Origin of the sequence: Xanthomonas sp. (assembly GCF_017163755.1) — a bacterium.
Taxonomy (GTDB): domain Bacteria; phylum Pseudomonadota; class Gammaproteobacteria; order Xanthomonadales; family Xanthomonadaceae; genus Xanthomonas_A.
On the sequence record NZ_JAFIWC010000032.1, the window covers coordinates 1 to 55827 of the forward strand.

General features: G+C 70.6%; 52 protein-coding genes. 20 read left to right on the forward strand and 32 right to left on the reverse strand.

Features of this window, described 5'->3' with window-relative positions; translation table 11 throughout:
* Positions 1 to 48 precede the first annotated feature (48 nt).
* Positions 49 to 996 carry an epoxide hydrolase family protein gene (locus JR065_RS18205; protein ID WP_206235798.1) on the reverse strand — a complete coding sequence of 316 codons (948 nt, stop codon included), beginning with the start codon at positions 994 to 996 and terminating at the stop codon, positions 49 to 51.
* 166 nt (positions 997 to 1162) lie between these two features.
* On the opposite strand from JR065_RS18205, the gene JR065_RS18210 reads away from it, so the two are divergent.
* Positions 1163 to 2053 carry a LysR substrate-binding domain-containing protein gene (locus JR065_RS18210; protein WP_206235799.1) on the forward strand — a complete coding sequence of 297 codons (891 nt, stop codon included), beginning with the start codon at positions 1163 to 1165 and terminating at the stop codon, positions 2051 to 2053.
* 132 nt (positions 2054 to 2185) lie between these two features.
* Here JR065_RS18210 and JR065_RS18215 read toward each other — a convergent pair whose 3' ends face one another.
* The 6 genes from JR065_RS18215 to JR065_RS18240 all read right to left on the reverse strand — a co-directional run bounded on the left by JR065_RS18215 (position 2186) and on the right by JR065_RS18240 (position 11220).
* The gene (locus JR065_RS18215; protein ID WP_206235800.1) at positions 2186 to 3190 is read right to left on the reverse strand and encodes a class I fructose-bisphosphate aldolase; all 1005 of its coding nucleotides are present in this window, start codon (positions 3188 to 3190) and stop codon (positions 2186 to 2188) included.
* 195 nt (positions 3191 to 3385) lie between these two features.
* Entirely contained in the window at positions 3386 to 4852 is a 1467-nt protein-coding gene (gene pyk, locus JR065_RS18220; RefSeq protein WP_206235801.1) for a pyruvate kinase, read from the reverse strand.
* Between the two features lie 172 nt (positions 4853 to 5024).
* A complete protein-coding gene (locus tag JR065_RS18225) occupies positions 5025 to 5672 on the reverse strand; it encodes an HAD hydrolase-like protein (RefSeq protein ID WP_206235802.1) in 648 nt (215 codons plus the stop codon).
* Entirely contained in the window at positions 5669 to 6847 is a 1179-nt protein-coding gene (locus JR065_RS18230; protein ID WP_206235803.1) for a phosphoglycerate kinase, read from the reverse strand. Before JR065_RS18230 ends, JR065_RS18225 begins: the two co-directional genes overlap by 4 nt.
* A 342-nt stretch (positions 6848 to 7189) precedes the next feature.
* Positions 7190 to 8542, reverse strand: coding sequence for a DUF3999 domain-containing protein (locus JR065_RS18235; protein ID WP_206235805.1), 1353 nt, complete (start codon positions 8540 to 8542; stop codon positions 7190 to 7192).
* A complete protein-coding gene (locus JR065_RS18240) occupies positions 8539 to 11220 on the reverse strand; it encodes a DUF2339 domain-containing protein (RefSeq protein ID WP_206235806.1) in 2682 nt (893 codons plus the stop codon). Before JR065_RS18240 ends, JR065_RS18235 begins: the two co-directional genes overlap by 4 nt.
* A 230-nt stretch (positions 11221 to 11450) precedes the next feature.
* Here JR065_RS18240 and JR065_RS18245 point away from each other — a divergent pair, with 230 nt between their 5' ends.
* A complete protein-coding gene (locus tag JR065_RS18245; RefSeq protein WP_206235807.1) occupies positions 11451 to 12527 on the forward strand; it encodes a methyl-accepting chemotaxis protein in 1077 nt (358 codons plus the stop codon).
* A gap of 30 nt (positions 12528 to 12557) precedes the next feature.
* Here the strand turns inward: JR065_RS18245 and JR065_RS18250 are convergent, their stop codons facing one another.
* The 5 genes from JR065_RS18250 to JR065_RS18270 form a co-directional block, all read right to left on the reverse strand.
* Positions 12558 to 13565 (reverse strand): NADP-dependent oxidoreductase, encoded by a 1008-nt coding sequence (locus tag JR065_RS18250; RefSeq protein WP_206235809.1) that lies wholly within the window; start codon positions 13563 to 13565, stop codon positions 12558 to 12560.
* On the reverse strand, positions 13562 to 13936 hold the full coding sequence (locus JR065_RS18255; RefSeq protein WP_206235810.1) for a hypothetical protein: 375 nt from the start codon (positions 13934 to 13936) through the stop codon (positions 13562 to 13564). Before JR065_RS18255 ends, JR065_RS18250 begins: the two co-directional genes overlap by 4 nt.
* A 5-nt stretch (positions 13937 to 13941) precedes the next feature.
* Positions 13942 to 14727, reverse strand: a complete 786-nt coding sequence (locus JR065_RS18260; RefSeq protein ID WP_206235812.1) for an SDR family NAD(P)-dependent oxidoreductase — start codon at positions 14725 to 14727, stop codon at positions 13942 to 13944.
* Between the two features lie 39 nt (positions 14728 to 14766).
* Positions 14767 to 15555, reverse strand: coding sequence for an SDR family NAD(P)-dependent oxidoreductase (locus JR065_RS18265; protein ID WP_206235814.1), 789 nt, complete (start codon positions 15553 to 15555; stop codon positions 14767 to 14769).
* Between the two features lie 65 nt (positions 15556 to 15620).
* Positions 15621 to 16709: an alkene reductase gene (locus JR065_RS18270; protein ID WP_206235815.1), complete on the reverse strand. Its 1089-nt coding sequence runs from the start codon at positions 16707 to 16709 to the stop codon at positions 15621 to 15623.
* 221 nt (positions 16710 to 16930) lie between these two features.
* Here JR065_RS18270 and JR065_RS18275 point away from each other — a divergent pair, with 221 nt between their 5' ends.
* The 3 genes from JR065_RS18275 to JR065_RS18285 all read left to right on the forward strand — a co-directional run bounded on the left by JR065_RS18275 (position 16931) and on the right by JR065_RS18285 (position 18747).
* Entirely contained in the window at positions 16931 to 17530 is a 600-nt protein-coding gene (locus tag JR065_RS18275) for a TetR/AcrR family transcriptional regulator (protein WP_206235816.1), read from the forward strand.
* A gap of 247 nt (positions 17531 to 17777) precedes the next feature.
* Positions 17778 to 18242, forward strand: coding sequence for a hypothetical protein (locus JR065_RS18280; protein WP_206235818.1), 465 nt, complete (start codon positions 17778 to 17780; stop codon positions 18240 to 18242).
* Between the two features lie 130 nt (positions 18243 to 18372).
* Entirely contained in the window at positions 18373 to 18747 is a 375-nt protein-coding gene (locus JR065_RS18285) for a hypothetical protein (RefSeq protein ID WP_206235867.1), read from the forward strand.
* Between the two features lie 85 nt (positions 18748 to 18832).
* Here the strand turns inward: JR065_RS18285 and gap are convergent, their stop codons facing one another.
* Entirely contained in the window at positions 18833 to 19834 is a 1002-nt protein-coding gene (gene gap / locus JR065_RS18290; protein ID WP_206235819.1) for a type I glyceraldehyde-3-phosphate dehydrogenase, read from the reverse strand.
* Between the two features lie 185 nt (positions 19835 to 20019).
* Between gap and JR065_RS18295 the strand changes: the two genes are divergently transcribed.
* The 3 genes from JR065_RS18295 to JR065_RS18305 all read left to right on the forward strand — a co-directional run bounded on the left by JR065_RS18295 (position 20020) and on the right by JR065_RS18305 (position 21934).
* Entirely contained in the window at positions 20020 to 20649 is a 630-nt protein-coding gene (locus JR065_RS18295) for an OmpW/AlkL family protein (RefSeq protein WP_206235820.1), read from the forward strand.
* A gap of 160 nt (positions 20650 to 20809) precedes the next feature.
* Entirely contained in the window at positions 20810 to 21616 is an 807-nt protein-coding gene (locus JR065_RS18300; RefSeq protein WP_206235822.1) for a S1/P1 nuclease, read from the forward strand.
* A 90-nt stretch (positions 21617 to 21706) separates the two neighbouring features.
* Entirely contained in the window at positions 21707 to 21934 is a 228-nt protein-coding gene (locus JR065_RS18305; RefSeq protein ID WP_206235823.1) for a hypothetical protein, read from the forward strand.
* Here JR065_RS18305 and trxC read toward each other — a convergent pair.
* Complete coding sequence (trxC, locus tag JR065_RS18310) at positions 21931 to 22368, reverse strand: thioredoxin TrxC (RefSeq protein ID WP_206235824.1); 438 nt, start codon at positions 22366 to 22368, stop codon at positions 21931 to 21933. The genes JR065_RS18305 and trxC overlap by 4 nt on opposite strands.
* Positions 22365 to 22844 carry an OsmC family protein gene (locus JR065_RS18315; RefSeq protein WP_206235825.1) on the reverse strand — a complete coding sequence of 160 codons (480 nt, stop codon included), beginning with the start codon at positions 22842 to 22844 and terminating at the stop codon, positions 22365 to 22367. Before JR065_RS18315 ends, trxC begins: the two co-directional genes overlap by 4 nt.
* Before the next feature lie 270 nt (positions 22845 to 23114).
* Between JR065_RS18315 and JR065_RS18320 the strand changes: the two genes are divergently transcribed.
* The 7 genes from JR065_RS18320 (at position 23115) to JR065_RS18350 (ending at position 27971) form a co-directional block, all read left to right on the forward strand.
* Positions 23115 to 23477 (forward strand): rhodanese-like domain-containing protein, encoded by a 363-nt coding sequence (locus tag JR065_RS18320; protein ID WP_206235826.1) that lies wholly within the window; start codon positions 23115 to 23117, stop codon positions 23475 to 23477.
* Between the two features lie 106 nt (positions 23478 to 23583).
* Positions 23584 to 23898, forward strand: a complete 315-nt coding sequence (locus JR065_RS21600; protein WP_241093743.1) for an ArsR family transcriptional regulator — start codon at positions 23584 to 23586, stop codon at positions 23896 to 23898.
* Between the two features lie 84 nt (positions 23899 to 23982).
* Entirely contained in the window at positions 23983 to 24816 is an 834-nt protein-coding gene (locus JR065_RS18330; RefSeq protein ID WP_206235827.1) for an MBL fold metallo-hydrolase, read from the forward strand.
* A 220-nt stretch (positions 24817 to 25036) separates the two neighbouring features.
* Positions 25037 to 25864, forward strand: coding sequence for a molybdate ABC transporter substrate-binding protein (gene modA / locus JR065_RS18335; RefSeq protein ID WP_206235828.1), 828 nt, complete (start codon positions 25037 to 25039; stop codon positions 25862 to 25864).
* Between the two features lie 15 nt (positions 25865 to 25879).
* Positions 25880 to 26566: a molybdate ABC transporter permease subunit gene (modB, locus tag JR065_RS18340; protein ID WP_206235829.1), complete on the forward strand. Its 687-nt coding sequence runs from the start codon at positions 25880 to 25882 to the stop codon at positions 26564 to 26566.
* A gap of 67 nt (positions 26567 to 26633) precedes the next feature.
* Positions 26634 to 27260: a molybdenum ABC transporter ATP-binding protein gene (locus tag JR065_RS18345; protein WP_206235830.1), complete on the forward strand. Its 627-nt coding sequence runs from the start codon at positions 26634 to 26636 to the stop codon at positions 27258 to 27260.
* A 153-nt stretch (positions 27261 to 27413) separates the two neighbouring features.
* On the forward strand, positions 27414 to 27971 hold the full coding sequence (locus JR065_RS18350; RefSeq protein ID WP_206235831.1) for a flavin reductase family protein: 558 nt from the start codon (positions 27414 to 27416) through the stop codon (positions 27969 to 27971).
* A gap of 136 nt (positions 27972 to 28107) precedes the next feature.
* On the opposite strand, the gene JR065_RS18355 is transcribed toward JR065_RS18350, so the two are convergent.
* Positions 28108 to 28671: a hypothetical protein gene (locus tag JR065_RS18355; protein WP_206235833.1), complete on the reverse strand. Its 564-nt coding sequence runs from the start codon at positions 28669 to 28671 to the stop codon at positions 28108 to 28110.
* A gap of 219 nt (positions 28672 to 28890) precedes the next feature.
* Here JR065_RS18355 and JR065_RS18360 point away from each other — a divergent pair, with 219 nt between their 5' ends.
* The 3 genes from JR065_RS18360 (at position 28891) to JR065_RS18370 (ending at position 32724) form a co-directional block, all read left to right on the forward strand.
* Positions 28891 to 30846 carry an acetyl-CoA hydrolase/transferase C-terminal domain-containing protein gene (locus JR065_RS18360; protein WP_206235834.1) on the forward strand — a complete coding sequence of 652 codons (1956 nt, stop codon included), beginning with the start codon at positions 28891 to 28893 and terminating at the stop codon, positions 30844 to 30846.
* 197 nt (positions 30847 to 31043) lie between these two features.
* Positions 31044 to 31991 carry a L,D-transpeptidase family protein gene (locus JR065_RS18365; protein ID WP_206235835.1) on the forward strand — a complete coding sequence of 316 codons (948 nt, stop codon included), beginning with the start codon at positions 31044 to 31046 and terminating at the stop codon, positions 31989 to 31991.
* Between the two features lie 4 nt (positions 31992 to 31995).
* A complete protein-coding gene (locus JR065_RS18370) occupies positions 31996 to 32724 on the forward strand; it encodes a M23 family metallopeptidase (protein ID WP_206235837.1) in 729 nt (242 codons plus the stop codon).
* 195 nt (positions 32725 to 32919) lie between these two features.
* Here the strand turns inward: JR065_RS18370 and tkt are convergent, their stop codons facing one another.
* The 13 genes from tkt to JR065_RS18435 all read right to left on the reverse strand — a co-directional run bounded on the left by tkt (position 32920) and on the right by JR065_RS18435 (position 48995).
* Complete coding sequence (gene tkt, locus JR065_RS18375) at positions 32920 to 34920, reverse strand: transketolase (protein WP_206235840.1); 2001 nt, start codon at positions 34918 to 34920, stop codon at positions 32920 to 32922.
* A gap of 159 nt (positions 34921 to 35079) precedes the next feature.
* A complete protein-coding gene (locus JR065_RS18380; RefSeq protein WP_206235841.1) occupies positions 35080 to 36411 on the reverse strand; it encodes a dicarboxylate/amino acid:cation symporter in 1332 nt (443 codons plus the stop codon).
* A 355-nt stretch (positions 36412 to 36766) separates the two neighbouring features.
* Positions 36767 to 38509, reverse strand: coding sequence for a BatD family protein (locus JR065_RS18385; RefSeq protein ID WP_429001889.1), 1743 nt, complete (start codon positions 38507 to 38509; stop codon positions 36767 to 36769).
* Positions 38506 to 40311, reverse strand: a complete 1806-nt coding sequence (locus JR065_RS18390) for a tetratricopeptide repeat protein (RefSeq protein WP_206235844.1) — start codon at positions 40309 to 40311, stop codon at positions 38506 to 38508. The genes JR065_RS18385 and JR065_RS18390 overlap by 4 nt, the downstream gene beginning before the upstream one ends.
* A complete protein-coding gene (locus JR065_RS18395; RefSeq protein ID WP_206235846.1) occupies positions 40308 to 41315 on the reverse strand; it encodes a vWA domain-containing protein in 1008 nt (335 codons plus the stop codon). Before JR065_RS18395 ends, JR065_RS18390 begins: the two co-directional genes overlap by 4 nt.
* Complete coding sequence (locus JR065_RS18400; RefSeq protein WP_206235847.1) at positions 41312 to 41764, reverse strand: DUF4381 domain-containing protein; 453 nt, start codon at positions 41762 to 41764, stop codon at positions 41312 to 41314. Before JR065_RS18400 ends, JR065_RS18395 begins: the two co-directional genes overlap by 4 nt.
* Positions 41761 to 42693: a DUF58 domain-containing protein gene (locus tag JR065_RS18405; protein WP_429001890.1), complete on the reverse strand. Its 933-nt coding sequence runs from the start codon at positions 42691 to 42693 to the stop codon at positions 41761 to 41763. Before JR065_RS18405 ends, JR065_RS18400 begins: the two co-directional genes overlap by 4 nt.
* 125 nt (positions 42694 to 42818) lie before the next feature.
* Entirely contained in the window at positions 42819 to 43838 is a 1020-nt protein-coding gene (locus JR065_RS18410) for an AAA family ATPase (protein WP_206235851.1), read from the reverse strand.
* Positions 43839 to 43995: 157 nt separating this feature from the next.
* Positions 43996 to 45909 carry a type IV pilus secretin PilQ gene (locus tag JR065_RS18415; RefSeq protein WP_206235852.1) on the reverse strand — a complete coding sequence of 638 codons (1914 nt, stop codon included), beginning with the start codon at positions 45907 to 45909 and terminating at the stop codon, positions 43996 to 43998.
* Between the two features lie 20 nt (positions 45910 to 45929).
* Positions 45930 to 46466 carry a pilus assembly protein PilP gene (locus tag JR065_RS18420; RefSeq protein ID WP_206235854.1) on the reverse strand — a complete coding sequence of 179 codons (537 nt, stop codon included), beginning with the start codon at positions 46464 to 46466 and terminating at the stop codon, positions 45930 to 45932.
* Positions 46463 to 47137 (reverse strand): type 4a pilus biogenesis protein PilO, encoded by a 675-nt coding sequence (locus tag JR065_RS18425; RefSeq protein ID WP_206235855.1) that lies wholly within the window; start codon positions 47135 to 47137, stop codon positions 46463 to 46465. Before JR065_RS18425 ends, JR065_RS18420 begins: the two co-directional genes overlap by 4 nt.
* A complete protein-coding gene (locus JR065_RS18430; protein WP_206235857.1) occupies positions 47134 to 47937 on the reverse strand; it encodes a PilN domain-containing protein in 804 nt (267 codons plus the stop codon). Before JR065_RS18430 ends, JR065_RS18425 begins: the two co-directional genes overlap by 4 nt.
* A complete protein-coding gene (locus tag JR065_RS18435) occupies positions 47937 to 48995 on the reverse strand; it encodes a pilus assembly protein PilM (RefSeq protein ID WP_343237299.1) in 1059 nt (352 codons plus the stop codon). The genes JR065_RS18430 and JR065_RS18435 overlap by 1 nt, the downstream gene beginning before the upstream one ends.
* Before the next feature lie 219 nt (positions 48996 to 49214).
* Here JR065_RS18435 and JR065_RS18440 point away from each other — a divergent pair, with 219 nt between their 5' ends.
* Both JR065_RS18440 and JR065_RS18445 read left to right on the forward strand, forming a co-directional pair.
* Positions 49215 to 51647, forward strand: coding sequence for a penicillin-binding protein 1A (locus tag JR065_RS18440; RefSeq protein ID WP_206235860.1), 2433 nt, complete (start codon positions 49215 to 49217; stop codon positions 51645 to 51647).
* 181 nt (positions 51648 to 51828) lie between these two features.
* Positions 51829 to 52473: a hypothetical protein gene (locus JR065_RS18445; protein WP_206235861.1), complete on the forward strand. Its 645-nt coding sequence runs from the start codon at positions 51829 to 51831 to the stop codon at positions 52471 to 52473.
* A gap of 295 nt (positions 52474 to 52768) precedes the next feature.
* Here JR065_RS18445 and JR065_RS18450 read toward each other — a convergent pair whose 3' ends face one another.
* From JR065_RS18450 to JR065_RS18460, 3 genes are all read right to left on the reverse strand, one after another.
* Positions 52769 to 54058 (reverse strand): citrate synthase, encoded by a 1290-nt coding sequence (locus tag JR065_RS18450; RefSeq protein ID WP_206235863.1) that lies wholly within the window; start codon positions 54056 to 54058, stop codon positions 52769 to 52771.
* A 280-nt stretch (positions 54059 to 54338) separates the two neighbouring features.
* Positions 54339 to 54581 (reverse strand): type B 50S ribosomal protein L31, encoded by a 243-nt coding sequence (locus JR065_RS18455; protein WP_010341537.1) that lies wholly within the window; start codon positions 54579 to 54581, stop codon positions 54339 to 54341.
* A gap of 131 nt (positions 54582 to 54712) precedes the next feature.
* Positions 54713 to 55651 carry a nucleoside hydrolase gene (locus tag JR065_RS18460; RefSeq protein WP_206235865.1) on the reverse strand — a complete coding sequence of 313 codons (939 nt, stop codon included), beginning with the start codon at positions 55649 to 55651 and terminating at the stop codon, positions 54713 to 54715.
* Positions 55652 to 55827 lie beyond the last annotated feature (176 nt).

Genomic DNA, 55827 nt, shown 5'->3' on the forward strand with positions numbered 1-55827 from the left:
GCCATGCGCGCACCTGTTTCCAGCCGGGCCGCCGTTAGCCGGTTGATCCTACTCGGGAAAACGTGGGGATACCTCAGGGTCCGACCCCTCCCGCCGCTGGCCGTGATAGATCCAGGTCGAGGTCACGGCGGCCGCCGGCGCGACATACAGCATGATGTCGGTGAGCAGTTCCTCTTCCGAGAACTTGCTCCAGATGTCCGGGCCGCCATCGGCCCGGGTCGGAAGATCGGCCCACTTGCCGATCTTCTCCAGTATCCAGCCTGCCACGCCGACCGGGCTGTCGGCCATCGCGACGCCCAGGGTCTGCGGGCGCGTGCGCTGCTCGTGCGCGTAGCCGGTCTCCAGATCGAGGATGGCGTCGCGGCGGGCGATCAGGTCCTTCTCCTGCGCGGTCGTGGCCGTGGCGTCGCTGGCGAAGATGCTCACCATGTTGATGTGCAAGCCGAGCAGCGCGTCGGGCCGCAGGAACGCCATCCAACTGCCGATATGCGCGCCCCAGTCGCCGCCCTGGACGAGGTAGCGGGCTTGGCCGAACAGCCGGACCATCAGCCCGTGCATGAGCTCGGCGGCCCGGCGCGGACCGATGATGCCGGTGATCGGCGTGGAAAAAGCGAAGCCCGGGAGGGACGGAACCACGACGTCGTGCCCGTCCGCCGCCAGAGGCGCGAGGAGCCGCTCGAATTCAAGATACGACCCCGGCCAGCCGTGCAGGAGCAGAAGCGGCGGCTTGGATCCGTCGCCGCGCAGATGGACGAAATGCAGGCGCTCGCCCTCGACCTCGGTGGCGAAGTTGGGCAGCTGGTTGAGGCGCCGTTCGATCGCCCGCCAATCGTAGCGGTCCCGCCAGTAGGCGACGAGCCGCTTGAGGTCGTCGATCCCGACGCCTGCGCTCCATCCTCCGGCGTCCGCGAGTTGGCGCCAGTCGTAGGCGTCCACTTTCGCCTGGATGCTGGCGAGCCGTGCATCTGGAATGTCGATCGTGTAGGGCGAGACCATTGTTCACCTCATCGCTCAGCGGTGACCGCCACGTCGGTTGGCGAGCGGTACGTCCATGGGGCTGGAACTCGAGTCTTTCGGCCAACGCAACGATAGAGACCGGTCGCGCCTCGTGTCTATACTAAAAAGGCCGTCAACACCTTTGCGTTTTTCGCACAATTGCCCCATGGACATCGCTGGCGAACTGGAAGTCTTTACCCTGGTGGCCGAGGCCGGGAGTTTCTCGGCGGCGGGACGACGGCTGAAGCTGGCGCCGTCGTCCGTCACCCGGGTCGTCGACCGGATCGAAGCCCGCCTCGGCGTCCGCCTGTTGCTGCGGACGACCCGGTCGCTGACGTTGACCCCGGAAGGCGCGACCTATCTGTCCTCCGCGCGGCGGATCCTGGCGGACCTGCGCGAAACCGAACAGCTGATCGCCGACCAGAGCTCGCCGAAGGGGCGCCTGCGCGTGAGCCTCTCGCTCACCTACGGACGGATGTTCGTGGTGCCGCTTCTGCGCGATTTCCTCCAGCGCCACCCCGGCATCCTGCTCGAGGTGATCTCCACCGATGCCGTGATCGACATCGCCGCCGGCCAGGCGGACGTCGCGGTGCGCCTGGGCCCGCTCCCCGACAGCCCGCTCACGGCACGCAAGCTTGCCCAGACCCACAAGCTGATCGTGGCCTCGCCCGACTATCTCGCGCGCCGCGGTACGCCGGTCGTCCCCGAGGACCTGCACGGGCACGACTGCATCGGCTTCAACTTCAAGCGCGCCGCTCCGACCTGGCCCTTCCGCAAGGACGGGCGCGACTACGCGCTGCCGATCAAGGGCAGCGTGGAAACCAACAATGGCGAGACGCAACGCCAGTTGGCCATCGAAGGCCTCGGGATCGCGCGGGTGTGCGCCGAAACGGCGGAGGACGCGATCCAGGCCGGCCAGCTCGTGGCGCTCCTGGAGGCGTTCAACCCGGGCGACGGCGAGGAGGTCCATGCGGTGTTCGTCGGCGGCACGCACACGCCGGCACGGGTCCGCTGCTTCGTCGACTACCTCGTCCAGCGGCTGGGCAAGGTGCGTTGATCGAAACGTGCGCCGAGAGGAGTGGCTGGCTCGGCAGGACACGCGATAACGCCAAACGCGATGAGGCGTCCCGAAAACGAAGAACGCCGGCATTTGCCGGCGTTCTCGCTCACTCCAGCGGCGGCGCCGGACTCAGCCCTGCCACTTGCCCAGCGCGGCCAGGCCGTTCTCCTTGGCGCGCTCGTAGATCACCTGCTGCGCCTTGGCGAAATTGCCCTTCATGTCCTGCGACCACAGCTTCAGCGCGGCCTGCTGCATCGCACGGCCGTAGGAGAAGCTCAGCGGCCACGGCAGGTTGCCGAGCTGGTTCATCGCGTTCAGGTGCGCGGTGGACTGCTCGTCGGTCTGGCCGCCGGACAGGAACACGATGCCGGGCAGGATCGCCGGCACGGTGCTCTTCAGGCACATCACGGTGGACTCGGCCACTTCCTCGACGCTGGCCTGCTCGTCGCAGTCCTTGCCGGCGATGACCATCGACGCCTTCAGGATGGTGCCTTCGAGCACCACGTTCTGCTCGTACAGCGCGCCGAACAGCGAGCGCAGCGTGGCTTCGGTCACTTCGTAGCAGGTCTCGATGTCGTGGTCGCCGTCCATCAGCACCTCCGGCTCGACCATCGGCACCAGGCCCTGCTCCTGGCACAGCGCCGCATAGCGCGCCAGCGCATGCGCGTTGGTCTCGATGCACACGCCGGACGGGATGTCCTCGCCGATGGTGATCACCGCGCGCCACTTGGCGAAACGCGCGCCGAGCTTGTAGTACTCCTCCAGGCGCGCGCGCAGGCCGTCCAGGCCCTCGGTGACCAGCTCGCCGGGCATGCCGGCCAGCGGCTGCGCGCCCTTGTCGACCTTGATGCCGGGGATGATGCCGTGCTCGGCCATGTACTTGGCGAACGGCACGCCGTCCTTGGTCTTCTGGCGGATGGTCTCGTCGAACAGGATCGCGCCGGAGATGTAGTCGCTCAGCTTCGGCGTGGTCAGCAGCAACTCGCGGTAGGCGCGGCGGTTCTCTTCGACGTTCTCGATGCCGACGCCGGCGAAGCGCTTGGCGATCGTGCTGGTGGATTCGTCGATCGCGATGATGCCCTTGCCCGGGGCGACCATCGCCTGTGCGGTTTCGGCAAGCTGTTCGATGCTCATGGAGTTCCTATGGCACGGGGGAAAACCGAAGTATATCCCGCGGCGGCGCAGCCATTCCTTCACGGAATGCTTGCAACCGTTTCCACGCGGTAGACGAAGCGGAGACGTGCGCGCGTTGCGCCATCGGCGCAAAAAAAAGCCGCGCGCTGCCTGGGCAGCGCGCGGCCATCCGTTGCGGCACCGGGGCCGCGGGCGTTACAGCTCGCCCAGACCGCTGGCGCGGCCGTCCGGGCCCACCTCGAGCAGGCGCAGCGTGTTGGTCGCGCCGTGGGTCTCCATGTGCTCGCCGCTGGTGAACACCACGCGATCGCCCGGGCCCATGCGCTCGGCCTCGACCAGCAGGCGGATCGCCGCGCGCGCGGCCTCGCGCGGGGTCAGTCCGCGGCTGTCGAAGTTGATCGGGAACACGCCGCGCATCATCGCCATGCCGCGGCGCGCGCCGTCGTGGCGGGTGAAGGCGTAGATCGGCATCTTGGAGCGGAAGCGCGACAGGAAGCGCGGCGTGCCGCCGGATTCGGTCAGCGCGACCACGCCGCCCAGGCCCACGTGCTCGGACAGGAACATCGTCGCCATCGCGATCGCCTGGTCGGCGCGCTGCAGGTTGCGCTGCGCGGCCTCGAAGTCGGTGTCCATCTCGAACTGGCGCTCGGCGCCCAGGCAGATCCGCGCCATCGCCTGCACCGCCTTGACCGGGTAGGCGCCAGCGGCGGTTTCGGCCGACAGCATCACCGCATCGGTGCCGTCGATCACCGCGTTGGCCACGTCCAGCACCTCGGCGCGGGTCGGGATCGGGTTCTCGACCATCGACTGCAGCATCTGCGTGGCGGTGATCACCACTTTGTTCTGCGCCAGCGATTCGCGGATGATCTTCTTCTGCAGGCCGGGCAGCTCGGCGTCGCCGATCTCCACGCCCAGGTCGCCGCGCGCGACCATCACCACGTCGCTGGCCTCGACGATCTCGGTCAGGTTCTCGATCGCCTCGGTGCGCTCGATCTTCGACACCAGCGCGGCATAGCAGCCGTGCTGCTCGGCGATGCGCCGCGCGTCGTGCATGTCCTGCGCGTTACGGCAGAACGACACCGCGATGAAATCGACGCCGATCTTGGCGACGATGCCGATCAGTTCCTTGTCGCGCTCGGTCAGCGCGCCCAGCGACAGGCCGCCGCCCTGCTTGTTCAGGCCCTTGCGGTCGGACAGCACGCCGTCGTTGAGCACGGTGCTGACGATGCGCTCGCCCTGCACCTCGACCACCTGCAACTGCAGCAGGCCGTCGTCGAGCAGCAGCACGTCGCCCGGCTTCACGTCGTTGGGCAGGCCCAGGTAGCTGACCCCGACCTGGTTCTCGTCGCCGGCCGGCGCGTTGGCGTCGGCGACCAGGTCGAAGCGCGCGCCGGCCTTCAGCGAGACCTTGCCGCTGGCGAAGCGCTCGATGCGGATCTTCGGCCCCGGCAGGTCGGCGAGGATACCCACCTCGCTGCCCACGCGCTGCGCCGCGGCGCGCACTTCGGCGGCGCGCTTGGCCTGGCCGGACGGATCGCCGTGCGAGAAGTTCAGCCGCACCACGTTGACGCCGGCGCGGAACAGGTCTTCGAGCACGCCCGGCGGGTCGGTGGCCGGCCCGAGGGTGGCGAGAATCTTGGTGCGGCGCTGACGTTCGATCATGATGGGGAGCCTCCCGGGCAAAGAGTCGGAAATTAACACAGGCGGGTCGCCATCACGATTTCGTTGTGGCATACCCGCGGAATGATTCCGGCATGTCCTGCGGACACGCCGGGCCTTGGCCGCTGACGCCGCGCTGTCCTGGACGGGGACAATCGCGCGTCCTCGGCCACGCTCAGCCGTCGACCAGGCCGGGCAGTTGCGCCGGCTGCGCCGCCAGCTGGGTGGCGCCGGCGGCGCGCAGTTCGTCCTCGCTGCCGAAGCCCCACAGTACGCCGATGCTGCGCATGCCGTGGTGGTTGGCGCCTTCGATGTCCATGCGCCGGTCGCCGATCATGCGGCAGCCGTCGGCCTGCAGCGACAGGCGCCGCAGCGTCTCGGCGATCAGGTCGGGCTTGAAGCGGCGCTGGCCGTCGTCGCTGGCGCCGACGACCTGCTCGAAGTGCGCGCCGAACGGCAGCGTCTCGACGATGCGCCGGGCGAAGCGCTCGTTCTTCGAGGTCACCACCGCCAGGCGGTGGCCTGCGGCGACCAGCGCCTCGACCGCCGCGCCGATCTGCGGGAACACGGTGTGTTCGCGCCAGCCCTGGCTGTCGTAGCGCTGGCGATACAGCGCCAGCGCCTGCTCGACCCGCGCCGGATCGGCGTCGAAATGCGCGTGGAAACTGTCGCGCAGCGGCGGGCCGATCCAGCTGCGCAGCACGTCCGCCGGCGGCGCTGGCAGCGCCATCTGCGCGAAGGCATGCAGGATGCTGCCGACGATGCCGGCCTCCGAGTCGACCAGGGTGCCGTCCAGGTCGAAGAACAACGTATCGGTACTCACGCCCCGCGTGCCTCCAGCGCGGCGACCGCCGGCAGGGTCTTGCCCTCAAGGAATTCCAGGAACGCGCCGCCGCCGGTGGAGATGTAGCTGACCTGGTCGGCGATGCCGTACTTGTCGACCGCGGCCAGGGTGTCGCCGCCGCCGGCGATCGAGAACGCCGGCGAGGCGGCGATCGCGCGCGCCAGGGTCTGCGTGCCCGTGCCGAACGCATCGAACTCGAACACCCCGACCGGACCGTTCCACACCACGGTGCCGGCCTTGGCGATCAGCTCGGCGTAGTGCGCGGCGGTGTCCGGGCCGATGTCCAGGATCAGGTCGTCGTCGGCGACCTCGGCCAGCGCCTTCACCGTGGCCTGCGCCTCGGGCAGGAACTGCTTGGCCACCACCACGTCGCTGGGCAGCGGGATCGCCGCGCCGCGCGCGTTGGCGTCGGCGACGATCTTGCGCGCGGTGTCCAGCAGGTCCGGCTCGCACAGCGACTTGCCGACCGGATATCCGGCCGCGGCGATGAAGGTGTTGGCGATGCCGCCGCCGACGATCAGCTGGTCGACCTTGCCGACCAGGTTCGACAGCAGTTCCAGCTTGGTCGAGACCTTGCTGCCGGCGACGATCGCCAGCAGCGGCTTGGCCGGATGCAGCAGCGCCTTGCCCAGCGCATCCAGCTCGGCCATCAGCAGCGGGCCACCGGCGGCGACCGGCGCGAAGCGGATCACGCCGTGGGTGGAAGCCTGCGCGCGGTGCGCGGTGCCGAACGCGTCCATCACGAACACGTCGCACAGCGCCGCGTACTTCCTGGCCAGGGCTTCGTCGTCCTTGCCCTCGCCGACGTTCATCCGGCAGTTCTCCAGCAGCGCGATCTGGCCCGGCGCCACGTCCACGCCATCGACCCAGTCGCGCCGCAGCGCCACCTCGGTGCCGAGCAGCGCGCTCAGCCGCGCGGCCACCGGCGCCAGCGAATCCTCCGCGCTCCAGGTACCCTCCTTCGGCCGCCCCAGGTGCGAGGTGACCATCACCGCGGCGCCCTGCTGCAGCGCCAGCTTCAGCGTCGGCACCGACGCCACGATGCGCTGCTCGGAGGTGATCCGGCCTTGGTCGTCGATCGGCACGTTCAGGTCTTGCCGGATCAGCACGCGCTTGCCGGACAAATCGAGATCGGTCATTCGCAAAATGGGCATTGTCGGTCGCTCGCTATCGGGGGGAATTGCAAAGAAGAGAGGCGCGGTGCCGCGCTCGGCGCGGCCAGCGCGGCTTCGGAACGTCGGAATGGCCATCCATGGCCGCGCGCTCGCCGGACACAGCGAGACCGGACCATGCGAAGCATGCTGGCATCGGACCACGTTCCTCGCGATGAAGGACCGCCATTGTCGGAGGTTCGCGGCGATGCGGCAAACCCGGAGCGGGCCCGGCAGAGGTCATCGCGGGTCCACGCTTACTGGCGCAACGAATCGCGGGCGTGCCTCGCGGGCGCATCGCCCGCGCCACAACGCATCGCGCGGGGCCGCGAACGCCGGGCGGGATCAGCCGCCGCTGGCCGCCGGCGCCTTGCGCAGCAGGCTGAAGGCGAAGCCGACCACGATCAGCGCCGCACCGATCAGCAGCGCCCACAACAGCCAGGCCTTCCAGTCGCGTACCGGCGGCGCCGGCTGCAGCGCGGCCTCGCCCGCCAGCGGCGTCGCCACGCCCAGGCTCGCCTTGGCCGGCGTCCATTGCGGGCCGCGCTGGGCGCGCAACGCCTCCAGCGTGGCGGCCACCGGCGCCGCGGCACGCTGCGCACGCGCACTGCCGGCGGCCAGCGCGTACGGCGGGGCGCCCTGCGCCAGGAAGGTCAGCGTCTCCGGTTGATAGCCCAGGCGCAGCGCCGGGCGCTGGCTGCCCGGGTCCTGCGTCGCCAGCAGCCGCCAGTAGCGGTCGCGCACCGGCGCGGCCAGCGCCTGCGGCGGCGAGCGGTCGCTGTCCTTGCCGACCTGGAACGCCACCCATGGCCCGGCGCGGTCCTGCCACGGCGCTTCGGCGCCGTCGCGGCTCTGCACTCGCCATTCGATCGCGCTGTTGCCGGGCAGCGCCACGTCCACGCGCGCCACCGGGTAACGCCCCGGCGACTGGAATTCGAAGCTGCGCTGCGCCGCATCGGCGCGCAGCGCATCGAGCTGCTGCCAATGCCAGTCGGCGGCCGCCGGCGCGGCGGTCAGTTCGGCGCCGACCCCGCTCAGGCTCGGCAATGGCGCCGGCGACAACGGCACCAGCCGCAGGTAGCGGACCTGGCGCCCGATCACGATGCGCAGCTGCTGCAGGCGCTGTCCCTGGTTGGCCAGATCGACCAGCGTCGCCTCCGGCACCAGCACCTGCCAGTCGCGCAGGTCGTCGCTGGCTTCCACCCGGTAGCGCGCCTGCCGCGGCGCGTCGGCGGCCGCCCATTGCAGCGACAGCGCCAGCACCGGCTCGCGCAAGGCGGTGGCGTCGATCAGCCACCCCGCGCCGGCCGCATCGGCCGCCGAGCTGCCCACCCGGGTCTGGATGCGGCGCACGCTGCCGTCGGCATCGCGCTCGGCGATCAACTCCAGGTCGGCGCTGGCGCCGGCGCGGCCAGCCGGCAGCGGGAACCACGGCAGTGCCTGCTGGCGCGGCGTGGCGGCCGCCTGCTCGGCGCCGAACAGCGCCGCCGGCACCGGCTCGCCGTTGCCGTTGAACACCTCCACATCGCCGAGCGAGGCCAGATGCGCGCGGCGGTACACCGCATCGTCCAGCGTCACCCGGTAGGCGCCGGCATCGGCATCCTGCAGGGTCAACGGCCATTGCTGCGCGTAGTCCTCGCGCTGGCTGGCCGCCCACGCGGCGACCGGCAACAGCGCGAGCAGGATCAGACGTCTCATGCGGAGGCCTCCTCGGCCGGTTCGGCGCGGCGCGGCGGCGCCGGCGCGAAATATCCCACCACGGTGCACAACAGACCGTAAGCGATGAACGAGGCGATGCCGGCGACATTGCCCAGGTTGCCGCGGTCCACCAGCAGCAGCTTGCCCAGCACCACCGCCATCAGCAGCGCGCCGGCCAGCCACAGGCCGCGATGGCCGCGGCGCGAGCCCAGCACCCAGCCGATCACGCCGAGCACGCTCCAGACCACGGTCAGGCTGGTCTGCGCCACGCCGCTGGACAGCAGCCGTTCGTCCCACGCCACGCCGCCCCAGTAGTGCACCGCGTGCAGGGTGACGCTGGTGATCATCAGGAAGCCTGCCGCGGCCAGCAGGTACACGCGCAACGCGCGCAAGGCGGCCGGCGGCGCTGGCGACCACAGCCAGTGCGCCGCCAGCAACAGCACGATCGCCTGGGTCAGCTCCAGCGGATTGAGCAGCGGCAGCCACGGCAGCGGCGCGCTGCCGCCGGGCAGCGCCAGCGCCACCGTCCAGCCCAGCGCCAGCAGCGCGAAATAGCTGCTTTGCAAGGTGCCGCGGCAGCGTTCGAAGTCCGCGCCCAGCGGCGCGGCCAGCCACGGCCAGCGCCACAACGACACCGCCACGGCCAGCAGCCACGGCCACGCCAGCAGCGCCAGCTGCCAGCCCTGCGCCAGCGCGAAGCGCTGCGCCAGCCAGGCGCCGAGCAGCGACAGCGTCAGCGGCCATACCAGCCACCAGACGAACTGCGCCGCGCGCGCCATACCGCCGCCGGCACCGCGCAGGCAGATCAGGCTGCGCACGCCCAGTACCGCGAACAGCGCCCACGCCCAGGCACCGTGGCCGGCGAACGGCTGCCCGTGCGCCGCGGCCTGCATCGCCGCCAGCGGCAACGCCAGCAGCAGCCCGGCCAGGGTGGTGGCCGCCAGTGCCTGCGCCGGACGCCGCCGATGCACTTCCGCCGCCAGCCAGCCGCTCAGCGCGGCGAACCCCAGCCACACGTCCGCGCGCGCGTCGGCGGCGACGAAGCGCTCGACCTCGCCGATGCCGATGCCGCACCACCACGCCAGTCCCCACAGGTAGTACACCAGCGCTGGCGGCGTCCGCGCCGCGCGCCGGTACGACCAGGCGCTGGCGAAACCGGCGACCGCCAGCAACAGCGCGCTCATGCAGGTCGCATTGGCCACGGCGTGGACGTCGCGCCAGGCGCGGTCCAGGCCGATCACGAAACCGGCCGCCGCCGCCAGCTGCAACGCCGCGCCGCTGAGCTGCGGCAGCCAGCGCTGCTGGCGCAGGCCCAGCCACACCAGCGCCGCGCCTTCCAGCGCGAACACGCTGGCGGTGGCGTTGGCCGACAGCGCCAACGGCACCGCCAGCGTGGCGAAGCCGACCGCCAGCAACGCGTAGGCCTGGCCAAGCACGGCGAAGCGCTCGCGGCGGATCAGCGCGGCGGCCAGCGCCGCGTACAGCGCGGCCACGCCGACCGCGCACAGCGCCAGCGGCATGCGCTCGCCGTGCAGCAGGCCGGCCTGCAGCGAGAACGCGATCAACGGCGCGCCGAACACCAGGCTGCCGTCGATCGGATCGCGGCGATCGGCCGGCCGCCGGCGCGCGTACAGGATCGGGATCAGCAGATAGAAGGCGAAGAACAGCAGCAGGAACGGCTCGGTGCTGGCGAACTTCGCCGGCTGGTACTGCAGCACGCCCCACAGCGTGCCGATGCCGAAGGTGAAGGCGAAGCCGATCAGGTTCAGCACCCGCCACGGCCGGTACCAGGCGATCGCCAGCACCGCCGCGTTCAAGACCGCGTAGTACGAGAACAGGCCGACGTGGTTGCCGCTGCCGGTGGACAGCCAGATCGGCGCCAGGAACCCGGCGAGCACGCCGAGCACCGCCAGCGTGCGCGACTCCTGCATCACCGCCAGCACGCACATGCTCGCCACCAGCACGATGCTCAGCGCGAAGGCCGGCGCGGCCGGCAGCAGCCCGGACAGCTTGAACGCGGCGAACACGGTCAGCAGCAGCACGCCGATCGCGCCGCCCTGCAGCGCCAGCGCGAAGCTGCGCTTGCGCTCGCGCTGGCGCCAGCCGAACACCAGCCCGGCCATCGCCGCGGCGGCGATGCCGGCATAGCGCAGTTCGATCGGCACGCTGAGCCAGCCCTGGTCGCCGGCGTACTTGAGCAGCGCGGCGACGCCGGCCAGCAGCACCAGCATGCCGATCTTGACCGGCACGTTGCCTTCGGTGAACCAGCGCTTGGCCGCGCCCAGCGCGCGTTCGACCGGGCCCGGGCCGCTCGGCACGTAGGCGGCGGGCTCGGGCTCGGGCGCGTTCGGCGGCGTGGCGGCGAAAGGCGCCGGCAATGGCAGCGGCGGCGGTTGCGGCGGTTGCGCTGGCGGCGTTGCGGCGGCGGATGGATGGACCGGCGCGGCGTCGCCGTCATCCGGCCCGGCCGCGGCGCGCGCGTCCTCGGCGTCCGCCAGCGGCGCGGCCTCCCAGGCGTTCGCCGGCGCGGCCGCGACAGGCCCGTCGCGCCATTGCGCCAGTTCCTGCTCGAGCGCCGCGACCCGGCGCCTGAGCCCGGACAGCGACACCAGCGCCACGATCAGCAATACCGGCACCGCCAGTACCGCCAACACCACCACCACGATCAGCGTTTCCATCCCGCTCCTTGTCTCCCCCCGACGGCGCGGCGCCTGTTGCGACGGCACCCGCGCCAGCGGCCCGGCGGCGCCGGATCCACCCCCCCATGCTAGACGAGTTCGGCACGCGGGCGCTCGCCCGGCGGCGCGGCGCCGCTGGCGGGGGCCGCTCAAGCTTCGCCGCCGCGCGCCGATAGCGCCCTTATCCCCGGCTGCGCCGGCCGTTCTTCCGCCCCCACCTACCCGAGCCGATGAACCTGCCTGCCACCCCCACCGAGGTCGGGATCGACGACCACATCCGCTCCGTCGCCGGACTGTCCGACCAGTTGCTGGGCCAGCTGCGCCGCTCGCTGCAGCGCATCGACGAGATCAACCGCACCACCCACGTGATCTCGATGAACGCACGCATCGAATCGGCGCGGATCGGCCACGCCGGGCGCGGCTTCAGCGTCATCGCCCAGGAAATGGACGTGCTGTCGCGGCGCGTGGCCGATGCCACCCAGGACCTGGACAAGGTCGCCGCCAGCACCAGCGCCGACATGCGCCAGACCCTGCAGCGGCTGCAGGACGACGTGCGCCGCACGCGGCTGAGCGAACTGGCGCTGGGCAACATCGACCTGATCGACCGCAACCTCTACGAGCGCAGCTGCGACGTGCGCTGGTGGGCCACCGACGCGGCCATCGTCGCCGCCGCGCGCCATGGCCGCGGCGACGACGAACTGGCCTACGCGTCGCGGCGCATGGGCCAGATCCTGGATTCGTACACTGTGTACTTCGACCTGGTGCTGGCCGGCAGCGACGGCCGCGTGCTCGCCAACGGCCGGCCGCAGCAGTACGCCTCGGCCGGCAGCGACGTCTCCGGCCAGGCCTGGTTCGAGAGCGCCGCGCGCACCCGCAGCGGCGAGGAATTCGGTTTCCAGGAGGTGCACGCCAGCCCCCTGGCCGACGGCGAGCGCGTGCTGGTGTACTCGTGCACGGTGCGCGACGGCGGACGCGTCGACGGGCGCGTGCTCGGCGTGCTCGGCATCGTGTTTCGCTGGGACGCGCTGGCGCAGACGGTGGTGCAGCGCACGCCGCTGTCGGAGCAGGAGTGGGGCCGCAGCCGCGTGTGCATCGTCGATGCGCAGGGCCAGGTACTGGCCGATTCGGCAGGGCGCATGTTGCAGGAGCGGATCGACTTCCCCGGCCGCGACGCGCTGCTCAAGCAGCCGCGCGGCGCGGTGCTGTGCGACATCGGCGGGCGCCCGCATTGCGTCGCCCACGCCGCCTCGCCCGGCTACGAGACCTACCGCACCGGCTGGCATTCGTTGATCCTGCAGGCGCTGTAGCGCGGCCTGCGCGCCGGGCCGCCGGCGCGCTCAGGACGGCCCGATCCTGACCACCACCTTGCCCTTGGCGCGCCCGCTGTCGACGTAGGCCAAGGCCTGCGCGGCGGCGTCCAGCGCGAATACCCGGTCCACGACCGGCGTGATGATGCCGGCCTCGATCAACGCACCGAGCGCGCGCAGCTGATCGCCGCTGGCGGTCATGAACAGAAACGCGTAGCGGGCGCCGTGCCGCCTGGCCCTGCTGCGGATCCCGCCGCTCAGCATGCCGATCACCTGCCGCAGCGGCCAGGACAGGCCCTGTTGCACCGCGAAGTCCCGGTCGGGAGGCCCGGAGATGGAAATGAGCAGGCCGCCGGGCTTCAGCACGCGCAGCGACTTTTCCAGCACGTCCTTGCCCAGGCTGTGCAGCACGACGTCGTAGCCGTGCACGACCGTCTCGAAGTCCTGCGTCCTGTAGTCGATGACGAGGTCGGCGCCGAGCGCCTTCACCCACTCCACGTTGCCGGTGCCGGTGGTCGTGGCCACGAAGGCGCCCAGATGCTTGGCCAACTGGATGGCGATCGTGCCGACGCCGCCGGAGCCGGCGTGGATCAGCACCTTCTGCCCCTGCTTCAGCTTCGCCGTCTCGACCAGCGCCTGCCACGCGGTCAGCCCGACCAGCGGAACGGACGCGGCCTGCTCCATGCTCAGGTTCGCGGGCTTCAGCGCCAGCGCGCTTTCGCCGACCGCGATCCGTTCCGCGAACGTGCCGATGCGCGCCTGGTCCGGACGCGCATAGACTTCGTCGCCCGGCTTGAACCGCCGCACCTTGGAACCGACACGCACGACGACGCCGGCCAGGTCGTTGCCCAGGATCAGCGGAAGGCGATAGGGCAGGATCAGCTTGAACTCGCCCTTGCGCAGCTTCGCGTCGAGGACGTTGACGCTCGCCGCATGGATCTGCACCAGCACATCGTCGTCGCGCACCTCAGGCTCGGGCAGCTGGCCGATCCGCCCCGGATGCTTGCTGCCGTAACGCTCGATGAAGAACGCCTTCATGATCTTCCCCCGATGGAAACAAACGCGACTGCGAACGCGACCTCGAGCACGACGGCCAGCGCAATCCCGCTGCCCGCATGCCCCGCGGCCAGCTCCACGACGCCGAGCAGCGCAAGCAACGAACACGCCGTGACGATACCCGCTACCAGTGCCGCGCGTGCCGGCGACGGCGCCGCCTTCCTTGCCATGAACAACATCACCCCGATGCCCGCGTACAGCGCCGCCGCCCTTCGCGCCACCAGCTCGGCCGGCGGCGAGACACCGACGTTCCAGTTCGCCAGCATGGAACCCGGCGAGAACATCCAGATGCAGGCGATGACGAAGAACAGGACCGCGGCCAGGCTCGACAGCGAACGGAACCCCAGGCGCATGCCGGTCAACCGTTCAGGATGCGGGACAGCACGGACTGGTGGAACCAGCGCGGCGTCGCCCACATGAAGGCCACGTTCAACCTGTTGAGCAGCCCCGGCACCACGCTGATACGACCCGCGTCCAGCGCGCCGATCCCGGCCCGCACCACCGGCGGGGCCTGCATCATGAGCGTATTCAACAGCGGCGTGATCCGCTGCTGGGCGACGCTTGCGAAGCCGGTGTCGGTCAATCCCGGGCACAGCGTCGTCACGGTGACCCCGTCGCGCGCGAACTCCCGGTGCAACGCCTCGCCGAGACGAAGAACGTAGGCCTTCGCGGCCGAATACACCGCAAATCCCTCCACGCCTTGATAGGCCAGCATGCTCGCGACCTGCAGTATCTTGCCGCGCCGCCGCCGCCGCATGTCCTGGCCGAACAGATGCGTCATCGCGGTCAGGCTTGCGATGTCGAGCTGGATCATCGACAGCACCGGTTCCAGTTGCCCGCCCAGGAACGGTCCCTGCAGCCCGTGCCCGGCGTTGTTGATCAGCACCTCGATCTCGATGCCGCGCGCGTGCAAGCCGGCGTGAAGCCGACGCACCGCCGCGATATCCGACAGGTCCACCTGCTCGACGACGATGTCGATGCCGTGCTCCTGCCGCAACGACTGCGCCAGCGCCTGCAACCGGTCCAGCCGCCGCGCGACCAGGACCAGCCTGTGGCCGCGCTGCGCGTACTGCCTGGCGAACTCCTCGCCGAATCCACTCGATGCGCCGGTGATCAGCACCCAGCTATCGCGCTGCGTCTTCATGGTGTTTGCCTCGTTCGCGACGGTGCGCAGCGGCGGCCTTCAGGCAGCCGGCCGATAGCGTTCGGCGGCATTGGCCTGCCTGATGCTTCCCAGCAGCGCTTGCCTGGCGCCGTCGAGGGCGTCCCAGCGGCCGGCGTCGTGCAGCGGCGGGATGGTCACCCGTTCGCGGCGATCGAAGCCGACCAGCGCCGCATCGACCAGTTCTTCCACGTCCATCACCTCGGCCAGCGTGTTGACGTCGATGCCCGCGCGTTCCCAGATCTCGGTGCGGGTGGCCGCCGGCAGCACCGCCTGCACGTACACGCCCTTGGGCGCCAGCTCCAGGCTCATGCCCTGCGACAGGAACAGCACGAAGGCCTTGCTCGCGCCGTACACGGTCATGCCGAACTCCGGCGCCAGGCCGACCACCGAACCGATGTTGACGATCGCGCCGTTGCCCGACTGCGCCAGCCGCGGCGCGATCGCCGACGCCAGCCGCGTCAGCGCGGTGACGTTGAGCGTCAGCAGGCGTTCGATGCTCTCGCCCGACTGCCCGACGAATCCGCCCGACTGGGCCATGCCGGCGTTGTTGATGAGGATGCCGATGCCGGCGTCGTCGCGCAGCCGGGTTTCCACGGCGGCCAGGTCGTCCTGCGTGGTCAGGTCGGCCTGCAGCACATCGACCGCGACCTTGTGTTCCTCGCGCAGGCGCGCCGCGAGCGCGTCCAGGCGCGATTTGTCGCGTGCGACCAGGACCAGGTCGTGGCCGCGCTGGGCGAAACGCTGCGCGTAGATGGCGCCGATGCCGGTGGAGGCGCCGGTGATGAGGACAGTGGACGGGGTGCTCATGCGAGTGGTCTCTTCAGGTAAGGGAATCGGCGGGCCGCGATGGCGCCGCCTGTGCTCGGTGGTGCTTAGTTGCCGTGCCCGGCCAGCGCCGGATAGTCGGTGTAGCCCTTGGCGCCGCCGCCGTAGAGCGTGGCCGGATCCGGGGCGGCCAGCGGCGCGCCGGTCTTCAGGCGCTCGACCAGGTCGGGATTGCCGATGAACGCGCGGCCGAAGGCGAACAGGTCCGCGTTGCCATCGGCAAGCCTGGCGGTGGCCAGCGCCGGGTCGTAGCCGTTGTTGGCTACATAGGTGCCCTTGAAGCGACTGCGCAACGCGGCATAGTCGAACGGCGCCACGTCGCGCGGACCGCCGGTGGCGCCCTCCACCACATGCAGGTAGACGATGCCCAGCGCGCTGAGCTGCTCGGCGATGTAGTCGTACTGCGGCTGCGGATCGCTGCAGGAGATGCCGTTGGCCGGCGACACCGGCGAGATGCGCACGCCGGTACGGTCGGCGCCGATCTCCTTGGCGACCTCCGCGGCGACCTCGAGCAGCAGGCGCGCGCGGTTCTCGATGGAGCCGCCATAGGCGTCGGTGCGCTGGTTGGCGCCGTCCTTGACGAACTGCTCCAGCAGGTAGCCGTTGGCGCCGTGCAGCTCCACCCCGTCGAAGCCGGCGGCGATGGCGTTGGCCGCGGCTTGGCGGAAGTCGTCCGCGATGCCCGGCAGCTCGTCGAGCGCCAGCGCGCGCGGTTCGGAGACGTCGGCGAAGCCGTTGTTGACGAAGGTCTTGGTGGCGGCGCGGAGCGCCGACGGCGCCACCGGCGCGGTGCGCCCGGGGCGCAGGTCCACGTGCGAGACGCGGCCGACGTGCCAGAGCTGCACGAAGATGCGCCCGCCCTTGGCGTGCACGGCATCGGTGACCCTGCGCCAACCCTCGACCTGCTCGGGGGTATAGATGCCTGGCGTGTCCTGGTAGCCCTGCGCATCGGCCGAGATCTGCGTGGCCTCGGTGATCAGCAGGCCTGCGGAGGCGCGCTGGGCGTAGTAGGTGGCAGCCAGTTCGCCGGGCACCAGGCCTTGGCCCGCGCGGTTGCGGGTCAGCGGCGCCATGACGATGCGGTTGGCCAGCGTCAGCGGGCCCAGGGCGTACGGTTCGAACAGTGCGGCGGTCATGGTGGTGTTGGTTCTCGATGGATGGATGCGTGCCAAGCCAGTGCGACCTTTCGCGTGCGATGCGGCGGTCGTGGCGGCGGGGCGGAAGACACCGGGTGAGCGGGTCGTTCGATGAAAGCCGCTCTATGATGATGATCATAATCTAACTTGTCAACATTTTGATGATGACCAGCATCAATGTATGCTTGTCCCCGGGAAAGACAACGTCAGCGAGGCACCCCATGAAGGTCAGCAAGGCTCAAGCGCAGGCGAACCGCGCGCATATCGTCGAAACGGCATCGACGCTGTTTCGCGAGCGCGGCTACGACGGCATCGGCGTTGCCGACCTGATGGCGACCGCGGGCTTCACCCACGGGGGCTTCTACAAGCACTTCCCGTCCAAGGCCGACCTGATGGCGGAAGCGGCGGCATGCGGGATCGCGCAGACCGTGGCGCAGACGGGCGGCGTCGACACCCAGGAGTTCGTGCAGCATTACGTGTCGCGCAAGCATCGCGACGCCCGTGCCGCCGGCTGCACCATGGCGGCGCTGGGCGGCGACGCCGCACGTCAGCCGGAAGCGGTCCGGGCCACGTTCGCGGCGGGCATCGAAAGCCTGCTGGCGGCGCTGGAGCGCGAGGACGACGCCTCCAATGGCGCAGGCACCGGCGCAACGCGGGCCAAGCGCCTGGACATGCTGGCCCATGCCCTCGGCGCCATCGTCATGTCCCGGGCCTGCCCGGACGACTCCCCGCTGGCCGACGAGATCCTCGACGTGTGCCGCGCGGAACTCCTCGCCTCGCTGCGCCCCACCCCGGCTGCGGGCAAGCGTCGCGGCAAGTGAGCCGCGGCGTTGGCGACAGGTTGTGCCGACCCGCCAAAGCCGTCCGCGGCCGCACAGGGCCGCTCGTCCGCAGCGCCCGCGCAGGGACCTGCGGTCAGTCGGCCCCATGCACCGCCGTCCCGCCCGGCCGCGCATCGGCGCGCCGCTTGCCGGTCTCGGCGGGGCATGGTAGAAATCGCCACAGCGCACTCTTGGTGCGCCTGTCGCAGACGGATCCGCTGACGCAAGCTATCAAGGACGTATCGCAATGCCCATTCCCCGTAGTCGTCTCCTGCGCGCCATGTGCGCGGCCTGCCTGCTGGCCATGGCGCCGCTGGCCTCGGCCGGGCTGTTCGGCGACCCGGAAGAAATCGCACGCAGCTGGCTGGGCCACGACGCCTCCGAGCTGATGCTGCAATGGCCGGTCGACCGCGGCCTGTACACCTCGGAAAACACCGAGACCCGCGAAACCGCCTACACCTACAACTTCGGCACCGAAGCGCACTACCGCACCGACTACTGGACGACGCAGGGGCAGTTGGTCGGCGTCGACCGCGGCACGCCGATCTACCAGCAGGATCAGCACAGCCAGACCAGCTTCGTGCCGGCCGAGCACCATTGCGAGATCACCTTCGTCGCCAATGCCGAAGGCATCATCACCCGCTACGACTTCGCCGGCAGCAAGTGCAAGCCGTACATCCGCAGCTGGGGCCGACCGAAGAACAGGAAGTAGACACCGGGTGCCGGACGCGCCGGCCTCCGCCAAAAACCACAGGGGAATATCGATGAACGCAAACAACAAGCTCGTCCGCATCGCGTGGTCGGCACTGGCGGCGGCGCTGCTGTCGCTGTCGGCATCGGCCATGGCCGCGCCGCCGCGGCACGGCGCCATCGTCGCGCTGGAACCGATCGAGAACAAGAACACCGACGTGCCGGAAAAGACCAAGACCATCACCAAGGCCGCGGCCAGCCTCGGCGGCCTGGCCGGCGGCTTCCTCGGCATCAAGAGCCCAGTGGGCTCGGGCACCGGGCAACTGGCCGGCTCGGCCGCCGGCGAAGCGGTCGGCGCCAAGATCGCCGGCACCGGGCCGGCCGCGCACTACATGGTGAAGATCCGTTTCGACGACAAGTCGCAGGTGGTCGTGTCCAAGCCCAGCGCCGAAGTCACCGGCCTGGCCGTGGGCAGCCGGGTCCTCGTCACCGGCAGCGGCGAGAGCATGCAGATCGCCGCGGAGTGAGCATCGCGACGCCCTCTCCCCGCCGTTGCAGGCACCCACAAAAAAAGCGCCCGCAGGCGCTTTTTTTGTGGGCGGCGGGCGCTGCTTACTTCGCCACGACCTTGACCATTTCCAGGCACTTGTTGGAATAGCCCCATTCGTTGTCGTACCAGGACACCAGCTTGACGAAGGTGCTGTCCAGCGCGATGCCGGCATCGGCGTCGAAGATCGAGGTGCGCGCGTCGCCGCGGAAATCGGTGGCCACCACCTTGTCCTCGGTGTAGCCGAGGATGCCCTTCAGCGCGCCTTCGCTCTGCGCCTTCACCTCGGCGCAGATCTCGGCGTAGGTCGCCGGCTTTTCCAGCTCCACGGTCAGGTCGACCACCGACACGTCCGAGGTCGGCACGCGGAAGCTCATGCCGGTCAGCTTCTTGTTGAGCTCGGGGATCACCACGCCCACGGCCTTGGCCGCACCGGTGCTGGACGGAATGATGTTCTCCAGGATGCCGCGGCCGCCGCGCCAGTCCTTGTTGCTCGGGCCGTCGACGGTCTTCTGCGTGGCGGTGGCCGCGTGCACAGTGGTCATCAGGCCGCGCTTGATGCCCCACTTGTCGTTGATCACCTTGGCCAGCGGCGCCAGGCAGTTGGTGGTGCAACTGGCGTTGGAGACGATCGCCTGGCCGGCGTAGGTGCTGTCGTTGACGCCGTAGACGAACATCGGCGTGTCGTCCTTCGACGGCGCCGACAGGATCACCTTCTTGGCGCCGGCGTCGATGTGCTTCTGCGCGGTTTCCTTGGTCAGGAACAGGCCGGTGGATTCGATCACCACCTCCGCGCCCACTTCGTCCCACTTCAGCGCGGCCGGATCGCGTTCCTGGGTCAGGCGGATCTTCTTGCCGTTGACCACCAGGTGGTTGCCGTCGACCGACACCTCGCCGTCGAAGCGGCCGTGCACCGAGTCGTACTGCAACATGTACGCCAGGTAGTCGGGCTCGAGCAGATCGTTGATGGCGACGATCTCGATCTCGCCGCCGAAATTCTGCACGGCCGAGCGCAGCACGTTGCGACCGATGCGACCGAAACCGTTGATGCCAACCTTGATTGCCATGTTCAGTAGCTCCTGCGGCCGCGCCTGACGCGGCGGATGGAAGGGGAATCCCATTCTAACAGGACCGCTCCGGCCGCACCGTCGTCGCCGCTGCGGCGTACAGGCGCGGCACGGATTTGATCAGGATCAAGGCGTGACGGCGGCGCGCTGCGGACACTGCGCCCACCCCAACCGAGAACACCCCCATGCGCAAGACCTCTTCCCTGCTGCTGTCCGGCCTGGCCGCCGCCCTCGCCTTCTGCGCCGCGCCGGCGTTCGCGCAGGCGCAGGGCGACTGGACCCTCGGCGTCGGCGCCCACCAGGTGAATCCGAAGTCGGACAACGGCAAGCTCGCCGGCGGCACGCTGCCGCTGAGCATCGACAGCGACATCAAGCCCACCGTCACCTTCGAGTACTTCGTGCGCCAGGACCTGGGCATCGAAGTGCTGGCCGCGTTGCCGTTCAAGCACGACATCAGCGTCAAGGGTGTCGGCACGGTCGGCAGCACCAAGCACCTGCCGCCGGTGGTGTCGCTGCAGTACCACTTCAACAGCGCCGGCAGGGTGTCGCCGTTCGTCGGCGCCGGCCTCAACTACACCACCTTCTTCAGCGAGGACACCCGCGGCGCGCTGGCCGGCACCAAGCTGAAGCTGGAAGACTCGTGGGGCCTGGCGCTGCATACCGGCGTGGACTTCGCGCTCAACGACAAGTCCGCGCTGCGCGTGGACCTGCGCTGGGCCGACATCGACAGCAAGGTCAAGGTCGATGGCGTCGAGCTGGGCACCGCGCAGATCGATCCGCTGGTGTACGGCGTGGCCTACGTGCTCAAGTTCTGAGCGCACCGGCCCGCCGGCGAACCGAAGAAGATACGGGCGGTCCGCGACGGCGCGCTGCGCGCGAGCGCACCGGCCAGTGTGCCGCCGAGGCTTAGCCGCGCCGCAACGGCACCCGCCGGCGGATGCTGCCGCGGTCATCGGCGCCGGCTAGAATCGGCCGATGACCTCACGCACCCATTTGTCCGCCGCGCTCGCCCTGGCGATCGCCATCGCACCGTCCGCCGCGCTGGCCTGGGGCCCGCTCGGCCACCGCCTGGTCGCCGACCTGGCCGACACCCAGCTCACCGCCCCGGCACGCGCCCAGATCCGCACGCTGCTGCAAGGCGAGCCCGAGCCGACCCTGGCCGGCGTCGCCAACTGGGCCGACCAGTTGCGCGAGCACGATCCGGACCTGGGCAAGCGCAGCGCCGGCTGGCACTACGTCAACCTGGGCGAGGAGGACTGCCACTACGAGCAGAACCGCGACTGCCCCGACGGCAACTGCGTGGTCGAAGCGCTGCGCCGGCAGACCGCGATCCTCGCCGATCGCCGCCAGCCGCAGGCCGCGCGCGCACAGGCGCTGAAGTTCGTGGTGCATTTCGCCGGCGACATCCGCCAGCCGCTGCATGCCGGCTATGCCCGCGACAAGGGCGCCAACACCTTCCAGGTCCAGTTCGAAGGCAAGGGCAGCAACCTGCATGCGTTGTGGGACAGCGGCCTGCTGCGCAGCCGCGACCTGGACGAGGCGGCGTACCTGCGCCAACTGCAGGCGCAGCCGCTGCCGGCGCCGAGCGGCACCGCGCTGCCGCCGCCGGCGGCGCGGTGGGCCGAAGCCTCGTGCAGGATCGCGCTGCGCCCGGGCTTCTATCCGCCCGGGGCGAAACTGCCGCAGGACTACGTGCAGACCTGGCGCCCGGTGGCCGAGGCGCAGGTGCGCCAGGCCGGTACCGACCTGGCGGCCACGCTCAACGCCGCGCTGGGTAAGTAGCGGCGCCTGCGCGCAGCACGACGATGCCACTGCGCATGTCCGTCCTTTAACCGGCTGGGCTGGCCGGTCGATATCGACGCGCTCATCGTCGTGGGCAAGATCCGCAACGGCACCGATACCGCGAATGAAGATCAGGACGACCTGGGAAAGCGCTACCTTCTGGCTCCCCTCAAGCCGACCAGGAAGGGACCGCCTGAAGGCGATGCGTTGATCTCGCTTCTGCGAAAAGAAGCGCACGGCGAGCGGGAAGCGCATCGCCCTGGCGCCACCGCCATGAACCCGATGAAACGGGACACGATGGCGTTGTCCGCGCGCTAGGCGGCGTTCGTCTGCGCCCAGCGCACGATCTGCGCGGCGCTGATCGCGCCGGCCTGCCGCGCCAGCTCGCGCCCGTGCAGCAGCAGCGCCAGGGTCGGGATGCTGCGGATGCCGAAGCGCGCGGCCAATGCGGGCTGCGCCTCGGTGTCCAGCTTGCCCAGCCGCATCCGCGGCTCCAGCTGCGCCGCGGCCGCTTCGAACTGCGGCGCCATGGTCCGGCACGGGCCGCACCACGGCGCCCAGAAATCCACCAGCAGCGGCACGTCGCTGCGCTCGGCGTGCGCGGCGAAGTTGCCCGCATCCAGCGCCAGCGGTTGCGCGACGAACAGCGCACGATGGCAGCGGCCGCATTGCGGCCCCGCCGCCAGGCGCGACGCCGGCACCCGGTTCAGCGCCTGGCAGTGCGGGCAGGCGATGTGCAGCGTTTCGCTCACGCGCCGGCCTCGATGCTCTTGTCGCCGAGCAGCACGTTGCCGTGCGCGTCCTTCACCGTGACCTGCACGTCGATGCCCTGGCGCACGCTCTGGGTGACCACGCAGAACTGCTCGAACTGGTCGAGCACGCGCTGCAGCTGCGCATAGTCCTCGTTGCCGGCCGGCAGCTGCAGTTCCACCGACGCCTGCGGAATCCGCCAGTACCCTTCCGGATTGCGCGTCGGCGTGGCGGTGATGTGCGCGACCACGCCGGCCGGATCGTTCTTGTGCTTGCGCATCGCGAACAGCAGGCTGGCGGCCAGGCAGTTGGCGATGCTGGCCAGCAGGATGCGCGAGGGGTTGGGCCCGCGCTCCTGCCCCAGCGGCGCGGTCTCGTCGCTGAGCCACGGCTCCAGTTCGGTCTCGTCGAACTGGATGCGGAACGCGAAGTCGGTCTCCTGCTGCAGGGTCACCCGGATCGGGTCGCCGATGCTCATGCTGCATGCTCCAAAAAGCGGTGGTCGATGCAGGCGACTGTACCCGGGGACCGCTAAATCGGCGTGGATGGTCGTGCGCGCCGCTTCGGTCGGGTCCGCGATATCAGCACAGCAGGCAAGGCACGGCCCTCGCAGCCCGGTACAAGCCGCGGATGCCGAGGTCGGCAGGCGCACGCACTGAGCGGGCGGCGGCAGTGCGACCGTATGTCGCATGGAAGATTCGTGGCGGCCGATATACAAATCGACGTCCCCCCACACCCCTGAAGTCCCATGTCCCCTGCCTCCGCCCATGCCCTGGTCGAGCGTCCGCGCCCGCCACCCAGCGAAGCCGACGCGGCCAGCGACGCGGTGCCGCTACCCGGCGAACAGGTGATCGACCTGCGCGAACCGGGCGAGTTCGCCGCCGGCCACCTGCCCAACGCGATCAACCTCCCGTACAGCCTGCTGGAGTTCCGCCTGGCGGCCGATCCGGCACTGGCCCGGCGCGAGCAGCCGATCCTGCTGTACTGCGCCAGCGGCGGCCTGGCCACGCTGGCCGCGCTCGGCCTGCAGCGGTCGGGCTACACCGCGGCGCGCGCGCTGCTTGGCGGCTTCCTCGGCTGGACCGCGTCCGGGCGCGCCGTCGACTTCTGACCGATGGCCCGCAGCCGCGCCGTGGCGATGGACCCGGCGGCGATGCGCGCACGCCAGCGACGCCACGCGCCTGCTCAAGGCGCGCTGGGGCAACGAGAAGCGGCTGATGCTGCTGTGCCGGCTGGCCCAACGCGAGCAACCGGTGGGCGAACTGAACGCACGGCTGGACCTCAGCCCGTCGGCGCTTTCGCAGCGCCTGGCGCCGCTGCGCGAGGACGGACTGGCGAACACCCGGCGCGACGGCACACCCTCCACTATTCGCTGGCGCCAGGACCGGCGCGACGCCTGCTCGACGCCTTGCATGGCATCTTCTGCGGCGACGCGCGCTGCGGCCAGCGCTTTCGCGCCGTGCGCAGGCCAGATTGCGTTTGGCGCGCGGCGAGGAACACGCGACACGCAATGTCGGCGAGCCGCCGCGTGACGGCGCCATTCCAGGCGCATCTCGGGGGGCCTTCGGATGGCCGTCACCTATCACAACGGCAGGGACAGGCCCTAAGCTAAGCCGATGGACACCCTTCCTCGCGTGCACCCGTTCCACCATGCCGGATCCGGCACCTGGAGCTATGTCGTCGACGACGGCGTCGATGCGGCGTTGATCGATCCAGTGCTGGATTTCGATCCGGCCACCGCGACCACGTCGTCCGCCGCGGCGCAGCCGCTGGCCGATCACCTGCAGGCGCAGCGCCTGCAACTGCGCTGGATACTCGAGACCCACGCCCATGCCGACCATGTCTCCGCCGCGCAATGGTTCAAGCGGCGCTGGCCACAGGCGGTGCTGGCGATCGGCGACGGCATCGGCCGCGTGCGCGAGACGTTCGCGCCGGCGCTCGGCCTGCCGCGCGACTTCGACCAGGACAGCTGCCGCTTCGACCGCCTGTTCGCCGACGGCGATACCTTCGCCATCGGCCGCCTGCCGGCGCGGGTGATCGCGGTGCCCGGGCATACCAGCGACAGCGTCGCCTACCTGATCGGCGATGCGCTGTTCCCCGGCGATTCGCTGTTCATGCCCGACAGCGGCACCGCGCGCTGCGATTTCCCCGGTGGCGATGCCGCGCTGCTGTTCCGCTCGATCCAGAAGCTGTACGCGCTGCCGGACGCCACCCGCGTGTTCGTCTGCCACGACTACGGCGCCGGCGGCGGCCGCGAGGTCGCCTGCCTGAGCAGCATCGGCGAGCAGCGTCGGCACAACATCCACGTGCGCGACGGCGTGGCCGAGGCGGACTTCGTCGCGCAGCGGCAGGCGCGCGATGCGACGCTGAGCGCGCCGCGGCTGCTGCAGCCGTCGGTGCGCGCGAACATCCAGGCCGGCTGCACCGAGGGGCTGACCGCGGCCGATTGAGCCTTGCGGCGCGCTGGTGGTCTGCGCGGCATCGCCGCCCGGGCCAGGCATGGCCTTCGCTTCGCGCCCCCTCTGCCACTGCATATGCGATTCGGTTATGGCCTTACGCCCTGTGGAACGGACGCCTTCGACGCATGGCTTACCCGGATCGTGCGATGCTTCGCGGTCGCGCATCCGCCCGCCCTGCCGGCCGCCGCGATGTCCCATCGGAGATTCCCCCATGCCCGCACTGCGCCTGTTCGCCACGCCCCGGCCGCGGATCGCCACAATCCCACGCGCCTTGTTCTCGCTGCTTTGCCTGCTCCTGTTGCCGCTGACCGGCGCGGCGCAGGGTTCCGCCGCCGCGCAGCCGCCGCTGACGGTGTTCGCCGCCGCCAGCCTGAAGGAATCGCTGGACGAGGCCGCGGCGGCCTACCAGAAGGCCAGCGGCACGCCGGTGCGCGTGTCCTACGCGGCCAGTTCGGCGCTGGCGCGGCAGATCGAGCAGGGCGCGCCGGCCGACGTGTTCTTTTCCGCCGACCTGGAGTGGATGGACTACCTGCAGCAACGCGAGCGGGTCGATGCCAGCCAGCGCCACAACCTGCTCGGCAACACGCTGGTGCTGGTCGCCCCCGCCGCGAGCCAGGCCAAGGTGGATCTGCGCAGGCCCGGCGCCGTAGCCGCCGCACTGGGCGCGCAGGGACGGCTGGCGCTCGGCCAGACCAACACCGTGCCGGCCGGCAAGTACGCGCGCCAGGCGCTGACCCGGCTCGCGCAGTGGGACGGCGTGCAGGGCCGGCTGGCCGAATCGGAGAGCGTGCGCGCGGCGCTGATGCTGGTGGCGCGCGGCGAAGCGCCGCTGGGCATCGTCTACGGCTCCGACGCCAAGGCCGAGCCCAAGGTGCGCGTAGTGGCGGTGTTCCCGGCCGACAGCCACGCAGCGATCGTCTATCCAGTAGCGGCGCTACGCGCGGGCCGGCAGCCGGCCACGGCCGCCTTCGTGCGCTGGCTGGCGACGCCACCGGCGCGCGCGATCTTCCTGCGCCACGGCTTCTCCGCCGCGCAATGACCACGCGCATCTGACGTGTTCAGCCCGGAAGAGACCACCGCGATCGCGCTGAGCCTGAAGGTCGCGTTGACCGCGTCGCTGCTCAGCCTGCCGTTCGGGGTGGCGTTCGGCTGGCTGCTGGCGCGGCGCCGGTTCTTCGGCAAGTCGCTGCTCGATGCGCTGCTGCACCTGCCGCTGGTGATGCCGCCGGTGGTCACCGGCTACGTGCTGCTGATCGTGCTCGGCACGCAGGGGCCGGTGGGCGCATGGCTGCTGCAGCACCTGGGCGTGCAGTTCGCGTTCCGCTGGACCGGCGCGGCGCTGGCCAGCGCGGTGATGGGGTTTCCGCTGATGGTGCGGGCGATCCGCCTGGCATTGGAGTCCACCGACCGGCGCCTGGAGGCGGCCGCATCCACGCTGGGCGCCGGGCCGTGGCGGGTGTTCTTCACCATCACCCTGCCGCTGGCCTGGCCGGGCCTGGTCGCCGGCACGGTGCTGGCGTTCGCCAAGGCGCTGGGCGAGTTCGGCGCCACCATCACCTTCGTGTCCAATATCCCCGGGCAGACACAGACGCTGTCGTCGGCGATCTACGGCTTGATGCAGGTTCCGGGCGCCGAGTCGGGCATCTGGCGGCTGGCCGCGGTGGCGCTGGCGATCTCGCTGGGCGCGCTGCTGTTGTCCGAATGGCTGGTGCGCCGCCAGCGCGGGCAGGAGGACGCATGATGCGGCACCGCTACCGCCCCGCCCTGCGCCGCGGCGCGGCGTGCGCCGGACGATATGGTGCGCGCCGATGTTGAAGATCGACATCGAAGTGCAGCGCGGGCGCTTCCACCGGCACATGCGCATCGACGAGCAGGCGCGGGTGATCGCGCTGGTGGGCCCGTCCGGCGTCGGCAAGACCAGCATGCTCAACGCCATCGCCGGCGTGCTGCGGCCGCGCAGCGGCCACATCGCCATCGACGGCCGCGTGCTGTTCGACCATGCCGCCGGCATCGACGTCCCCACCCACCGGCGCCGCATCGGCTACGTGTTCCAGGACGCGCGACTGTTCCCGCACATGGACGTGCGCCGCAACCTGGGCTACGGCCGCCACGGCCGCGGTCAGGCGCAGCGCTTCGGTTTCGACGCGGTGGTGGAACTGCTCGGCATCGAGGCCTTGCTCGCGCGCCGGCCGAGCAACCTGTCCGGCGGCGAGGCGCAGCGGGTGGCGATCGGACGCGCGCTGCTGTCGCAGCCGGCGATCCTGCTGTTCGACGAGCCGCTGTCGTCGCTGGACCCGGCGCGGCGCGAGGAACTGATCCCCTACCTGCAACGCGTGCGCGACGAGATCCGCCTGCCGATGTTGTACGTCAGCCACCAGGCCGAGGAAGTGCAACGCATCGCCGATGCGATCCACCGGCTCGACGGGCCGGCGTGAGCGGCGCGACGGGCGCGCGAAGATAGCCACCGGCGGGCCGCGGCGCGAAACGCGCATCCGCTCGCGCGCTGCGACCTCGCCCGGCCGCATGCCGACACGGCATTCACCGCCGATGGCGACACTGATGCGCAACGCACGCGCCGGTGCCCGCCGATGAAACGCTACCGCAAGCACGATTTCCCGCTCGACCAGGTGCGCCGCTTCCTGGAGCCGGGCCCGGTCGTCCTGGTCAGCTCCGCCAGCAGGAACCAGCGCGACATCATGACGATGGGCTGGCACATGGTGATGGGTTTCGAGCCGTCGCTGCTCGCGTGCTATATCTGGAGCGCCAACCACAGCTACGGGCTGATCCGCCGCAGCAAGCAATGCGTGATCAACCTGCCGACCGCGGACATGGTCGATACCGTGGTCGGCATCGGCAACAGCAGCGGCGCGGAGATCGACAAGTTCGCCCACTTCGGCCTGACCGCGGTACCGGGCGAGCGCGTGGACGCGCCGGCGATCGGCGAGTGCTACGCGAGCTTCGAGTGCCGCCTGTACGACGGCAGCCAGATCGCCAGGCACGGCCTGTTCATCTGGGAAGTGGTCAAGGCGCACGTGGCGCGCGTGCCGAAACTGCCGAAGACGCTGCACTACCGCGGCGACGGCAAGTTCATGCTGTCCGGCCCCGACATCTCGCGGCGGCGCCTGTTCAAGCCGGAGATGCTGTAGACGGCTCGCCGCAGGCATCGACACACTGGCATCCGCAGCCGCCGCGGACACGCTGACGCCGCTTCCGCACCGCGGCCGGCCACGGTTTCGTCGCCGCCGACACCGCACCCGATCGGTCCTGATGCAGACAGGGACGCTAACGCGCGCCGCGTCCGCCCACCCGTCCGCTGCGTACCGTCGCCTCGCCTTCGCGCACCTCGAAGGTGAACGCATACGACAGCGTCACCGGCACCGCTTCCACCGACTGCGCATCGTCGCAGCGCCCTCCCTGCGCGGGGCGCTGCGCAGGACCGGCATAGGTGCAGATCGCCGCCGGCACGAAGCGCCAATGCGCGATCGCGTCATGCACCGCCCGCAGCAGATCGGCGTACTCGGGCGCGGCGCCGGCGCCGCACTCGGGACGATCGTTCAGCGCTTCGCTGCGCGCGACCTCGCCCTGCGCGGTCACGATCACGCGCACGCACACCGTGGTCGGCGCCAGCGTGCGCCGCGGCGAATCGGCCGGCAGCTGCGGCGTCGCGCTGTCCACCGGCTGCGGCATGCGGAACACCTGCTGCGGCTGCATCCGGTAGGACGCCGCCGCAGCGCCGGCGCCCGCGTCGGCACGCGGCGCGAGCAGGCGCTGATCCACCGAATCGACGCGTTGCGCCGGCTCAATCACTGGCTGGCCGGCGCAACCGGCCAGCCACAGGCAGGCCATCGCAACGCACGTCCTGGGCGCGTTCACCGCGACGCCGCCGTCGCCACCATGCCGCAGTACAGGCGTCGCTCCGGCGCAGCCCGAAGGACCGCGCTGGGGCGCGCACGGGGCGGCGTCATCGCTCGGTCGCTTATCGGCATAAGCTCCCCGGCGCTTTCTTGCCCCGCATGCGCCCAAGCACGGCGTGGCTATTCCGATAGCGTTAATAGGCCCTAAGCTATGCCGATGACCGACCACCTCGAAGACCTCGACGCCGCCGTCGCGCTGATCCTGCAACGCATCCGCGGCGCGCTGCGCGTCGGCGCGCCGCTGGGCATCGGCAAGCCGCATCGCCTGCTCAATGCGCTGTACGAACGGGTGGCCGCCGATCCGTCGCGTCCGCTGCAGATCTACACCGCGCTGTCGCTGAATCCGCCCGCGCCCGGCGGCGGGCTGCAGGGCCGCTTCGCGCGGCCGTTCGTGCAGCGCCATTTCGGCGACGACTTCCCGTACCTGAAATACGTGCAGGCGATGCAGCGCGATGCGCTGCCGGCGCACGTCCAGGTCGAGGAGTTCTACATGCAGTCCGGCGCGCTGCTCGGTTCGGCGCAGGCGCAGCGCGGCTACACCAGCCTCAACTACACCCATGCGGCCGAGGCGGTGGCGCAGCGCGCGCCGAACCTGATCGTGCAGAAGGTGGCGCGCGAACCCGGCGGCGCGCGGCTGTCGTTCTCGTGCAACAACGACATCACCCAGGACACGCTGGACGCGGTGCAGCGGCGCGGCCTGCCGCGTCCGCTGCTGGTCGCCGAGGTCGATCCGCAGCTGCCGTGGATCGGCGGCAGCGCGGCGGTGGATGCGGCGTTCTTCGACCTGGTGCTGACCCCGCCTGGCCCGTATCCGAAACTGTTCGGGCTGCCGCGGCAGCCGGTCGGCGACGCCGACTACGCGATCGGCCTGTACGCCAGCACGCTGGTGCGCGACGGCGGCACGCTGCAGATCGGCATCGGCACGCTGGCCGACGCGCTGAGCCACGCGCTGGTGCTGCGGCATACCGACAACGCGCGCTACCGGCGCGTGCTGGCGGCGCTGGACCCGGCGCTGGAACAGCACCCCACGGTGCGCCAGAGCGGCGCGCTGGAGCCGTTCCGGATCGGCCTGTACGGCTGCAGCGAGATGCTCAACGAAGGCTTCCGCCAGCTGGTGCAGTGCGGGGTGATCAAGCGCAAGGTGGTCGACGACGTCGAGCTGATGCAGCGCCTGCACGACGGCGTGGCCGATGCCGAAGACCACGCCCGGCTGCAGCGCGAAGGCGAATACCTGCAGGGTGCGTTCTACCTGGGCTCGCCGGAGTTCTACGCCTGGCTGCACGGCATGGACGCCGCCGAGCGCGCCAGCATCGGCATGCGCCGGATCAGCGAGATCAACCAGCTCTACGGCGGCAACGAGACGCTGGAGCGGCTGCAGCGGCACGACGCGCGCTTCTTCAACTCGTGCATGATGGCCACCGCGCTGGGCGCAGCGGTATCGGACGGACTGGAGGACGGGCGGGTGGTCTCCGGCGTCGGCGGCCAGTACAACTTCGTGGCGATGGCGCATGCGTTGCGCGACGCGCGCAGCGTGCTGATGTTCCGCGCGACCCGCGGCGAAGCGCGCACGCTGCAGTCCAACGTGCGCTGGAACTACGGCCACACCACGATCCCTCGCCACCTGCGCGACATCTACCTCAACGAATACGGCATCGCCGACCTGCACGGGCTGACCGACGAGGATTGCGTGGTCGCGATGGCCGGCATCACCGACGCGCGCTTCCAGCAGGAAGTGCTGCAGCAGGCCGTCGGTTCGCGCAAGCTGCGCGCCGACTTCCTCGCGCCGCCGCACTGGCGGCAGAACAGCGCCGAACGCGTGCGCCAAGCGCTGGCGCCGTTCCGCGCCGACGGCACCCTGCCCGACTACCCGCTGGGCAGCGACTTCACCGAGGTCGAGCAGCGCCTGTTGCGCGCGCTGACCTGGTTGAAGCAGCACACCGCCGGCAACGGCGCGAAGCTGGCGACCGTGGCGCGTGCGCTGTGCTCGGGCGCGCAGGGCGATGCCGCGTGCCTGCAGCGCATGGCGCTGGATGCGCCGCGCGGGTTTGCGGAGCGACTGCAGGCGCGGCTGTTGGGGTACGCGCTGCAGCGCACCTGCGCGCCGTAGCCCTGGGAGACCCGGGCGCGCGTGGCGTGTCCGTCGCCAGGACTTGCCGCTGGCGAGCGCGATCCCGATCCACGGACACGCATGAGCGGCGCACACCGCACGCGCCTGCGACGCGGCGGTCAGCCGGCAGTGGGCTTTTTCACGCGGACTAGCCGCCCGACCTGGGCATGGTGGGCGAAATCCCAGTGGAGCCGCCGATGTCCCGTTCGCCGCTGCATGCCGCCTGCCTGGGCGCGCTGTTGATCCTCGCCGCAGGTTCCGCGACCGCGCAGGCCGCGCCGCCCGCGCCGGCGCCGGGTGCCGACGATGCCTCCGACCTGCGCGCGCAGGTGCTGTTGGACCGCGCGCGCTTCTCCCCCGGCGAGATCGACGGGCAACCCGGCTCCAACCAGCGCCGCGCCGTATCCGCTTTCCAGGCCGGGCGCGGGCTCGCCGTCAGCGGCACGCTGGACGAGGCCACCTGGCAGGCGCTCAAGCAGGACGCCGCGCCGGCACTGGTCGCCTACACGCTCACCGCCGAGGACGTGGCCGGGCCGTTCCCGCGCATTCCCGACGACACCGCGGAAAAGGCCAAGCTGCCGGCGCTGGGCTTCGAATCGGTGGAGGAGCGGCTCGGCGAGCGCTTCCATGCCTCGCCGAAGCTGCTGCGCGCGCTCAATCCGGGCGTGGACTTCGCCCAGGCCGGCGCCAGCGTGCAGGTGCCCAACGTGCTCGGCACGCCGGCGCTGCCGAAGGCGGCGAAGGTGGTGGTCGACAAGTCCGATTCCAGCGTGCGTTTACTGGATGCCGCAGGAAAGGTGCTGGCGCAGTTTCCCGCCTCCACCGGCAGCGAACACGATCCGCTGCCGATCGGCGAATGGAAGATCAAGGGCGTGGTGCGGCAGCCCACCTTCCACTACAACCCCAAGCTGTTCTGGGACGCGGACAAGTCGGACAAGAAGGCCACGCTGGCCGCCGGTCCCAACAATCCGGTCGGCGAGGTCTGGATTGACCTGTCCAAGGACCACTACGGCATCCACGGCACGCCCGACCCGGCGCGGGTCGGCAAGAGCCAGTCGCACGGTTGCGTACGCCTGACCAACTGGGACGTGCAGGCCGTGGCTGCGGCGGTGGATGCGTCGGTACCGGTGACGATGCAGGAGTGAGGCGATGAAGACGTTGCTGACGCTGGCGTTGGCGGCCGTGGTCGCGGGGCTGGTGTATTGGACGTTGCGCGACAACCTGCGCGTGCGGCCCAGCGATACCGACGCCGCCGCGTCGGTCGGCGAAACGGCGACACCGGCGGCGCAAACGCACGCGGCCGACCCGATGCCGGCCGATCCATCGCCGGCGTTGACGATGCAAGCCGCCGATCCGGGTGCAGCCAGCGCGGCGCCCGCGGTGGCCGCCAGCGCGCCCACGGCCGCTAGCGCTGCCGACGCCGCGGCACCGGTGCCGACCGGCCTGCTGATTCCGGTGCAGGGCGTGAGCGGCGCGCAGCTGCACGACACCTTCACCGATGCGCGCAGCGAGGGCCGCGTGCACGATGCGATCGACATCATGGCCACGACCGGCACGCCGGTGCTCGCGGTCGCCGACGGCACCGTCGAGAAGCTGTTCGACAGCCAGCGCGGCGGCCTCACCGTGTACCAGTTCGAGCCCAGCGGCCGCTTCGCCTACTACTACGCGCACCTGCAGCGCTACGCCGACGGCCTGGCGGAAAAGCAGCCGATCCGGCGCGGCCAGGTGATCGGCTACGTCGGCAGCACCGGCAATGCCGATCCCGCCGCGCCGCATCTGCACTTCGAGGTCCACCGCCTGGGTCCGGAGAAGCAATGGTGGAAGGGCGAATCGATCAATCCGTATCCGCTGCTGCGCGGGGAATCGGCGCCGCGGTGAGCCCTGCTGCAGGGTGGCCGCACGCCGCACCGCTGCTTGCGGCGTGGCCTGGCAAAGGCTCCTCGTTGCAAGCGGACCCTACTACCGTCGTCCGGCGACCAGCCAGATACGCCGCGCACGCAAGGCATCTTGCTCGCGTGCGAAAGAAAAGGCCGGCATGCGCCGGCCTTTTCCGTCCACACGATAGTCGTACGGCTACAGCGCCTTCGCCGCCTCGACCACGTGTTCGGCGGTGATCTTGAAGTGCTTGTACAGCACGTCCGCCGGCGCCGACGCGCCGAAGCTGTCGATACCCACCACCGCGCCGTCCAGGCCCACGTACTTGCGCCAGAACGCGGTGATGCCGGCTTCCACCGCCACGCGCTTGCGCACCGCCCTGGGCAGCACCGACTCCTGGTAGGCGGCGTCCTGGCGGTCGAACACGTCGGTGGACGGCATCGACACCACGCGGGTCTTCAGGCCGGCGGCGTCCAGCGCCTTCTTCGCTTCCACGGCCAGGCCCACTTCCGAGCCGGTGCCGATCAGGATCACGTCCGGCGCGCCGCCTTCGGCGTCGGCCAGCACGTAGCCGCCGCGCTCGATCTGCTTGATCTGCGCGTCGCTGCGCGGCTGGAACGGCAGGTTCTGGCGGCTGAACACCAGGCAGCTCGGGCCGTCGTTGCGGGTGATCGCGGCCTTCCAGCTCACCGCCGACTCCACCGTATCGCACGGGCGCCACACGTCGTTGTTGGGGATGTAGCGCAGCGAGGCCAGGTGCTCGACCGGCTGATGGGTCGGGCCGTCCTCGCCCAGGCCGATCGAATCGTGAGTGTAGACGTGGATCGCGTGCGCCGGGATCAGCGCGCTCATGCGCACGCCGTTGCGCGCGTAGTCGCTGAACACCAGGAAGGTGGCGTCGAACGGGATGAAGCCGCCGTGCAGCGCCAGGCCGTTGGCGATCGCGGTCATGCCGAACTCGCGCACGCCGTAGTACACGTAGTTCGCGTCCGGATCGTCCAGCGCGACCGACTTGCTGTTCTTCCACAGGGTCAGGTTGGAGTGCGCCAGGTCGGCCGAGCCGCCGATCAGTTCCGGCAGCAGCGGCGCGAACGCTTCGATCGCCATCTGCGAGGCCTTGCGCGAGGCGATGGTCTGGGCCTCGGCGGCCTGCTTGGCGATGTAGGCGTCGGCCTGGGCGATGAAGTCGGCCGGCAGCTCGCCGTGCGAGCGGCGGATCAGCTCGGCCGCCTCGTTCGGGTACTGCTTGGCGTACTTGTCGAAGGCCTGCTCCCACTCGGCCTGGCGCAGCGTGCCGGTGCCGCCGGCGCGCCAGCCGTCGTAGATCTCCTGCGGGATCTCGAACGGGCCGTACGGCCAGTCCAGCGCCTTGCGCGCGCCTTCCAGTTCTTCCTTGCCCAGCGGCGCGCCGTGCGAGGATTCCTTTCCGGCCTTGGTCGGCGCGCCGAAGCCGATGGTGGTGCGGCAGCAGATCAGGGTCGGCTTGTCGCCCTGCGCAATGGCGGCCTCGATCGCGGCCTTGATCGCGTTGGCGTCATGGCCGTCGACGTCGCGCACCACATGCCAGCCATAGGCCTCGAAGCGCGCCGGGGTGTTGTCGCTGAACCAGCCGGCGGTGTTGCCGTCGATGGAGATCTGGTTGTTGTCCCAGAACGCGACCAGCTTGCCCAGTCCCCAGGTGCCGGCCAGCGACGCGGCCTCGTGGGAGATGCCCTCCATCAGGCAGCCGTCGCCCATGAACACCCAGGTACGGTGGTCGACGATCTCGTGCTCGGGACGGTTGTAGCGCTGCGCCAGCAGCTTCTCGGCCAGCGCGAAACCCACCGCGTTGGCGAAGCCCTGGCCGAGCGGGCCGGTGGTGGTCTCCACCCCGGGGGTCTCGCTGTGCTCGGGGTGGCCGGCGGTCTTGCTGTGCAACTGGCGGAAATGCTTGAGCTCGTCCAACGGCAGGTCGTAGCCGGACAGGTGCAGCAGCGCGTACTGCAGCATCGAGCCGTGGCCGTTGGACAGCACGAAGCGGTCGCGGTTGAACCACTTCGGGTTGTTCGGGTTGTGGCGCAGGAAATCGTTCCACAGCACTTCGGCGATGTCGGCCATGCCCATCGGCATGCCGGGGTGGCCGGACTTGGCGGCCTCGACCGCGTCGGCGGCGAGGAAACGGATCGCATTGGCGAGCTGGCGGCGGGTAGGCGTCGTCATAGGGCTTCTATTGGACCGGGAGCGGGCGCGGGGGCGTCGGGTTGGCTATTGTCCCACAGGCGGGGGAGCGCGGGACTCGGGACTCGGGACTCGGGACTCGCAAGAGGCTAGCGGCCACACCCCTCTATCGCCGATCGCGTCCCGCAAATACCCAAACGATTACGGGGCAGCGCTTCCCGAGTCCCGAGTCCCCAGTCCCGAGTCCCGCGCCCCCTCCTCCCCCTTCGCCACCAGCGTCGTCAACGCCAGATCCCCGGTCACGTTCAACGCCGTGCGGCACATGTCCAGGAAATGGTTGACGCCCAGGATCATGCCGATGCCGACCGGGTCCACCCCGACCATCGCGCAGATCAGCGCCACCACCGGCAGCGAGCCGGACGGCACGCCGGCGGTGCCGATGCCGCCGAGGATGCACACCAGCATCACCATGAACTGCTGGGCGATGCTCAGCTCCACGCCGAAGAACTGCGCCAGGAAGATCACGGTGACGCCCTCGAACAGCGCGGTGCCGTTCTGGTTGGCGGTGGCGCCGACGGTCAGCACGAAGCGCGACACCTTGTTCGGCAGGCCCATCTCGTCGGCCACGCGCAGCGCGGTCGGCAGCGTGGCATTGCTGGAGGCGGTGGAGAACGCCATCACCGTGGCCTCGCGGGTGGCGCGGAAGAACGCCAGCGGCGAGCGCCCGGCGAACTTCACCGCCAGGCCGTAGGTCACCACCATGTGCAGGCCCAGCGCCAGCACCACCACGCCCACGTAGGCGCCCAGGCGGACCAGCAGCTCGAAGCCGAACAGCGCCGCCAGGTTGAACATGAAGCAGGCCACCGCGTACGGCGCCAGCCGGATCACCAGCCCGATCAGCGTCATCGAGATCTCGAAGATGCCTTCGATGCCGCGCCGCAGCGTGGCCACCTTGGCGTCGTCGCTGAGCACCATGCCCACGCCGAACATCACCGCGAAGAACATCAGCGACAGGATCGCGCCGTTGCTGGAGGCGGCGGCGACCACGTTGTCGGGCACGATCGACAGCAGCATGTCCATGCCGCGCGGCTGGCTCTTGCTCTGGTCGACGATCTGCGCGGTGCGCTCCACGTTCTGCTGCAGCAGCTCCTGCGCCAGCGCGCGGTCCACGCCCATGCCCGGCTTGAGCACGTTGACCAGCACCAGCCCCAGCAGCACCGCGATGCCGGACAGCACCACGGTGTAGCCGAGCGTCTTCCAGCCGATCCGGCCCAGTGCGCGGATGTCGCCCATCTCGGAAATGCCCATCACCAGCGCCGAGAACAGCAGCGGCACGATCAGCATGAAGATCAGGCTGAGGAACAGCTTGGAGAACGGCGTGGTTAGGTACTTGGTCAGCATCTGCACCCACGCCGCGTCGCCGCCGACGGTCAGGTGCGCGACCAGGCCGAACACCAGCCCGACGCCGAAGCCGATCGCCATCTTCCAGTGCAGAGGCATGCCGGCCTTGGCCTTCACGGGGGTGTCGGTCATCGTTTGCGCCTGGATAGGGGAAACCGGGAGCTTAACAAACCCGCCGTGGCGCACCGCAAGCCCTGCAGGCGGCGGCTGTGCCGCGCGATGTCCACCGTGGCATGGCGCGCGCGCTTGCCGCACGCGGAGACTGCGGGCCTTCGACGCCCGGCGGCGCAGCGCCGGGGCGAGCCGGTCCGCGGCGCTGGAACGGGCTACGTCCCTTGCACCGGCGGGCCAAGCGGGGTCTCGGGATCACGACGGAGCTTGCTGCGCAGTCCGGCGCTGCCGCCGTGGAGGCGGATCGACCGCCGCTTCGCAGCCACGGAGCCGCCGCCAGCGCCCCGCTCCCGCTCGAGGGCCAGACGCGGACGCTTCAGGCGTCGCGCGGATACAGCGGCGGCAGTTCGTCGACGACCGCGCGCCGGTCCGCGCCGCGCCAGCGCGGGCCGGTGCGGAAGGCGTCGCGCAGCGCGGCGCGCGCGCCGGGCAGGTCGCCGTCGCCGCCCCAGCGCGCCCGCTGCATGCGCGCGACCGCCTCGCGCTGCGCCGCATCGTCCAGGCGAGCCTGCACCGCATCCAGGTCGGCGACGCCGGCCATGCCGCACAGCACCGCCGCGACCTCGTCCAGCCCGCCGCCATCCAGCGCCCGGCGCAGGTCCGGCAAGCCATGCGTCGCCCGCGCCGGGCCCGGCGCCGCAGCCGCCGCGCCGTTGCCCGCGGCCGGCGCCAGGCGCGGCAGGCGGCGCATGCGCGACCACGCCCACAGCAGGGTCGCGACCCACAGCAGCGCGAACAGCGCCGCCAGGCCCATCCACAGCCACAGCGCACGGGAAGCGCCGGGGCGCGGCGTCGGCGCGATGGCGTTGTCGGCCGGCGCCGTGGCCGCGGGCGCATCGACGCTGGCCGGCGCCGGCGCCGGCGCGCCGGTGCCCGGCGCCACCTGCAGCTGCAGGTCGGGCAACGCGGCGGTGCGCGCGGCGCCGGCCTTCACGTCCCACCACGGCAGGCGCACGCCGCCGACGCTCAACGCGCCCGGATTCTGCGGCACGACCGAATAGCGCCGCGTCACCTTCAGCTGCGGGCTGCCATCGACGAACCGCTCGTCGTATTGCGGCGGCTCGGCGAACACCTGCGCGCCGGCGACGCTGGGCGGCGGCAGTTCCGGGAACTGCGCCTGGGTGGCGCCGCGCGCGGTCGCTTCGACCACGATGTCGGCGGCCTCGCCGACCGCCGCGCGCTGCGGCGTGGCGGTGTAGCGCAGGCGTAGCTCGTGCAGCGGCAGCCACGGCTGCGGCGCGTTGGCCGGTTGCGCGCGCACCTGCAGCGTCTGCGGCGCGCTGCGCGCGGCCAGCTCGCCGCCGCGGCCGAAATAGTCGTCGAAGAAACCGCTCGGCCCGCGTCCCTTGAAGCGCGCGCCCGGCAGCAGCAGCGGCCCGCTGCGCTCGGGCACCAGCAGGAAGCGGCGCTCGACCACGGTGTACATGCGCCCGTCGATCTCGCGCCGGCTCTGGCTGTCCTCGCCCACGCGCTGCAGCGAGGCGCCGGCCGGCGCGTCCAGGTCCAGTTCGCCCGAGCTCAGCGGCACGCCCAGGTACAGCCGCACCACCACGCCCACGCTCTGCTGCACGTAGGGGCCGGTATCGTCGGCAACGGTCTGCACGAACACGTCGGCGTCGCCGATCTGCGCCGGATCGCCACCGGTGGTGCCGGCAGGCGCGGGCGCCGCCGCGGCCACCTGCAGCCGCAACGGCTCGGTGCGCTCGTTGCCCACGCGCAGCGCCGGGATTTCCAGCACGCCGTCGCGGCGCGGCGTAAGCGCCACGCCGAACAGCGACTTCGATGTCACCTTGCCGTTGACCATCTGCAGCTGGCGGCTGCTGGCTTCGTCGCTGAGCGCGAAGTCGGCGCGCAGCGGCGCGTAGTCCGGCGCGCCCACGGTCTGGTCGGTCTCGATGTTGAGGGTCACGCTCTCGTCCGCGCCGATGCTGTCCCGGTCCAGCCACGCGCGGGTGGCCGCCTGCGCCGGCAGCGCGCACGCCAGCAGCAGTAGCGCGGCGGCGGCGGCACGAAGTCGCATGCCGCCCAGGAGCCTGCGATGGAGTGGACGATCGATCATGGGTCTTCCCGCTGCCTGCGTTCGTGTTCGAGCTTGAACTTGGCGCGCAGCAGGTTGCCCGGGTCGTCCGGCACCCGCCGCAGCCATGCCTCCACCGCCTGGCGCTGTTCGCGCTGCTGCGGCGTTTCCGCGGCCGCCGCCGCCGCGGCGCGCTCGGCCGCGGTCTTGTCCGCCGCGCCCTGCTGCGCCATCGCCTGCTGCATCTGCCGGCGCTGCGCCGCGTCGGCCTGCTGCTGCGACTGCGCATCGCCGGGCTTGGGCGGCGCCTGCGTCGGCGGCGATGGCGAAGACGACGACGGGTTCTTGTCCTGTCCCGGCGCCTGGCCCTGCGGCGACGGCGATGGCGGCGGTTGCGACGGCTGCCCGGGCTTGTCGCCCTGCGGCGACTGGCCCCGGCCGGACTGCGGCTGGCCCTTCGGATCCTGCTGTTGCTGGCCCGGGTTCTGCTGCCCGGGCCTGTCGTTCTTGGACGAGGACTGGCGCCTGCGCGCGGCATCGACCGCGGCGCGGTTGGCGCGCGCATCGGCCATGTCCGGATGCTGCTTCAGCGCCTTGTCGTAGGCGGCGATCGCCTCGTCGTAGCGGCCCTGGCGCGCCAGCGCATTGCCCAGGTTGTACCAGCCCTGGTCGCTGTCGATGCCTTCGAACTGCTGTTGCGCGGCGGCGTAGTCGCCCTTGCGGTAGGCCTGCACGCCTGCGTCCAGGCGCTGTTGCCGCACCTGGTCCGCACGCCGCCACAGGTCGCCGCCGATGGTGGGAGCCGGCGCCTGCGCATGCGCCGGTGTCGGCACGGCCAGCGGACCGAGCAGCAGGACCAGCACCGCCGCGCCGGCATGGCGGCGGAATGCCAGCAACGCCAGCGCCAGCAGCGGCAGCAGCAACCAGTAGCCCTGGTCCAGCCATACCCGTCCGCTGCGCTCGCCGTCCGCGGCGGCGTCCTGCTGCTGTTGCGGACGCAGCACGCCCAGCGCCTGCAGGTCCGCGTCGGTGGGCGCCAGCGCGGCGTAGCCGCCGCCACCGGCGCCGGCCAGCGCGCGCAGCGAGCCGGCATCCAGCCGCGCCTGGCCGATGCCGCCTTGCGCATCGCGGTAGGCCGCGCCGCGCGCGGTACCCAGGCCCAGCGCGGAGACACGGTAGCCCAGGCTCGCCGCACGCGCCGCGGCGCGCTGCGCGTCGGCGTCGGCGTGGTCGCTGAGCAACAGGATGTCGCCGCGCTTGAAGCTGCCCTGCTGCAGCAGCCGCACCGCCCAGTCGATCGCCAGGTCGGCGCGCTGGCCGGGCACCGGCATCACCTCCGGCGACAGCGCATCGAGGAACAGCGCCACGTTCGCCGCATCGTCGGTCAGCGGTGCCACCGTGTACGCCTCGCCGGCGTAGGCCACCAGCGCGATCTCCCCGCCGGCGCGCTGGCGCAGCAGCGTCGCCAGCTTCGCCCGCGCCTGCAGCAGCCGCGACGGCGGCAGGTCGCCGGCCTCGATGCTCGAGGACAGGTCCAGCGCGATCACCAGCGGCATCCGCGACTGCCACAGCGGCTGCTGTTCCTGGCGCCAGCTCGGCCCGGCCAGCGCCGCCACGGCGATCGCGTAGCCCAGCGCCGCCAGCCACATCCCGGCCAGCGTGTCCTTGCCGCCGCGCGCCAGCAGGTGCGGCAGCAGATGCGCATCCACGGTGCGCTGCCAGACGTTGCGCCGCCGGCGCCGGCGCAGCCAGCTCCAGCCGAGCAGCGGCAGCAGCAGCAACGCCCAGCCCCACTGCGGGCGCAGGAAATGCAGCGATTCGAAGAACACGCCCAGCGCGTTCATCGCGGCCTCCACGGCCACACGAACGACAGCAGGCCCAGGACCAGCGCCGCGCTCAGCGGCCAGACGTACCGCTCGATCCGCGGGCGCACCGCCGGCCCGGCCGAGCGCACCGGCTCCAGGAGCTCCAGTTCGGCGTAGATCGACACCAGCTCGTCGGTATCGCGTGCGCGGAAGAAGCGCCCGCCGGTGTCCTGCGCGATCTTGCGCAGCGTGTCCTCGTCGACCTGGTCGTCGCCGCCGCCAGCGGGCACCGACATGCCGAACAGCGAATAGCCGCTGCCGCCGAAGGCGATCGTATACACCCGCACCTTCTCGGCCCTGGCCAGTTCGGCCGCCTTCAGCGGCTCCAGCACGCCGGCGGTGTTGACCCCGTCGGTGAGCACGATCAGCACGCGGTCGCCCTGCGGCTGGTCGCGCAGGCGCTTGACCGACAGCGCGATCGCATCGCCGAGCGCGGTTTCGCGCCCGGCCAGCCCGACCACGCTGTCGCGCAACTGGTCGCGTACCGAGGCCAAGTCGGCGGTGAGCGGGGTCAGCGCATAGGCGCGCTGGCCGAACACCAGCAGGCCGATCCGGTCGCCGTCGCGGCGGTCGAGGAAGTCGGCCAGCACCGCCTTGGCCGCGGTCAGGCGGTCGACCGTGCGCCCGCCCAGGCTCATGTCCGGCTCGCTCATGCTGCCGGACAGGTCCACCGCCAGCATCAGCTGCCGCGCCTGCTGCGGCGGCGAGATCGGCTCGCCCAGCTGCAGCGGCCGCGCCGCCGCGCCGCACAGGCAGAACCAGGCCAGCCACAACAGCCACGTGCTGGCCCGCGACAGGCCGCCGCCGCGCGCCGCCGACACCGCGCGCAGCTGCGCGTCGTAGGGCACGCGCAACGCCGGCGCGGCGCTGCGCCGCGCCGGCAGCCACCGTGCCAACAACGGCAGCGGCATCGCCAGCCACAGCCACGGCCAGGCGAAGCCGGCCAGCAGTTCGCTCAGGCTCGGCCAATGCAGCGCGCTCATCGCCGCCCCGCCATCAGTTCGACGAAGCGCACGCGCGCCACTTCGGCCAGGCCCTGCACCGCCGCCGGATCCAGTTCGCGCCGGTAGCCGCCATCCAGCAGCAGGCGGCCGTGGCCCTCGGAGAACGCATGGCCCTTGCCGCCGTCGAGGAACTGCAGCCAGGCCTCGCCCTGCAGCGTGGCCGCGTCGGGTGCGCCGCGGCGGGCGGCGCGGCGCAGCAGCTCGGACATCGCCGCGACCTGCGCCGGCGCGTCGCCGCCGGCCAGCGCGCGATCGAAGCGCTGCCGCCAGCGGCGCCGGCGCATGCGCCGCCACGCCCACACCCCGAGCGCGGCGCCCAGCAGCGCCAGCACGAACGCCGCCAGCAACCACCAGCCCGGCGCCGGCGGCCACCAGCCCGGTGCCGGCGGCAGGTGCACATCGCGCAGCGGCAACTGTTCCGGCGTCATCGCGCGCCCAACCCGGTTGCGCCCGGCAACAGCCAGGATTCGCTCGGCGCATCGCTGCGCAGCGTGCGCACCTGCACCCCGCGTCCGGGCAGGTTGGCCAGCAAGGCCTCCACCGGCGCGACGAACGCCTCGTGCCAGCGCTCGCGCGCCGCGCCGCCGGCAAGATCGACCTCGACCCGCTGTCCGCCGGCCCAGAACGGCAACGTGGCCCGTGGCGGCGTCAGTTCCAGCGCATCGACCAGCAGCAGCACCACCACCTCGTTGTGCATCGCCAGCCCGGCCCAGCGCGAGGCGGCGATCTGCAGCGCGCTGTGCGGGTCGGCCAGCACCACCAGGCGCGACCCCGGGCGCAGCAGCTTGGCCGCGTGCTCCAGCGCCACGTCCAGGCCGGCATCGTCCTGCGGCGGCTGGGCGTACCAGCGCGCCAGCGCATCGAGCACGCGCAGCGCGCCGCGCGGTCCCGACGCCGGCGGCACCGGGGCTTCGCTGCGGCTGCCGCGCAAGGCCGCCAGGCGATCGCCCTGGCGCTGCGCGGCCCAGGCCGCGATCGCGCCGGCACGCGCGGCCTGCACCGACTTGAACCGCACCCGGGTGCCGAAGTACAGCGCCGGCGCGGTGTCGGCGACGATCAGGCTCAGGCGCTCGCGCTCGGCCTGGAACAGCTTGGTGTGGGTGCGCCCGCTGCGCGCGGTGAGCCGCCAGTCGATATGCCGCACGTCGTCGCCGGCCACGTACTCGCGCGACTCGGCGTATTCCATGCCGCGCCCGCGCACCGCCGCCGGCGCGCTGCCGCTGAGCCCGTGACGGCCGCGCCGCGGCGGCGGCAACCGCGTCGCCGCCGCGCGCAGCGCGACCAGTTCGGCCAGCGTCGGCCGCAGCCCGTCGGCGGCTGGCGCCTGGCCGGCCTGCGGCGACTCGGACGACGTCATGCGCATCGGCATCGCTGGCCTACCCCGCCTGTGTCATTCGGGCGCCCGGCACGCGCGCCGCGCGCGCGCCACCGCGCAGGCGCCGCGGCGCCTGCCGTTGCCAAGCGTTGCGCGTGCGACGGCATTCACGGCGGCGGCACCTTGTCCAGCAACGCCGCGACCAGGCGGTCGCCGTCCCAGCCCTCGGCGGTGGCTTCGTAGCTGGGCAGCACCCGGTGGCGCAGCACGTCCGGGGCGACCGCGCGCACGTCGTCGGGGGTGACGTAGTCGCGCCCGGCCAGCCAGGCGCGCGCGCGCGCGCAGCGTTCCAGCGCGATCGATCCGCGCGGGCTCGCGCCCCAGGCGATCCGCCGCGCCAGCGCCGCGTCGTAGCCGCTGGCATCGCGCGAGGCGAGCACCAGTTCGATCAGATAGCGTTCCAGCGGCGGTGCCACGTGCAGCGACAGCACCGCGCGGCGCGCGGCGAACACGTCCTCCATCGGCATGCGCGCCGGCGCGGTCTCGCCGTGGTCCAGCGTCTCGCGTGCGCGCTCGCGCGCCAGGCGCAGGATCTCCGCCTCGGCGGCGGCCTCCGGATAGCCGATGCGCACGTGCATCAGGAACCGGTCCAGCTGCGCCTCGGGCAGCGGGAAGGTGCCTTCCTGCTCGATCGGGTTCTGCGTCGCCATCACCAGGAACAGCTTGGGCAGCGCGTAGGTGTGGCGGCCGACGGTGACCTGGCGCTCGCCCATCGCCTCCAGCAGCGCGGACTGGACCTTGGCCGGGGCGCGGTTGATCTCGTCGGCGAGCAGGATCGGATGGAAGATCGGCCCGGGCAGGAACTCGAAGCGGCTTTCCTGCGGACGCCACACCTCGGTGCCGGTCAGATCGGCCGGCAGCAGGTCCGGAGTGAACTGGACGCGGGCGAAATCCGCCTCCAGCCGTGCCGCCAGGGCGCGGATCGCGGTGGTCTTGGCCAGGCCGGGCGCGCCTTCGACCAGCAGGTGGCCGTCGGCCAGCAGCGCGATCAGCAGCCGCTCGACCAAGGCGGACTGGCCGACGATGGTTTCGGAAAGGCCGTCGCGCAAGGCGAGGAAGGCCGCGTGCAGGCGAGCCTGCTCGGGCGCGGCGGACGAAGGTTCGGGAAGCGGGGGCGTCAGGTTCATGGTCCGAGTTTGACCTATCGGCGGTGAAATGGTTCTGGGCAAGGCCGATCGCGGCCGGGAAAATTCAGGCTTCCCTCACTCGCGACGGTGCATCGCGCACGCGCGAACGAAGAAGGGGCCCAGACGGGCCCCTTTCGGATACGGCGGCGATCGCGTATCAGCGGCTCTTGGCGACCCGCAGCACCTTCGGCGTCACGAATACCAGCAGCTCGGCCTTGCTCTTGCTGCGTCCGCGCTTCTTGAACAGGTTGCCCAGGAACGGGATGTCGCCGAGGAACGGGACCTTGGCGATGCTGGACCGGTCGGTGAACTCGTACACGCCGCCGATCACCACCGTCTGCCCGTCGTCGACCAGCACCGCGGTATTGATCTCGCGGCGGTTGATTTCCGGCACGGTGCCGTAGCCGTCCAGCACGATGTAGCGCTCGACCTCGTCCTTCTTGATGTTCATGTTGAGGAAGACGCGGTTGTCGTTGGTGATGGTCGGGGTGACCTTCAGCTCGAGCAACACTTCCTTGAACTGGACGTTGGCCTGCGACGTGCCGGTACCGCTGCTGGTGATGGTCACATAGCCGATTTCCTTGCCCTGCTTGATCACGCCTTCGCGCTGGTTGGTGGTCACGATGCGCGGATTGGACACGACTTCGCCGCGACCCTCCTCCTGCATCGCCGACAGCTCCAGATCGAGCGAGAAGTTGGCGCCCAGCAACGTGTAGGCGATGGCGCCGGGAGCGGTGGTGGTATAGGTGCCAGCCGCCAGGTCGACGTTCAGCCCGCCGGGTACGTTGGTTACGCCGTCTTGGATGATCGACGTGTTGTTCTCCAGGCTGCCGCTCACCGCACCGGTGTTGCCGCCGTACTGTCTGCGTCCGGAGATGCCGAACCTGGCACCGAGATCGCGCGCGAACGTGTCGGTGGCGATGACGATGCGGCCTTCGATCAGCACCTGGTCGACCGGCCGGTCGATCACGTCGATCAGCTCGCGCATCTGCGCGACCTTCTTCGGGATGTCGCTGACCATCAGCACGTTGGTGCGCTCGTCGGCCACCAGCCGGCCGCGCGGGGACAGGAAGCCGTTGTCGTTCTGGCTGCTGCCGCCACCGCCGCCGCTACCGCCGCTGCCACCGCCGCCGCTGCCGCCGATGCCCTTGGCTTCGGTCAGCGCTTTGAAGATGGCCTGCGCGTTGTGGTAGTTGATCTGGATGTAGTCGGTGATCAGGTCCTCGCGGTTCTCGATCGCGATGCGCGCGTCTTCCTTGTCCTGCTCGAACTTGGCCAGCTCCGGCTGCGGCGCGACCCACATCACCGCGCCGTCGCGGCGCTTGTCCAGGCCCTTGGCGCGCAGCACGATGTCCAGCGCCTGGTCCCACGGCACGTTGACCAGGCGCAGGGTCACGTTGCCCTGCACCGTGTCGGACGCGACGATGTTGAGGTTGGACTCCTCGGCGATCAACTGCAGCACGGTGCGCACCGGCACGTCCTGGAAGTTGAAGGTCACCGGGCGCCCGCTGTAGCCGCGGCTGGCTACCTGCGCCGCCGCCTGGCCGACCGTGGTGGCGTTGATCGCGCCCACCGCCGGCGCCGCCGCGCGCGGCGAGATCTCCACCACGTACTCGTTGCCGGACTGGTAGGCCAGCGACTCGAACGGGCCGTTGGTGCTCAGCACCAGCTGCGCGCCGCCGCCATAAGGCTTGGCGTCGATGCGCTGCACCGGCGTGGCGAAGTCGGTGACGTTGAGCGGCCGCTGCAGCTCGGCCGGCAGCACGGCATTGCCCACGTCGACCACGACGCTGTTGCCCTGGGTGCGCAGATCCGGGCTGGCGCCGGCGTCGCTGAAGCGCAGGATCAGCCGCCCCGCGTCGCCTTCGCCGCGCTTGAAGTCGATCTTCGAGACGCTGATCTTGGCCGCAACCGTCTTCGCCGGATCCTGCGCCCCCGCCGGTACCGACACCTGCGCCGGCGTGGCCGCAAACGCGCCGCCCGCCAGCATCGTCGCCAACCCCAACGCGCAGAACCGTACCTTCGCATGGCGCCGGATGGGACGCATGCTCAGGGCTTTGGAAAAAGTCATCGTGCTATCCCCATAATCAATCATTGATCGTCCAGCGCGACGGAAGCCGGACGTTCCAGCCAACCGCCAGCGCCATCCGGCACCAGTTCAATCAAATCGATGCGATCCTCGTGCACCCCAGTCACGCGGCCATCGCTCTGCCCCAGATACACGCCGGGACGCACGCGGTAGGTCACCTTGTCCGGGGCCATCACCAGCGCGACCAGGCCCGGCTCCCTGCCCAGCGTACCCACCATGTCCAGGCTATCCAGCGGGAACTGCTCCAGCGGTTCCTTGCGCCGGTTCGGATCCGGACGCAGGCCGCTGTTGCCGTCGGGATCGGCCCAGGCGTCGCTGAACGGATCGCGCATGCCCTGCGCCGCATACTCGAACGTCTCGAACTGCTGCATCACCGGCAACGGATCCAGCGGCGGCGCCGGCCGGGCGCGCACCTCGGCCACCCAGCTCTCCAGGTTCGGCGCATCGCCCGGCGTGCTGGTCACGCCGCGGCCGCAGCCGCTGAGCAGCGCCAGCAGCGCCAGCGCGGCGGCAAGCTTCAAACCCGCTGTCCGGCTCATGCGCCACCACCTTGCTTGGTACCCTTCTTCGCCTCGGCCGCGGCCTTCTCCTGCTCCTCCATCTCCTTGTCGTCGAGATAGCGATAGGTCTTGACCGTGCCGGACAGTTCGAGCTCGCCGCGCGCGGTGATGCCCGCCTTCTTGTCCTTGGGCTTGAGGTTGATATCGTGCATGGTCAGGATCACCACCCGCGGCAGCGAGGCGACGCCGCTGACGAAGGCGCCGAACTGGTGGTAGCTGCCCACCATGCGCAACGCGATCGGCTTCTCGGCGTAGAACTCCTTCGGCGATTCGGGCCCGGGCTGGAACAGCTCGTTGGCCAGGCCGCTGGACAGCGCGGTCTGCGAGATGTCGATGATCAGGTCGGGCATTTCGGTCCTGCTCGGCAGCTGCCGCAGCATCTGCTGCAGCACCTGCTCCATCTGCGCCAGCTGCTGCTTCAGCGGCTGCAGGTTGACCGCGCGGCCCTGCTCCTTCTCGAACGACAGGCGCAGATCGGTTTCCTTCTGCTCCAGCGTGGCCAGCTCCTCGCGCTTGCCGCTGATCAGCAGGAACCAGGACATGATCAGGATGAACAGCGCCAGCAGCACGCAGAAGCCGACCTTGGCCTGCTGCGGCCAGCTGCCCATGTTGTTGAAGTCGAGTTCTTTCAGATTGACTTTCTTGCTCATGACGCCGGTCCCTGTTGCGCTGGCGTGGCGGCGGGCGCGGCGGCCTCGCCAGGCGTGACGGACGCCGGCGCCGGCGCGGCGCCCGGCGTGGCGGGCGCCGCGGGCGGCGCAGCGGCCGGAGCCGGGGTCGCCGGCGTGGACCCGGCCTCCGGGCCGGTGGCCGCAGCGGCGTCGGCCGAGGGTTGCGCACCGGCCGCGGCGGCATCGGCGGCGTCGGCGCCTTCGCCCGGCACCGGCAGCTTCACCTTCAGCGTGAACACGTACGGCAGCGCCTTGGTGTCGACGACCGGGCCCTTGGCCTCCTTCTCGTCCTGCGCCTTGGCCTCGATCACGGTCAATTCCGGGTTGGTCATCCAGCCGGAGCCTTCCAGGTTGCGCATGTAGGCGCTGACCCGCGCGTTGGACTGCGAACGGCCTTCCAGGGTCAGGATGTCGCCTTCCTGATTCAGCGCGGTCAGCACCACGCCGTCGGGGATGGTGCGCACCAGCGAATCGAACAGATGCACCATCTGCGAACGCTTGGCCTGCAGCTCCTCGATGACCTGCTTGCGCGCCAGCAGGCGCGACTTCTGCTCGTCCAGCCGGTCGATTTCCTTGTTCTGCGCCTTGACCTTCTCGATCTCGGCTTCCAGGTACGTGTTGCGCTCGTTCTGGCCCGTGATCTGCTGGTCGTAGTAGAACCAGATCAGCAGCGACAGCAGCACGCCGCCCAGCGCGGCGAAGCCCAGCATCGCGTAGAACTCGCGCTCACGCTGCTTGCGGCGCTCCGCGCGCCAGGGCAGCAGGTTGATTTTCGCCATCAGTCAAAGCTCCTCAGAGCCAGGCCGGTGGCGATCATCAGTGCCGGCGCGTCCTGGGCCAGCGCATGCGCCTGGACCTTCGGCCCCAGGGTCATCTGCGCCAGCGGGTTGGCGACCACCGTCGCCACCCCCAGTTGTTCTTCCACCATTTCCGGCAGCCCGGCCAGCGCCGCGCAGCCGCCGGCCAGCACGATGTGGTCCACCCGGTTGAACTCGCTGCCGGCATAGAAGAACTGCAGCAGGCGGCTGATCTGCTGCACCGTCGCCTCCTTGAACGGCTCCAGCACCTCGATCTCGTAGCTTTCCGGCAGCCCGCCCTGGCGCTTGGCCATGCCGGCTTCCTCGTAGGTCAGGCCGTAGCGGCGCATCACTTCGTCGGTCAGCTGCTTGCCGCCGAACACCTGTTCGCGGCTGTACAGGCTGCGCCCGCCGCGCAGCACGTTGAGCGTGGTCATCGTGGCGCCGATGTCCAGCAGCGCGACCACGCCGTCGGCGGCCACCGGCAGCTCGTTGGCGACTAGCGCGAACGCGTTCTCGACCGCGAAGGCCTCCACGTCCATCACCTTGGCCACCAGCCCGCCCAGCTCCAGCGCCGACTGGCGCAGCTCCACGTTCTCCGAACGCGACGCCGCCAGCAGCACCTGCACCATCTCCGGGTTGTTCGGGATCGCCCCGAGCACCTCGAAGTCCAGGTTCACTTCGTCGATCGGGTACGGGATGTAGTTCACCGCCTCCAGCTCGACCTGGGCTTCCATGTCGTTCTCGTCCAGGTCGGCCGGCATCGGGATGATCTTGGTGATCACCGCCGACCCGGCGACCGCCGCGGCGGCATGCTTGGCGCGCGTTCCGGAACGGGTCACCGCGCGGCGGATCGCCTCGCCCACGGCCTCGACCTCGACGATGTTCTTCTCGACCACGGCGTTGGGCGGCAAGGGTTCGACCGCGTAATGCTCCACGCGGTACCGATTGCCGCTACGCGACAGCTGCAGCAGCTTCACGGCGGTCGAACTGATATCGACCCCGATCAGCGGTTGCTGACTTTTTGGGATAAGCCCCACGGATTTTCCCCTGCCGACGGGCACTTGGACGCCTAAGTTGCGCCCGCGCATTAATAACGAATTTTTTGCAATTGGCAACAGCCCGTCGCACAAGCAATGACCTGCGTCACGCTGCGCCCGTGGCCACCCCACCCCTTGCATCCCCGGAACCGGCCCCAGCCGACCCCCGGCGTAATCTATACTCTGCGCCCAAGAAATCTGCAATCGGAATCTCTCTCGATGCCCCGTTTTCGTCGTTGGCTGCGCTGGGCGCTGGTCACGTTCGTCGTTCTCGCCCTGATCGGGGCGGCAGCCGCCGGCGGTCTGTACTACGTCATTTCCTCCAAGCTGCCGGACGTGCAATCGCTGCGCCAGGTGGAGCTGCAGGAGCCGATGTACGTCTACGCCAGCGACGGCCGGCTGGTGGCGCTGTTCGGCGAGACCCGGCGCTACCCGATCACGATGAAGGACGTGCCGGAGCGGCTGAAGCAGGCGTTCCTGGCCACCGAGGACGCGCGCTTCTACCAGCACGGCGGCGTCGACTACAAGGGCATCGCGCGCGCGGTGTGGCTGCTGGCCACCACCAGCGACAAGCGCGTGCCGGGCGGCTCCACCATCACCCAGCAGGTCGCCCGCCAGTTCTTCCTGAGCTCGGAATACAGCTATACCCGCAAGCTGGCCGAGATCCTGCTGGCGCGCAAGATCGAGGCCGAGCTGAGCAAGGACGAGATCTTCGAGCTGTACCTCAACAAGAGCTTCTTCGGCAACCGCGCCTATGGCGTGGCCGCCGCCGCCGAGTACTACTACGGCAAGAAGCTCAACGAACTGAGCCTGGACGAGATGGCCTCGCTGGCCGGCATCCCCAAGTTCCCGTCCAGCGGCAACCCGATCAGCAACCCCGAGCGGGCCAAGCAGCGCCGCGACAACTATGTGCTCAGCCGCATGGCCGCGCTGGGCTTCGTCACCCCGGCCGAGGCCGAGGCGGCGAAGGCGGTGCCGATGCATGCCACCCCGCACGAGCGGCCGGTCGAGGTCGAGGCGCCGTACGTGGCCGAACTGGTGCGCCAGGAGATGATCGCGCGCTTCGGCGGCGACGTGCTCGACAAGGGCTACCACGTCACCACCACGATCGACCCGACGCTGCAGACCGCGGCCAACGCGGCGGTGCGCCACGGCCTGCAGCTGTACGACCGGCGCCACGGCTGGCATGGCGTGGAGCAGCACTTCGACGTGGCCGCCGATGCCGATGCCGCCGCGCTGGCGCAGCACCTGGCCGGCATCCAGGTGCAGGCCGGCATGCTGCCGACCATCGTCGCCAGCACCGGCAGCGACGGCAGCGCCACGGTGGTGCTGGCCAACAAGACCGAAGTGGTGCTGCCGGCCGCCGCCAGCCGCTGGGCCAACCGCAGCCCCGCCGCGCTGCTCAAGCGCGGCGACCTGGTCCGCATCCAGGCCGGCGAGAAGCCGGGCGAATGGGAGGTCACCCAGCTGCCCCGCGGCCAGTCCGCGCTGGTGTCGCTGGACGCCAGCAACGGCGCGCTGCGCGCGCTGGTCGGCGGCTTCAGCTACGCCGGCAACAAGTTCAACCGCGCCACCCAGGCGCGGCGCCAGCCCGGTTCCAGCTTCAAGCCGTTCATCTATGCGGCGGCGTTCGAGAAGGGCTTCAACCCGGCGTCGATCGTGCTCGACGCGCCGGTGGTGTTCCGCGACCGCCGCGGCAAGACCTGGTCGCCGCAGAACGACGGCGGCGGCTTCCGCGGGCCGATGCGCCTGCGCGAGGCGCTGGTGCAGTCGCGCAACCTGGTGTCGGTGCGCCTGCTCGACGGCATCGGCGTGGATTTCGCGCGCAAGTACATCAGCCAGTTCGGCTTCGAGGAAGCCGAACTGCCGCCGAACCTGTCGATGTCGCTGGGCACCGCGTCGCTGACCCCGCTGTCGGTGGCGCGCGGCTATGCGGTGTTCGCCAACGGCGGCTCGCGGGTGGACACCTGGATCATCGACAAGGTCGTCGACCGCGACGGCAACGTGCTGTTCCAGGAGCACCCGCCCACCGCCTGCCGCAGCTGCGGCACGGTCGGCGGCAGCGCGACGCCGGCCAGCCAGGTCGTGGACGGCTTCAACTTCGGCGCCGCGACCCCGCCGCCGGCGCCCAAGCCGGCCGCCACGGCCGCGCCGGCGGCGGTGGCCGAAGCGGAGAAGCCGGCCGATCCGGAGGCCAAGGTCGCGCCGCGCGCGATCGACGAGCGCACCGCCTACCAGCTGACGTCGATGATGCGCGACGTGGTCCAGCGCGGCACCGGCACCGCGGCCAAGGTGCTCGGCCGCGAGGACGTCGGCGGCAAGACCGGATCGACCAACGACCACCGCGACGCCTGGTTCTCCGGCTTCGGCGGCCCCTATGTCACCACGGTGTGGGTCGGCCGCGACGACTTCCGCTCGCTCGGCTACCGCGAGTACGGCGGCAAGGCGGCGCTGCCGATCTGGATCGAGTACATGCGCGCGGCGCTGAAGGACAAGCCGATCGCGCTGAACGAGCCGCCCAGCGGCATGGTCCAGGCCACGCTCAACGGCGCCACCGAGTGGGTCAAGGTCGAGGACATGGACCGCATCCAGGAATTCGACTACGGCCTGCAGGACCAGCAGACCGACGATGCGGCGTTCGATATCTTCTGAGGGGCGCGGGACTCGGGACCGGGGACTCGGGACTCGGCGGGCTCCGGTGCCGAGGCGGCGCTGGCTGGCGGACGCTGCGTAGCCGGGCACGATTCGAGCCGGCTGCAGCGCGTGGCCGCGCTGCATGCCGCTGTCACGGCGCTGTTGTACAGTCGGGGCAGGCTTTGAGGGAGGCGGCCCCATGCACCACGCGCGGCAACATGCCCAGACCCGTACCCACGAACGCCGCCACCGGCTGGCCCACGAGGCCGCGCGGCTGATGGCCGAAGGCGGCATTCGCGACTTCCACCAGGCCAAGCTCAAGGCCGCCGCCCGCCTCGGCATCCACGACGATGCGTCGCTGCCGCGCAACCGCGAGATCGAGGAGGCGCTGCGCGAATACCAGCGCCTGTTCGCCGGCCCCGACCATGCCGACGCCCTGCGTCGGCGGCGCGAGGCGGCGCTGCGCGCGATGGCGTTCCTGCACGCCTTCGCGCCGCGGCTGGTCGGCCCGGTCCTGGACGGCACCGCGGACGGCAACAGCCCGGTGCAGCTGCACCTGCACTGCGACGACGCCGACGCGGTGGCGCGCTTCCTCGAAGAACACCGGATCCCGGCCGAGTCGCGCATGCGCCGGCTGCGGCTGGACCGCGAGCGCAGCGACGATTTCCCGGTGTGGCTGTTCAGCGCCGAGGAGCTGGGCTTCGACCTGACCGTGCTGCCGTACGACGCGCTGCGCCAGGCGCCGCTGTCGCAGGTCGACGAGAAGCCGATGCGGCGCGCCTCCGCAGCCCAGCTGCAACAGCTGCTGACCGAGCAGGACATCGCCGACTACCAGCGGCGCTGATCCGGCAGCTGTACCGCCAAGGCGAGGACGCGCCACGGTCGCCCGGCGATTTCGCAGCGTGATCAACGCGGCAATGGATCGCATGGCCAAGCCGCGCGGCCGATCGACCCGGGGCCGCGCCATCTGGCGCGCATGGCCACGCGCGCACGGCTCGGCAGCACAAGGCGGCTCGGGCGAGGCGCCGTCCCGCAGCGGCGACGGCGACACCACCGGCGCCTGCCCGCCGGCAGTGCGCGCACCTAAAAAAAAACGCCCCGCGAGGCGGGGCGCCGTGGCGACAGGGACGGCCGCGCGATCAGCGCTGCGCGTCGCCCTTGTAGTCGCGCTTGTCGTAGCCGGTGTAGATCTGGCGCGGACGGCCGATCTTCATTTCCGGATCGACCTGTTGCTCCAGCCAATGCGACACCCAGCCGGCGGTGCGCGCGATGGCGAACATCACGGTGAACATCTCCACCGGGATATTCAGCGCCTTGTAGATGATGCCCGAGTAGAAGTCGACGTTCGGGTACAGCTTGCGCTGCACGAAGTAGTCGTCCTTCAACGCGGCCTCTTCCAGCTTCAGCGCCACTTCCAGCAGCGGGTCGTTGACGCCCAGCTCGCCCAGCACCTTGTGGGTCATCTCGCGGATGATCTTCGCGCGCGGGTCGAAGTTCTTGTACACGCGGTGGCCGAAGCCCATCAGGCGGAAGCCGGAGTTCTTGTCCTTGGCCTTGGCCACGGCCGAATCGACGTTGTCGGCGGTGCCGATCTCCTCGAGCATCTTCAGCACGGCCTCGTTGGCGCCGCCATGCGCCGGACCCCACAGCGCGGTGATGCCCGCGGCCACCGAGGCGTACGGGTTGGCGCCGGTGGAGCCGACCAGGCGCACGGTGGAGGTCGACGCGTTCTGCTCGTGGTCGGCGTGCAGGATGAACAGCAGGTCCAGCGCCTTGGCCACGACCGGGTTCATCTCCAGCTGCTCGCTCGGCACTTCGAACATCATGTGCAGGAAGCGTTCGACGTAACCCAGGTTGTTGCGCGGGTAGCGGATCGGCCAGCCGATCGAGTAGCGGTACGCGGCGGCGGCGATGGTCGGCACCTTGGCGATCAGGCGGATCGCGGCCAGGCGGCGCTGCTCCGGATCGTTGAGGTCCAGCGTGTCGTGGTAGAACGCCGACAGCGAGGCCACGGTGCCGGCCATCATCGCCATCGGATGCGCGTCGTGGCGGAAGCCGCCGAGGAAGTTCTTCAGCGACTCGTGCATCATCGTGTGATGCGTCACTTCGTGGTCGAACTTCTTGAATTCGTCGGCGGTCGGCAGCTCGCCGTTCATCAGCAGATAGGCCACTTCCAGGAAGTTGGACTTTTCCGCCAGCTGCTCGATCGGGTAGCCGCGATACAGCAGCACACCGTTGTCGCCGTCGATGTAGGTGATCGCCGATTTGCAGCTGGCGGTCGCGGTGAAGCCCGAGTCGTAGGTGAACAGACCGGTTTCTTTGGTCAACTTGGAGATGTCGACGCAATCGTTGCCCAAGGTGGGTTTGAGTACCGGCAGAACGACCGACTTGTCGCCGGCGTTCAGCGTGACCTGATCAAGATCGGACACAGTGTGCGCTCCTCAGTGGAAGGCGCCTGTCCGTGCTTTGCGAACAGACGCGTGAAGGAAGTCCACGGCAATTACCACGGATCGCGCCATTATCGCACAGCAACATTTGAGTAGTCGCTCGTACTGAGGCCGTACGGCGTTGGCCGGCGATGCGACACAGCGTTGCATCCCATCGTCGCTTGACGAAGGGATTCGGGCCGGAACCGGATTGAAACCAGAGCGACAAAAAAGACGGCCGCGCAGGGCGCGGCCGTCTTGGTGCAGCCTTACGACCGTCCGATCAGCGCGCGTAGCGCTTCTGGAACTTGTCGATGCGGCCGCTGGTATCGATGACCTTGTGCTTGCCCGTGTAGAACGGATGCGAAGCCGAGGAAATTTCAACCTTGATCAGCGGATACTCTTCGCCGTCCTCCCACTTGACCGTCTCTTTCGAGGACATGGTCGAACGGGTCAGGATCTTGAAATCGGAAGTGACATCGTGGAAAACGACGTCGCGGTATTGGGGATGGATGTCGGCCTTCATGGGCACGCACCGTAGGGGGCTGCTGGACAAGAGGGCAATGTTATCAACCCTTGGGCCTGCCGCGCAAGCCTTCCGCGTGCATCGGGCGCCGGGCCGCGGCCGGCGGGCGCCCGATGCGCAGCGGCAGGCGCCTAGCCGGCGCCGACCGCCGCGCGCGCCAGCCGCTCGAAGCGGGCCTGGTCGTAGCGGATCAGCATCGAAGCGTTGTCCGCCAGGCCCAGCTGGCGGTTCCAGTCGACCAGGGTGGCGCCGCGGCTGTGCGTCCCGGCCAGTTCGACCTGCAGCGGCCGCGCCTGCACCTCCAGCGCGCCGTCGGGCTGCAGCGCCCAGGCCATCGCCAGCGCGTCGGCCGCGTACCAGTGCTCGCCGCGCGAATCCTCCGACCACAGCCGGGTCTTGCGCGAGATCGCCTCGTAGAAGCGCGCCTTGTCCGCGTCGGCGGCCAGCCACTGCTCGACCTGGCGGTGCGGCAGGCCATGGGCGACGGTGGCTTCCCAGTCGGCCACGTCGATGCGCGGGAACGCGGAGAACACGATATGCGCCGCCTCCGGGTCGAAGGCGATGTTGAATTCGGCGGCCGGGGTGATGTTGCCGTGGCAGGTGATCGCCCCGCCCATCACCACGAAGCGCGGCACGCGCTGCGGCAGGGTCGGGTCGAGCTTCAGCGCCAGCGCGATGTTGGTCAGCGGGCCCAGCGCCACCAGCAGCAGGCGGCCGGCGTACTGGTGCGACAGGCGCAGGATGGCCAAGGCGGCGTGCTCGGCGGCGGCGCCATGCGCCGCCGCCGGCAGGCCGATGTCGCCGAAGCCGTCCATGCCGTGCACGTGCGCCGCGTCCACCGCCGGATGCAGGATCGGGTCGGCGCAGCCGGCGAACACCGGCACGTCCTGGCGCCCGGCCACCTCGCACAGCTTCAGCGCATTGCGCACGGTGTGGCCCAGGCCGACGTTGCCGGCGGCGATGGTCAGGCCCACCACCTCATGGCGCTCGTCGGCGAACGCCATCAGCAACGCCAGTGCGTCGTCAACGCCGGGATCGGTGTCGATCAACAGGGGAATCTTGTCGCTCATGCGGGATTCTTCATCAGTCCGTTCGGCCGCCGAGTCTGGCATTGCGGCAGGGGACTGGGAAGCGGGACCGGGGACCGGGGACCGGGGACCGGGGACCGGGGACCGGGCAAGGATCTTTGGCCGCGATCGCCTGTCAAGCGCCTTTCGAATTCATGCACATGGGCTTGACGCTGGAA

What these genes read in the sequence shown, in the direction of transcription:
- JR065_RS18205 (WP_206235798.1), bottom strand. Translation starts at nt 996, where the DNA reads ATGGTCTCGCCCTACACGATCGACATTCCAGATGCACGGCTCGCCAGC.
- JR065_RS18210 (WP_206235799.1), top strand. Translation starts at nt 1,163, where the DNA reads ATGGACATCGCTGGCGAACTGGAAGTCTTTACCCTGGTGGCCGAGGCC.
- JR065_RS18215 (WP_206235800.1), bottom strand. Translation starts at nt 3,190, where the DNA reads ATGAGCATCGAACAGCTTGCCGAAACCGCACAGGCGATGGTCGCCCCG.
- pyk (WP_206235801.1), bottom strand. Translation starts at nt 4,852, where the DNA reads ATGATCGAACGTCAGCGCCGCACCAAGATTCTCGCCACCCTCGGGCCG.
- JR065_RS18230 (WP_206235803.1), bottom strand. Translation starts at nt 6,847, where the DNA reads ATGCCCATTTTGCGAATGACCGATCTCGATTTGTCCGGCAAGCGCGTG.
- JR065_RS18235 (WP_206235805.1), bottom strand. Translation starts at nt 8,542, where the DNA reads ATGAGACGTCTGATCCTGCTCGCGCTGTTGCCGGTCGCCGCGTGGGCG.
- JR065_RS18240 (WP_206235806.1), bottom strand. Translation starts at nt 11,220, where the DNA reads ATGGAAACGCTGATCGTGGTGGTGGTGTTGGCGGTACTGGCGGTGCCG.
- JR065_RS18245 (WP_206235807.1), top strand. Translation starts at nt 11,451, where the DNA reads ATGAACCTGCCTGCCACCCCCACCGAGGTCGGGATCGACGACCACATC.
- JR065_RS18250 (WP_206235809.1), bottom strand. Translation starts at nt 13,565, where the DNA reads ATGAAGGCGTTCTTCATCGAGCGTTACGGCAGCAAGCATCCGGGGCGG.
- JR065_RS18255 (WP_206235810.1), bottom strand. Translation starts at nt 13,936, where the DNA reads ATGCGCCTGGGGTTCCGTTCGCTGTCGAGCCTGGCCGCGGTCCTGTTC.
- JR065_RS18260 (WP_206235812.1), bottom strand. Translation starts at nt 14,727, where the DNA reads ATGAAGACGCAGCGCGATAGCTGGGTGCTGATCACCGGCGCATCGAGT.
- JR065_RS18265 (WP_206235814.1), bottom strand. Translation starts at nt 15,555, where the DNA reads ATGAGCACCCCGTCCACTGTCCTCATCACCGGCGCCTCCACCGGCATC.
- JR065_RS18270 (WP_206235815.1), bottom strand. Translation starts at nt 16,709, where the DNA reads ATGACCGCCGCACTGTTCGAACCGTACGCCCTGGGCCCGCTGACGCTG.
- JR065_RS18275 (WP_206235816.1), top strand. Translation starts at nt 16,931, where the DNA reads ATGAAGGTCAGCAAGGCTCAAGCGCAGGCGAACCGCGCGCATATCGTC.
- JR065_RS18280 (WP_206235818.1), top strand. Translation starts at nt 17,778, where the DNA reads ATGCCCATTCCCCGTAGTCGTCTCCTGCGCGCCATGTGCGCGGCCTGC.
- JR065_RS18285 (WP_206235867.1), top strand. Translation starts at nt 18,373, where the DNA reads ATGGCCGCGCCGCCGCGGCACGGCGCCATCGTCGCGCTGGAACCGATC.
- gap (WP_206235819.1), bottom strand. Translation starts at nt 19,834, where the DNA reads ATGGCAATCAAGGTTGGCATCAACGGTTTCGGTCGCATCGGTCGCAAC.
- JR065_RS18295 (WP_206235820.1), top strand. Translation starts at nt 20,020, where the DNA reads ATGCGCAAGACCTCTTCCCTGCTGCTGTCCGGCCTGGCCGCCGCCCTC.
- JR065_RS18300 (WP_206235822.1), top strand. Translation starts at nt 20,810, where the DNA reads ATGACCTCACGCACCCATTTGTCCGCCGCGCTCGCCCTGGCGATCGCC.
- JR065_RS18315 (WP_206235825.1), bottom strand. Translation starts at nt 22,844, where the DNA reads ATGAGCATCGGCGACCCGATCCGGGTGACCCTGCAGCAGGAGACCGAC.
- JR065_RS18320 (WP_206235826.1), top strand. Translation starts at nt 23,115, where the DNA reads ATGTCCCCTGCCTCCGCCCATGCCCTGGTCGAGCGTCCGCGCCCGCCA.
- JR065_RS21600 (WP_241093743.1), top strand. Translation starts at nt 23,584, where the DNA reads ATGCTGCTGTGCCGGCTGGCCCAACGCGAGCAACCGGTGGGCGAACTG.
- JR065_RS18330 (WP_206235827.1), top strand. Translation starts at nt 23,983, where the DNA reads ATGGACACCCTTCCTCGCGTGCACCCGTTCCACCATGCCGGATCCGGC.
- modA (WP_206235828.1), top strand. Translation starts at nt 25,037, where the DNA reads ATGCCCGCACTGCGCCTGTTCGCCACGCCCCGGCCGCGGATCGCCACA.
- JR065_RS18345 (WP_206235830.1), top strand. Translation starts at nt 26,634, where the DNA reads ATGTTGAAGATCGACATCGAAGTGCAGCGCGGGCGCTTCCACCGGCAC.
- JR065_RS18350 (WP_206235831.1), top strand. Translation starts at nt 27,414, where the DNA reads ATGAAACGCTACCGCAAGCACGATTTCCCGCTCGACCAGGTGCGCCGC.
- JR065_RS18355 (WP_206235833.1), bottom strand. Translation starts at nt 28,671, where the DNA reads ATGGCCTGCCTGTGGCTGGCCGGTTGCGCCGGCCAGCCAGTGATTGAG.
- JR065_RS18360 (WP_206235834.1), top strand. Translation starts at nt 28,891, where the DNA reads ATGCCGATGACCGACCACCTCGAAGACCTCGACGCCGCCGTCGCGCTG.
- JR065_RS18365 (WP_206235835.1), top strand. Translation starts at nt 31,044, where the DNA reads ATGTCCCGTTCGCCGCTGCATGCCGCCTGCCTGGGCGCGCTGTTGATC.
- JR065_RS18370 (WP_206235837.1), top strand. Translation starts at nt 31,996, where the DNA reads ATGAAGACGTTGCTGACGCTGGCGTTGGCGGCCGTGGTCGCGGGGCTG.
- tkt (WP_206235840.1), bottom strand. Translation starts at nt 34,920, where the DNA reads ATGACGACGCCTACCCGCCGCCAGCTCGCCAATGCGATCCGTTTCCTC.
- JR065_RS18380 (WP_206235841.1), bottom strand. Translation starts at nt 36,411, where the DNA reads ATGACCGACACCCCCGTGAAGGCCAAGGCCGGCATGCCTCTGCACTGG.
- JR065_RS18385 (WP_429001889.1), bottom strand. Translation starts at nt 38,509, where the DNA reads ATGATCGATCGTCCACTCCATCGCAGGCTCCTGGGCGGCATGCGACTT.
- JR065_RS18390 (WP_206235844.1), bottom strand. Translation starts at nt 40,311, where the DNA reads ATGAACGCGCTGGGCGTGTTCTTCGAATCGCTGCATTTCCTGCGCCCG.
- JR065_RS18395 (WP_206235846.1), bottom strand. Translation starts at nt 41,315, where the DNA reads ATGAGCGCGCTGCATTGGCCGAGCCTGAGCGAACTGCTGGCCGGCTTC.
- JR065_RS18400 (WP_206235847.1), bottom strand. Translation starts at nt 41,764, where the DNA reads ATGACGCCGGAACAGTTGCCGCTGCGCGATGTGCACCTGCCGCCGGCA.
- JR065_RS18405 (WP_429001890.1), bottom strand. Translation starts at nt 42,693, where the DNA reads ATGACGTCGTCCGAGTCGCCGCAGGCCGGCCAGGCGCCAGCCGCCGAC.
- JR065_RS18410 (WP_206235851.1), bottom strand. Translation starts at nt 43,838, where the DNA reads ATGAACCTGACGCCCCCGCTTCCCGAACCTTCGTCCGCCGCGCCCGAG.
- JR065_RS18415 (WP_206235852.1), bottom strand. Translation starts at nt 45,909, where the DNA reads ATGACTTTTTCCAAAGCCCTGAGCATGCGTCCCATCCGGCGCCATGCG.
- JR065_RS18420 (WP_206235854.1), bottom strand. Translation starts at nt 46,466, where the DNA reads ATGAGCCGGACAGCGGGTTTGAAGCTTGCCGCCGCGCTGGCGCTGCTG.
- JR065_RS18425 (WP_206235855.1), bottom strand. Translation starts at nt 47,137, where the DNA reads ATGAGCAAGAAAGTCAATCTGAAAGAACTCGACTTCAACAACATGGGC.
- JR065_RS18430 (WP_206235857.1), bottom strand. Translation starts at nt 47,937, where the DNA reads ATGGCGAAAATCAACCTGCTGCCCTGGCGCGCGGAGCGCCGCAAGCAG.
- JR065_RS18440 (WP_206235860.1), top strand. Translation starts at nt 49,215, where the DNA reads ATGCCCCGTTTTCGTCGTTGGCTGCGCTGGGCGCTGGTCACGTTCGTC.
- JR065_RS18445 (WP_206235861.1), top strand. Translation starts at nt 51,829, where the DNA reads ATGCACCACGCGCGGCAACATGCCCAGACCCGTACCCACGAACGCCGC.
- JR065_RS18455 (WP_010341537.1), bottom strand. Translation starts at nt 54,581, where the DNA reads ATGAAGGCCGACATCCATCCCCAATACCGCGACGTCGTTTTCCACGAT.
- JR065_RS18460 (WP_206235865.1), bottom strand. Translation starts at nt 55,651, where the DNA reads ATGAGCGACAAGATTCCCCTGTTGATCGACACCGATCCCGGCGTTGAC.